The 56,722-nt window shown below is 63.7% G+C and carries 57 protein-coding genes (2 of these 57 cut by a window edge); 23 read left to right on the top strand and 34 right to left on the bottom strand.

Going from position 1 to position 56,722, the window contains the following annotated elements:
- The 3 genes from cysT to LB569_RS11735 all read left to right on the top strand — a co-directional run.
- Positions 1-220 carry the 3' portion of a sulfate ABC transporter permease subunit CysT gene (gene cysT, locus LB569_RS11745; RefSeq protein ID WP_224692402.1) on the top strand. 632 nt of this gene lie to the left of the window's left edge, so only the last 220 of its 852 coding nucleotides appear in the window; the start codon falls outside the window, past its left edge; it ends in the stop codon at positions 218-220.
- On the top strand, positions 213-1,097 hold the full coding sequence (cysW, locus tag LB569_RS11740; RefSeq protein WP_224692401.1) for a sulfate ABC transporter permease subunit CysW: 885 nt from the start codon (positions 213-215) through the stop codon (positions 1,095-1,097). The genes cysT and cysW overlap by 8 nt, the downstream gene beginning before the upstream one ends.
- Before the next feature lie 72 nt (positions 1,098-1,169).
- Positions 1,170-2,210, top strand: coding sequence for a sulfate/molybdate ABC transporter ATP-binding protein (locus LB569_RS11735; protein WP_224692400.1), 1,041 nt, complete (start codon positions 1,170-1,172; stop codon positions 2,208-2,210).
- A 12-nt stretch (positions 2,211-2,222) separates the two neighbouring features.
- Here the strand turns inward: LB569_RS11735 and LB569_RS11730 are convergent, their stop codons facing one another.
- The gene (locus tag LB569_RS11730) at positions 2,223-2,621 is read right to left on the bottom strand and encodes a type II toxin-antitoxin system VapC family toxin (RefSeq protein ID WP_224692399.1); all 399 of its coding nucleotides are present in this window, start codon (positions 2,619-2,621) and stop codon (positions 2,223-2,225) included.
- A complete protein-coding gene (locus LB569_RS11725) occupies positions 2,621-2,893 on the bottom strand; it encodes an antitoxin (protein ID WP_224692398.1) in 273 nt (90 codons plus the stop codon). Before LB569_RS11725 ends, LB569_RS11730 begins: the two co-directional genes overlap by 1 nt.
- Positions 2,894-3,121: 228 nt before the next feature.
- On the opposite strand from LB569_RS11725, the gene LB569_RS11720 reads away from it, so the two are divergent.
- From LB569_RS11720 to LB569_RS11710, 3 genes are all read left to right on the top strand, one after another.
- The gene (locus LB569_RS11720) at positions 3,122-4,105 is read left to right on the top strand and encodes a sulfate ABC transporter substrate-binding protein (RefSeq protein ID WP_224692397.1); all 984 of its coding nucleotides are present in this window, start codon (positions 3,122-3,124) and stop codon (positions 4,103-4,105) included.
- A 252-nt stretch (positions 4,106-4,357) separates the two neighbouring features.
- Positions 4,358-4,807 (top strand): RrF2 family transcriptional regulator, encoded by a 450-nt coding sequence (locus LB569_RS11715; protein ID WP_140702000.1) that lies wholly within the window; start codon positions 4,358-4,360, stop codon positions 4,805-4,807.
- Positions 4,808-4,817: 10 nt separating this feature from the next.
- The gene (locus LB569_RS11710; RefSeq protein ID WP_224692396.1) at positions 4,818-5,972 is read left to right on the top strand and encodes a hypothetical protein; all 1,155 of its coding nucleotides are present in this window, start codon (positions 4,818-4,820) and stop codon (positions 5,970-5,972) included.
- Here the strand turns inward: LB569_RS11710 and LB569_RS11705 are convergent.
- The 7 genes from LB569_RS11705 to LB569_RS11675 all read right to left on the bottom strand — a co-directional run bounded on the left by LB569_RS11705 (position 5,967) and on the right by LB569_RS11675 (position 13,971).
- Positions 5,967-6,515 carry a gluconokinase gene (locus tag LB569_RS11705; RefSeq protein ID WP_224692395.1) on the bottom strand — a complete coding sequence of 183 codons (549 nt, stop codon included), beginning with the start codon at positions 6,513-6,515 and terminating at the stop codon, positions 5,967-5,969. The two genes, LB569_RS11710 and LB569_RS11705, sit on opposite strands and share 6 nt — an antisense overlap.
- 2 nt (positions 6,516-6,517) lie before the next feature.
- A complete protein-coding gene (locus tag LB569_RS11700) occupies positions 6,518-7,522 on the bottom strand; it encodes an ABC transporter permease (RefSeq protein ID WP_224542150.1) in 1,005 nt (334 codons plus the stop codon).
- Positions 7,519-8,499, bottom strand: a complete 981-nt coding sequence (locus LB569_RS11695; RefSeq protein ID WP_224692394.1) for an ABC transporter permease — start codon at positions 8,497-8,499, stop codon at positions 7,519-7,521. The genes LB569_RS11700 and LB569_RS11695 overlap by 4 nt, the downstream gene beginning before the upstream one ends.
- The gene (locus LB569_RS11690; protein ID WP_224692393.1) at positions 8,496-10,043 is read right to left on the bottom strand and encodes a sugar ABC transporter ATP-binding protein; all 1,548 of its coding nucleotides are present in this window, start codon (positions 10,041-10,043) and stop codon (positions 8,496-8,498) included. The genes LB569_RS11695 and LB569_RS11690 overlap by 4 nt, the downstream gene beginning before the upstream one ends.
- A gap of 75 nt (positions 10,044-10,118) precedes the next feature.
- On the bottom strand, positions 10,119-11,246 hold the full coding sequence (locus tag LB569_RS11685; protein WP_140702005.1) for a sugar ABC transporter substrate-binding protein: 1,128 nt from the start codon (positions 11,244-11,246) through the stop codon (positions 10,119-10,121).
- 308 nt (positions 11,247-11,554) lie between these two features.
- Positions 11,555-12,583, bottom strand: a complete 1,029-nt coding sequence (locus LB569_RS11680; RefSeq protein ID WP_224692392.1) for a LacI family DNA-binding transcriptional regulator — start codon at positions 12,581-12,583, stop codon at positions 11,555-11,557.
- 158 nt (positions 12,584-12,741) lie between these two features.
- Positions 12,742-13,971, bottom strand: coding sequence for an MFS transporter (locus tag LB569_RS11675; RefSeq protein ID WP_224692391.1), 1,230 nt, complete (start codon positions 13,969-13,971; stop codon positions 12,742-12,744).
- A 169-nt stretch (positions 13,972-14,140) separates the two neighbouring features.
- On the opposite strand from LB569_RS11675, the gene LB569_RS11670 reads away from it, so the two are divergent.
- Entirely contained in the window at positions 14,141-14,431 is a 291-nt protein-coding gene (locus tag LB569_RS11670; protein ID WP_181173553.1) for a DUF3175 domain-containing protein, read from the top strand.
- 41 nt (positions 14,432-14,472) lie between these two features.
- Here LB569_RS11670 and LB569_RS11665 read toward each other — a convergent pair whose 3' ends face one another.
- The 3 genes from LB569_RS11665 to LB569_RS11655 all read right to left on the bottom strand — a co-directional run bounded on the left by LB569_RS11665 (position 14,473) and on the right by LB569_RS11655 (position 16,847).
- On the bottom strand, positions 14,473-14,916 hold the full coding sequence (locus tag LB569_RS11665) for an SRPBCC family protein (RefSeq protein WP_224692390.1): 444 nt from the start codon (positions 14,914-14,916) through the stop codon (positions 14,473-14,475).
- 156 nt (positions 14,917-15,072) lie between these two features.
- Positions 15,073-15,849 carry a FadR/GntR family transcriptional regulator gene (locus LB569_RS11660; RefSeq protein WP_140702010.1) on the bottom strand — a complete coding sequence of 259 codons (777 nt, stop codon included), beginning with the start codon at positions 15,847-15,849 and terminating at the stop codon, positions 15,073-15,075.
- 101 nt (positions 15,850-15,950) lie between these two features.
- On the bottom strand, positions 15,951-16,847 hold the full coding sequence (locus LB569_RS11655; RefSeq protein ID WP_224692389.1) for an NAD-dependent epimerase/dehydratase family protein: 897 nt from the start codon (positions 16,845-16,847) through the stop codon (positions 15,951-15,953).
- 118 nt (positions 16,848-16,965) lie between these two features.
- Here LB569_RS11655 and LB569_RS11650 point away from each other — a divergent pair, with 118 nt between their 5' ends.
- A complete protein-coding gene (locus LB569_RS11650; RefSeq protein ID WP_140702012.1) occupies positions 16,966-17,904 on the top strand; it encodes an NAD(P)-dependent oxidoreductase in 939 nt (312 codons plus the stop codon).
- Between the two features lie 14 nt (positions 17,905-17,918).
- Here the strand turns inward: LB569_RS11650 and LB569_RS11645 are convergent, their stop codons facing one another.
- Positions 17,919-18,701 (bottom strand): FadR/GntR family transcriptional regulator, encoded by a 783-nt coding sequence (locus tag LB569_RS11645; protein WP_224692591.1) that lies wholly within the window; start codon positions 18,699-18,701, stop codon positions 17,919-17,921.
- Between the two features lie 184 nt (positions 18,702-18,885).
- Complete coding sequence (locus tag LB569_RS11640) at positions 18,886-19,875, bottom strand: sugar-binding protein (RefSeq protein WP_224692388.1); 990 nt, start codon at positions 19,873-19,875, stop codon at positions 18,886-18,888.
- A 443-nt stretch (positions 19,876-20,318) separates the two neighbouring features.
- Here LB569_RS11640 and LB569_RS11635 point away from each other — a divergent pair, with 443 nt between their 5' ends.
- From LB569_RS11635 to LB569_RS11575, 13 genes are all read left to right on the top strand, one after another.
- The gene (locus LB569_RS11635) at positions 20,319-21,062 is read left to right on the top strand and encodes an ATP-binding cassette domain-containing protein (RefSeq protein WP_224692387.1); all 744 of its coding nucleotides are present in this window, start codon (positions 20,319-20,321) and stop codon (positions 21,060-21,062) included.
- A gap of 61 nt (positions 21,063-21,123) precedes the next feature.
- A complete protein-coding gene (locus tag LB569_RS11630; protein WP_140702014.1) occupies positions 21,124-22,122 on the top strand; it encodes an ABC transporter permease in 999 nt (332 codons plus the stop codon).
- Positions 22,123-22,291: 169 nt separating this feature from the next.
- Positions 22,292-23,119 (top strand): AraC family transcriptional regulator, encoded by an 828-nt coding sequence (locus LB569_RS11625; RefSeq protein WP_224692386.1) that lies wholly within the window; start codon positions 22,292-22,294, stop codon positions 23,117-23,119.
- A gap of 114 nt (positions 23,120-23,233) precedes the next feature.
- The gene (locus LB569_RS11620; protein ID WP_224692385.1) at positions 23,234-23,677 is read left to right on the top strand and encodes an SRPBCC family protein; all 444 of its coding nucleotides are present in this window, start codon (positions 23,234-23,236) and stop codon (positions 23,675-23,677) included.
- Positions 23,678-23,688: 11 nt separating this feature from the next.
- A complete protein-coding gene (locus LB569_RS11615; protein ID WP_224692384.1) occupies positions 23,689-24,489 on the top strand; it encodes an FAD binding domain-containing protein in 801 nt (266 codons plus the stop codon).
- Positions 24,490-24,544: 55 nt separating this feature from the next.
- Positions 24,545-25,027 carry a (2Fe-2S)-binding protein gene (locus tag LB569_RS11610; RefSeq protein WP_224692383.1) on the top strand — a complete coding sequence of 161 codons (483 nt, stop codon included), beginning with the start codon at positions 24,545-24,547 and terminating at the stop codon, positions 25,025-25,027.
- Between the two features lie 126 nt (positions 25,028-25,153).
- Positions 25,154-26,521, top strand: coding sequence for a xanthine dehydrogenase family protein molybdopterin-binding subunit (locus LB569_RS31825; protein WP_263494474.1), 1,368 nt, complete (start codon positions 25,154-25,156; stop codon positions 26,519-26,521).
- A gap of 1 nt (position 26,522) precedes the next feature.
- The gene (locus tag LB569_RS31820; protein WP_135919316.1) at positions 26,523-27,524 is read left to right on the top strand and encodes a xanthine dehydrogenase family protein molybdopterin-binding subunit; all 1,002 of its coding nucleotides are present in this window, start codon (positions 26,523-26,525) and stop codon (positions 27,522-27,524) included.
- A gap of 9 nt (positions 27,525-27,533) precedes the next feature.
- A complete protein-coding gene (locus LB569_RS11595; RefSeq protein WP_140702020.1) occupies positions 27,534-28,412 on the top strand; it encodes an AAA family ATPase in 879 nt (292 codons plus the stop codon).
- Positions 28,413-28,611: 199 nt separating this feature from the next.
- The gene (locus LB569_RS11590) at positions 28,612-29,748 is read left to right on the top strand and encodes a vWA domain-containing protein (RefSeq protein ID WP_224692382.1); all 1,137 of its coding nucleotides are present in this window, start codon (positions 28,612-28,614) and stop codon (positions 29,746-29,748) included.
- Positions 29,748-30,632, top strand: coding sequence for an amidohydrolase family protein (locus tag LB569_RS11585; protein ID WP_224692381.1), 885 nt, complete (start codon positions 29,748-29,750; stop codon positions 30,630-30,632). Before LB569_RS11590 ends, LB569_RS11585 begins: the two co-directional genes overlap by 1 nt.
- A gap of 129 nt (positions 30,633-30,761) precedes the next feature.
- Complete coding sequence (locus tag LB569_RS11580; protein WP_224542175.1) at positions 30,762-31,106, top strand: helix-turn-helix domain-containing protein; 345 nt, start codon at positions 30,762-30,764, stop codon at positions 31,104-31,106.
- Complete coding sequence (locus LB569_RS11575) at positions 31,106-32,389, top strand: type II toxin-antitoxin system HipA family toxin (protein WP_224692380.1); 1,284 nt, start codon at positions 31,106-31,108, stop codon at positions 32,387-32,389. The genes LB569_RS11580 and LB569_RS11575 overlap by 1 nt, the downstream gene beginning before the upstream one ends.
- Positions 32,390-32,563: 174 nt before the next feature.
- Here the strand turns inward: LB569_RS11575 and LB569_RS11570 are convergent, their stop codons facing one another.
- From LB569_RS11570 to LB569_RS11515, 12 genes are all read right to left on the bottom strand, one after another.
- Positions 32,564-33,829, bottom strand: coding sequence for an ABC transporter substrate-binding protein (locus LB569_RS11570; protein ID WP_224692379.1), 1,266 nt, complete (start codon positions 33,827-33,829; stop codon positions 32,564-32,566).
- Positions 33,830-33,900: 71 nt separating this feature from the next.
- Positions 33,901-34,731, bottom strand: coding sequence for a carbohydrate ABC transporter permease (locus LB569_RS11565; protein ID WP_224542181.1), 831 nt, complete (start codon positions 34,729-34,731; stop codon positions 33,901-33,903).
- Positions 34,728-35,651 (bottom strand): carbohydrate ABC transporter permease, encoded by a 924-nt coding sequence (locus LB569_RS11560; protein ID WP_140702032.1) that lies wholly within the window; start codon positions 35,649-35,651, stop codon positions 34,728-34,730. The genes LB569_RS11565 and LB569_RS11560 overlap by 4 nt, the downstream gene beginning before the upstream one ends.
- Positions 35,644-36,801, bottom strand: a complete 1,158-nt coding sequence (locus LB569_RS11555) for an ABC transporter ATP-binding protein (RefSeq protein ID WP_224692378.1) — start codon at positions 36,799-36,801, stop codon at positions 35,644-35,646. Before LB569_RS11555 ends, LB569_RS11560 begins: the two co-directional genes overlap by 8 nt.
- Positions 36,798-37,634 carry a metallophosphoesterase family protein gene (locus tag LB569_RS11550; RefSeq protein ID WP_224692377.1) on the bottom strand — a complete coding sequence of 279 codons (837 nt, stop codon included), beginning with the start codon at positions 37,632-37,634 and terminating at the stop codon, positions 36,798-36,800. The genes LB569_RS11555 and LB569_RS11550 overlap by 4 nt, the downstream gene beginning before the upstream one ends.
- Positions 37,635-37,876: 242 nt before the next feature.
- Positions 37,877-38,287 (bottom strand): carboxymuconolactone decarboxylase family protein, encoded by a 411-nt coding sequence (locus LB569_RS11545; RefSeq protein WP_224692376.1) that lies wholly within the window; start codon positions 38,285-38,287, stop codon positions 37,877-37,879.
- A 318-nt stretch (positions 38,288-38,605) separates the two neighbouring features.
- Complete coding sequence (locus LB569_RS11540; RefSeq protein WP_224692375.1) at positions 38,606-40,102, bottom strand: sugar ABC transporter ATP-binding protein; 1,497 nt, start codon at positions 40,100-40,102, stop codon at positions 38,606-38,608.
- Positions 40,102-41,157 carry a hypothetical protein gene (locus tag LB569_RS11535; protein WP_224692374.1) on the bottom strand — a complete coding sequence of 352 codons (1,056 nt, stop codon included), beginning with the start codon at positions 41,155-41,157 and terminating at the stop codon, positions 40,102-40,104. The genes LB569_RS11540 and LB569_RS11535 overlap by 1 nt, the downstream gene beginning before the upstream one ends.
- A complete protein-coding gene (locus tag LB569_RS11530; RefSeq protein WP_224692373.1) occupies positions 41,154-43,277 on the bottom strand; it encodes an ABC transporter permease in 2,124 nt (707 codons plus the stop codon). Before LB569_RS11530 ends, LB569_RS11535 begins: the two co-directional genes overlap by 4 nt.
- A gap of 84 nt (positions 43,278-43,361) precedes the next feature.
- A complete protein-coding gene (locus LB569_RS11525) occupies positions 43,362-44,387 on the bottom strand; it encodes a sugar ABC transporter substrate-binding protein (protein WP_224692372.1) in 1,026 nt (341 codons plus the stop codon).
- 88 nt (positions 44,388-44,475) lie between these two features.
- Entirely contained in the window at positions 44,476-45,462 is a 987-nt protein-coding gene (locus LB569_RS11520; RefSeq protein WP_224692371.1) for an ABC transporter permease, read from the bottom strand.
- Positions 45,463-45,733: 271 nt separating this feature from the next.
- A complete protein-coding gene (locus LB569_RS11515) occupies positions 45,734-47,167 on the bottom strand; it encodes a DHA2 family efflux MFS transporter permease subunit (RefSeq protein WP_224692370.1) in 1,434 nt (477 codons plus the stop codon).
- A 113-nt stretch (positions 47,168-47,280) separates the two neighbouring features.
- On the opposite strand from LB569_RS11515, the gene LB569_RS11510 reads away from it, so the two are divergent.
- Both LB569_RS11510 and hutH read left to right on the top strand, forming a co-directional pair.
- Positions 47,281-48,282 (top strand): ornithine cyclodeaminase family protein, encoded by a 1,002-nt coding sequence (locus tag LB569_RS11510; protein ID WP_224692369.1) that lies wholly within the window; start codon positions 47,281-47,283, stop codon positions 48,280-48,282.
- Complete coding sequence (gene hutH, locus LB569_RS11505; protein ID WP_224692368.1) at positions 48,279-49,796, top strand: histidine ammonia-lyase; 1,518 nt, start codon at positions 48,279-48,281, stop codon at positions 49,794-49,796. Before LB569_RS11510 ends, hutH begins: the two co-directional genes overlap by 4 nt.
- Here the strand turns inward: hutH and LB569_RS11500 are convergent.
- The 8 genes from LB569_RS11500 to LB569_RS11465 all read right to left on the bottom strand — a co-directional run.
- Positions 49,761-50,561, bottom strand: coding sequence for a 3-methyl-2-oxobutanoate hydroxymethyltransferase (locus LB569_RS11500; protein ID WP_140702050.1), 801 nt, complete (start codon positions 50,559-50,561; stop codon positions 49,761-49,763). The genes hutH and LB569_RS11500 overlap by 36 nt on opposite strands.
- A 51-nt stretch (positions 50,562-50,612) precedes the next feature.
- Entirely contained in the window at positions 50,613-50,924 is a 312-nt protein-coding gene (locus LB569_RS11495) for a MocE family 2Fe-2S type ferredoxin (RefSeq protein WP_140702051.1), read from the bottom strand.
- 28 nt (positions 50,925-50,952) lie between these two features.
- Positions 50,953-52,035: a fatty acid desaturase family protein gene (locus LB569_RS11490; RefSeq protein ID WP_224692589.1), complete on the bottom strand. Its 1,083-nt coding sequence runs from the start codon at positions 52,033-52,035 to the stop codon at positions 50,953-50,955.
- An 82-nt stretch (positions 52,036-52,117) separates the two neighbouring features.
- Positions 52,118-53,299: an aldose 1-epimerase family protein gene (locus LB569_RS11485; RefSeq protein WP_224692367.1), complete on the bottom strand. Its 1,182-nt coding sequence runs from the start codon at positions 53,297-53,299 to the stop codon at positions 52,118-52,120.
- A gap of 10 nt (positions 53,300-53,309) precedes the next feature.
- Positions 53,310-54,092 carry an ATP-binding cassette domain-containing protein gene (locus LB569_RS11480; RefSeq protein WP_224692366.1) on the bottom strand — a complete coding sequence of 261 codons (783 nt, stop codon included), beginning with the start codon at positions 54,090-54,092 and terminating at the stop codon, positions 53,310-53,312.
- Between the two features lie 2 nt (positions 54,093-54,094).
- Positions 54,095-55,099, bottom strand: a complete 1,005-nt coding sequence (locus tag LB569_RS11475) for an ABC transporter permease (protein ID WP_224692365.1) — start codon at positions 55,097-55,099, stop codon at positions 54,095-54,097.
- A gap of 58 nt (positions 55,100-55,157) precedes the next feature.
- Positions 55,158-56,102 carry a substrate-binding domain-containing protein gene (locus tag LB569_RS11470; RefSeq protein ID WP_224692364.1) on the bottom strand — a complete coding sequence of 315 codons (945 nt, stop codon included), beginning with the start codon at positions 56,100-56,102 and terminating at the stop codon, positions 55,158-55,160.
- Between the two features lie 56 nt (positions 56,103-56,158).
- Positions 56,159-56,722, bottom strand: the 3' portion of a protein-coding gene (locus LB569_RS11465) for a sugar phosphate isomerase/epimerase family protein (RefSeq protein ID WP_224692363.1). It continues 351 nt past the right edge of the window; only the last 564 of its 915 coding nucleotides appear in the window; its start codon lies beyond the right edge, outside the window; its stop codon occupies positions 56,159-56,161.

Raw genomic sequence — 56,722 nt, 5'->3', positions numbered from 1 at the left:
CGCCTTCGCGCGCGGCGTCGGCGAATACGGCTCCGTCATCTTCATCGCTGGCAATTTGCCCTACAAATCCGAGATCGCGCCGCTTCTGATCGTCATCCGCCTGGAGGAATACAATTACCCGGCGGCGACCGCGATCGCGGCAATCATGCTGGCGCTCTCGTTCGTCATGCTGCTGGTCGTCAACCTCGTGCAGACATGGAGCCGCAAGCGCTATGGCTGACCCCGAGATCAAATCCTACGAACCGTATCACGAGAGCCGCTCGGCGGCGGTGACCGAAAGCCGGCCGGCACAGGCCGTGCTGATGGTCATCGCTTTCGCTTTCCTCGGCATCTTCCTGCTCTTGCCGCTGATCATCGTCTTCCACGAGGCGCTGGCGAAAGGCGTCGGCGCCTATACGCAAGCACTGGGCGAACCGGACGCACGCTCGGCCATCCGCCTGACTCTGCTTGTCGCGGCGATCTCGGTGCCTCTCAATGTCGTCTTCGGCATCTCCGCCGCCTGGGCGATCGCCAAGTTCGAATTCAAGGGCAAGGCGTTTCTGACCACGCTGATCGACCTGCCCTTCTCGGTCTCGCCCGTCATTTCGGGTCTGGTCTACGTGCTGCTGTTCGGCGCCCAGGGGCTGCTCGGCGAGTGGCTGAAGGGACACGGCATCCAGATCCTGTTCGCCGTGCCGGGCATCGTGCTTGCCACCGTCTTCGTCACCTTCCCCTTCGTTGCCCGCGAACTGATCCCGCTGATGCAGGAACAGGGCAATGGCGACGAGGAAGCCGCCCTTTCGCTCGGCGCCAATGGCTGGCAGACCTTCTGGTATGTGACCTTGCCCAGCGTCAAATGGGGGCTGCTCTACGGCGTGCTTCTGTGCAATGCGCGCGCCATGGGTGAATTCGGCGCGGTTTCGGTGGTTTCGGGCCATATCAGGGGCTTGACCAACACCATGCCGCTGCATGTCGAAATCCTCTACAACGAGTACAATGCCGTCGGCGCTTTTGCCGTCGCCTCGTTGCTTGCCGGGCTGGCGCTCGTCACCCTGGTCTTGAAAACACTGCTCGAGATGCGCTACGGCGCCGAACTCGCCGCGACGCGCGGACATTGACTAAATGCATGTCGCCCAAAAGTGGGCTCCGGTTTTGGGACAACGACATGCATCACCAAATGAGGGATTTGTATGGAAGTTCGCGTTGCCAATGTGCGCAAGGAATTCGAGCGGTTTCCCGCGCTCCACGACGTCTCGCTGGACATCAAGTCGGGCGAACTGATCGCGCTGCTGGGGCCGTCCGGTTCCGGCAAGACGACCCTGCTCAGGCTGATCGCCGGGCTCGAGCGGCCGACGCGTGGAAAAATCTTCTTTGGTGACGAGGACGCTTCGCAGAAATCGATCCAGGATCGCAATGTCGGCTTCGTCTTCCAGCACTACGCGCTGTTCCGCCATATGACGGTGGCTGACAATATCGGCTTCGGCCTCAAGGTCCGGCACGGACCGTCGCGGCCGCCGGCGCAGGAAATCCGCCGCCGCGCCTCGGAGCTTCTCGACCTTGTCCAATTGTCGGGTCTGGAGAAACGCTATCCGGCGCAGCTTTCGGGCGGCCAGCGCCAGCGCGTGGCGCTCGCCCGCGCCATGGCCATCGAACCCAAGGTGCTGCTGCTCGACGAGCCGTTCGGCGCACTCGACGCGCAGGTGCGCCGCGAACTGCGCCGCTGGCTGCGCGAAATACATGACGCCACCGGCCACACCACCGTCTTCGTCACCCACGATCAGGAAGAGGCGCTGGAACTGGCGGACCGCGTCGTGGTGATGAGCCAGGGCCGCATCGAGCAGGTCGGCACCGCCGACGACATCTACGACACGCCGAACTCGCCTTTCGTCTACGGCTTCATCGGCGAATCGAGCGCCCTTCCGGTCAAGATCGAGAATGGCGAGATCTGGCTGGCCGACCGTCCGATCGGATTGCAGGCTCCGCATGCGCCTCCGGGCGATGCGACGCTGTACTTCCGTCCGCATGACGTCGAACTGCTCGACGGCTGCAGCGGCTGCATCGCCGGCACCGTCGCCGCCAGCCGCCGCGTCGCCGGCACAAGGCGCGTCGAGCTCGAAATCGGCGGCGAACGCCAGCGCGTCGAGATTGAGCTACCGGTCGATCATCCGGCAGCGCAAAAGAGCCGCGTGGCGTTCCGCCCGGGGCGCTGGAAGCTGTTCCCGGCTGCCTGATCCTCTGATCCCCTATTTCAGCCAGTTCTCGACCTTCAGATTCCGTATCCGGGTGAACTCCCCGGTATTGGCGGTCACCAATGTTGTACCCAGCACACAGGCGTGAGCGGCGATAAAAAGATCATTGTGCCCAATGGGCTGGCCAACGGCCTCCAGCTCTGCCCGAAGGGCGCCGTACTCAATGTCCACCGGCACATCGAGCGGCAAGACAGGGATCTCTGCCAGCAGGTCCTCGACCATCTTGAGCAGCTTGGCCGATCCCTTCTTCGCACAGCCATACCGCAATTCCCCGGCGACGACGATGCTGGTGCACACAGCGGCGTCTCCTTCACGTGCCATTGCTTTGGCGGCCTTGCCGGTCGGATTTCGGATCATGTCGCTGATAATGTTCGTGTCCAACATGAACCGCATCAAAAAATGTCCTCGGATTCGACGGGCACATCGTTGATCTCCGGAAAGTCGTCGTCAGGGCCAAGCGGTGGCTCTTTCGCCCAATGGGCGAGCAGTGCGGTGAGGCCGGGTTTTCGGACCGGCTCGATGATCAGGCGGTCGCCTTCACGGCTAATCAGGACCCTGTCGCCCGAAAGTTCGAACTCGACGGGAATACGCACTGCCTGGCTGCGGTTGTTGCGGAAAAGTTTTGCCTCTTTCGGAGGCGTTGTTGATTGGGGACGCTGGGGCATGGTTGCCTCTCTGTGTATATGCCGCATGTATATGCCGTGGGGCACGGCAACACAAGTGAGAAACATGCGGAGACAACAAGACGCCGACTGGAACAAAATTCTAATGACAAGGCCCTTGCAACGATGTCTTTTCTCACGACCGCACGCGCAACCGTGGCGCGTGCCTCGCCCAGCATGCCGTCCCATGGTTATGCTGGAACACTAAAGCATTGCATCCGGAGCCTTTTCATGAAGCGATTTTTCCTGGGCGTTGCCGCCGCCGGTCTCCTCCTCGCATCCTCCCAAGCCTGGTCGGCCGACAAGCTGCTGAACGCTTCCTATGACGTCGGCCGCGAACTGTTCGTGCAGGTCAACAAGGCCTTCATATCGGGGCATCCCGGCGTCACCATCGACCAGTCGCATGCCGGCACTTCGGCGCAGGCGCGTGCCATCGCCGAAGGCCTCGGCGCCGATGTCGTCACCTTCAACCAGGTCACCGACGTCGATTTCCTGGTCAAGAAGGGTCTCGTTTCCGCTGACTGGCAGAAGGATTTTCCCGACAGCGCGTCGCCGTTCTATTCGCTGCCCTCCTTCCTCGTGCGCGCTGGCAACCCCAAGCACATCAAGGACTGGAACGATCTGGTGCGCGACGACGTGCAGGTGATTTTCCCCAACCCGAAAACCTCGGGCAATGCGCGCTACACCTACCTGGCGGCCACCGCCTACGCCAAGGAAGCCTTCAAGGGCGACGACGCCAAGGTGAAGGAATTCATCACCAAGCTGTTCAACAACGTGCCGATCTTCGACACCGGCGGCCGCGCCGCGACCACCACCTTCGTGCAGCGCGAGATCGGCGATGTGCTGATCACCTTCGAATCCGAGACGCGCGGCATCCGCAAGGAATATGGCGACGACAAGTTCGAGCAGGTCACGCCTTCGGTCAGCCTTCTGGCGGAATTCCCGGTGGCGATCGTCGACAAGGTCGCCGACGAGCACGGCACGCGCGATCTGGCCAGGAGCTATCTCGACTTCCTCTATACAGCCGAGGGCCAGGGCATCGCCGCCGAGAACGGCCTGCGCGCACGCGACGCGGCTGTCGCCGCCAAATACAAGGCGGATTTTCCCGATGTGCGCCTGCTGACGGTGGAAGACGTCTTCGGTGGCTGGGACAAAGTCCAAAAAGAGCATTTCGCCGCCGGCGGCCTGCTAGACCAGGCTTATGGCAGCCGCTGAAGTCTCCGCGGCCCGATAGGAAGATCAGGAAAGCCGGCCCCGGCCGGCTTTCCTCGTTTATGCAGGCCGATACGGCAAATCCAGCGCCCCTCGTGCAAAACGTTACAAAGAATCAACGCGTTTGTGCCTACCATGCCTTCGGGTGGCTTGTTTTTCGCGAAACGGCGGCGTGCCAACGCAAGACCGTCATCATTTGCACACAAACAGCCGCCAGATGCGGAGTGGTTGGGGCTTAAACGGGTTGATCAGGGCATGCTGACGAAAAAAGGCAAATACGGCCTCAAGGCCCTCGTGCATCTTTCCAATCTTCCGGTTGGCCAATTGGCCTTCGTCAACGGCATCGCCGTCGCCAATAATATCCCGAAGAAATTCCTCGATGCGATCCTCGGCGAATTGCGCAACGCCGGCTTCGTCCAGAGCCGCAAGGGCAAGGAAGGTGGCTATCGCCTCGCCCGCCCCGCCTCGGAGATCAAGATCGGCCATGTCGTGCGGGTGCTCGACGGTCCGCTGGCACCGATACCTTGCGCCAGCCGCACGCAATACCAGCGCTGCGAGGATTGCGACGAAGCGACCTGCCAGGTCCGTCACATGATGCTCGAGGTGCGCCAGGCGATCGCCGAAGTGCTGGACAACCGCAGCCTCGCCGCCATGCGCGATGCCGACAATGACGATTTTCCGGTCGAGTTGACGTCCCAGATCTAGAGCCGGATGAATGAGGCTGTCGAGATTTACGAAATCCCGAAAAGCCGCCCGCAAGCAGCCATCGGCAGCCAGCTTTCGCACCGAGATCATCGCTGACGTCTTTGTCCCCGAAGATGCCGAGGACGTGCGCTTCTTCAGCCGCAAGGTGGTCAATCCCGGCAGGCTGCGCCGGTTCTCCACCAGGGATCTCCGCGAAAGCCTGGTTGCCCTCTTCTATCTCGCGGTCGCGGCGGCGTTGCCGGTGCGCTGGTGGGCGCCGATCTGCGGTTGGGCGTCCAGGTTTCGTCTGAAGCGCCATATGCGCAAGGAATTTCCAGGCTATGCCGCCGCGACGCGGGCGGTGCTCGGCGACGGCATCGATGCGCGCAAGCTGTTCGAGGCATTGCTCGCGGCGCGCCATCGCCGCCGCATGCAGCTTGCCGCGCATCTGGTCGCCCGCCGCTGGGCGCCGACGATCCGGTTGGAAGGGCTCGACGGTTTGCAGGCCGCCTTGCAGCGCGGCCATGGCGCGATCCTGTGGTGCGATCAGTTCACCGCCCAGACGATGATCGGCAAGCGCGCCATATACGAGGCCGGCATCGAGGCGCATCAGGTCAGCGTCGACACGCATGGCATGTCCGAGACGGCTTTCGGCCTGCGCTTCCTCAACCCGCCAATGGTCCATGTCGAGAACCGGTTCCTGAAAAGCCGGATCGTCTTCGACCGCGACGACGCCTATCAGGTCACCATCCGCATCCAGAAGATGCTGAAGCAGAACGGCGTCGTGATGATGACCAACACCATCCACGCCGGCTCTACCTTCACCGAAACCGCTCTTGGCGAAAGCGGCTGGACGCACCTTGCCTCGGCACCGGCAAACTTCGCCGCCCGAGGCAAGACGGCCCTGTTTGCCATGTCGACCTTCGAGATGGTGCCGTTCCGGCAATACCGGGCCGTCCTGAGCCCCGAACTTGTGCCAGCGGTCACGGCAGTGGACACGACCAGGGACGGAGCCAAGAACGGGGCCAAGAACATAGCCCTGCAGGCGCGCTACGCCCTGCTCAAACGCGACCGCCTGATGCAAGCGCTGAAACAGTGCCCCGAGCAGATGATGTCCTGGTCACGCCATGAGCGGTTGACGGAAGCTCAGGACAGTATCGGCATCGGTGCTGAAGAAGGCTCATGACCAGCGCATCGAGCGCATTGCGTCGGCGACGAGTTCGTCGACCGGCCGCGTCGCGTCGAGCGTCAACGCCCGTTCATCGGCCTCCGGCGGCTCCAGGATGGCGAACTGGCTGTCGACCAGGCTTGCCGGCATGAAATGGCCCTTGCGGTTGCCGACGCGCCGCCGCGCGGTGGCCGGATCGATCTCCAGATAGAGGAAGACGATGTCAGGGCAAAAGCCGCGCAGGCGCTGGCGATAGCCGCGCTTCAGCGCCGAGCAGGCGGCGACCACGCCTTGCACCTTGCCGGCCGACGCCGCGATCTGCTTGCCGATCGCATCGAGCCAGCCTTCGCGCAACTGGTCGGTGAGCGGCTCGCCACGTGCCATGCGGGCGACGTTTTCGGGTGGATGCAGCCTGTCGCCCTCGATGAAGAGGGCGCCCAGCGCGGCGGCCAGCGCGATACCGACGGCTGACTTGCCGCAGCCGGCGACGCCCATCACCACGATGGCCGGAGGCACCGAGCCGGGAGCGCCAGCCGGCGCCCGCGCTGCCTTTTCGTCCATGGTCAGCGGCTCGCCGGCGCGCGGCCGTAAAGCAGCAGCATGGCGACGATGACGACGCCATAGATGATCTGCCGCCCCGCCTCCGGCATCTGCATGACCGACAGGATGGATTGCAGCAGCGTGATCAGGATCACGCCGGCAACCGTGCCGAGATAGGAGCCGCGCCCGCCCAGGATCGAGGTGCCGCCGAGCACGACGGCTGCGATCGACGGCAGCAGGTAGGCGTCGCCCATCGATTGCGCCGCCTTGGAGGCGTAGCCGGCCAGCAGCACGCCGCCGAAGGCGGAGAGACCGCCGGACACGGCGAAGGCGATCATCACCACGCGCCGCGTGTCGACGCCGGAGAGATAGGCGGCGCGCTCGCGGTTGCCGATGCCATAGACCGCGCGGCCAAAACCGCTGCGGGTCAGCACGAACACCATCGCGGCCCCGATCAGCGCCCAGATGATGACCGCGTTGGGAACGCCCGGAATGGTGAAGCCGGTGGCCAGATAGCGCATGGCGCCGGTGGCCGAATCCTGTGGCGAGAAGCCGCCGGTGTAGACCACCATCAGCCCTTGCGCGACGGCGTTGGTGGCCAGCGTGATGATCATCGAGGGGATGCGCAGATAGGCGACGCCGATGCCGTTGACGACGCCGATCAGCACACCGCAGAAAATGCCGAACGGAATGGCCAGCGCCACGCCCGCCGGACCATAGGCGGCCGCCGCACAGGCCATCATCGCGCCCGCCGCCACCGACCACGGCACCGACAGGTCGATCTGGCCGAGCAGGATGACCAGCATCATGCCGGTGGCGATGACGCCGAGGAACGAGGCCACCTTGAGCTGCTGCAAGAGATATTCAGGCGACAAGAAGCTGCGCGAATAGAGGCTGCCGACCAACAGCAGCACCACGATGCAGGCAAAGGCCGTCAGCACCGCCGGATCGGCGCGGCGGATGAATTTCGGCATGCGCCCGGCAATGCCGCTGTCGCTCTTCCCAACCATCGGCGTCGTCTCGCTCACAGGAACCACTCCAGCCGGTTGCGGACCCGAAACAAAGCGAACGCGCCGAGGCTGACGGCGACCAGCAGGATAACGCCCTGGAACAGCGGCTGCCAGAGCGGGTCGAAATCGAACACGAACAACAGATCGCCGATGGTGCGGAAGGCGAGCGCGCCGAAGATCGCACCGATGGCGCTGCCCTTGCCGCCGAACAGCGACACACCACCCAGCACGACCGCCGCGATCGAGAACAGCGTGTAGGAGTTGCCGCTGGCATAGGCAGCCTCGCCCGTATAGGTGAAGAAGGTGAGGAACAGCCCGCCGATCGCCGCCAGCAGCCCGGCCAGCGTGTAGGCGGCGAACTTGCCGCGCCTTATCGGCACGCCGGACATATAGGCCGCCGTTTCCGAAGAGCCCGCCGCGTAGGCCGCGCGGCCAAGGACCGAGCGGCTGAATGGCACCCAGATCACCAGCACGATGGCGAGCAGCACCACCAGGCTCGCCGGGACAAAGCCGAACACGCGGCCGGTCAGCGCATCGGCAAGATCCTCATTGACCGAACCGCCCGGAAACGGCCGCAGCAGAAGCCCGATGCCGTAATAGACGGCCCCGGTGGCAATGGTGGCGACGATCGGCTGCAGCCGTCCATAGATGACGATGGCGCCGTTGATGGCGCCGCACAGAAGGCCCGCCGCCAGCACGGTGATGACGCCGAGCGTGGTCTGCATCGGCGTGCCCACCACCAGCCAGGAGGCCAGGCAGTTGGTGAGCAGGAAGATCATGCCGACCGACAGGTCGATGCCGGAGGTTATCACGACCAGCGTCTGCGCCATGGCGACGAAGGCAAGCAGCACGCCCTTGTTCGCGGCCGTCTGCACGACATTGGCGGTGAAACCCGCCGGATGGTTCGACGTGTAGATGACGAACATGACGATGAAGATGCCGAGCGCCAGCAGCGTTCCGCGCTGCTCGGCCAGCCAGTAGCGCCAATCTTTCACAGGCTTGCTCCCAGGCCCACCGGGCTCTCATCGCCATGGATGTTGAGCGCGCTCGATATCAGCGCCCGCTCGGTGATCTCGGCGCCGACCAGTTCGCGCTTAACCGCGCCGTCATAGAGCACCAGCACGCGGTCGCAGCAGCCGATCAGCTCGTCATAATCCGTCGAATAGAACAGGATCGCCGCGCCGGCGTCCGCCAGCTTGCGCATCAGCTGGTAGATTTCCTGCTTGGTGCCGACATCGATGCCGCGCGTCGGATCGTTGAGCAGGATGATGCGCGGCTGGCGCATCAGCCATTTGGCGATCACCACCTTCTGCTGGTTGCCGCCCGACAGCGCGCCGACCGGGATATCGAGACCCGCCGTCTTGATCGCCAGCAGGCCGACCATGTCGTCGATCAGCCGTTGTTCGGCGGCACGGTCGATGATGCCGCCTTTCGACAGCCGGTCGAGCGCGGCAAAGGACAGGTTTTCGCGCACCGTCATCGGCAGCATCAGGCCTTCGGTCTTGCGGTCCTCCGGGATGAGCGCCATGCCGATGCCATCCTCGCGGGCGGCCGCAGGGCTGGTGATCGTCACCGGCTTGCCGTCGATCAGCACCTCGCCGGAAAGGCCGCGCAGCACGCCGAAGAAAGCAAGCAGCAATTCGCGCTGGCCCTGGCCATCGAGCCCGCCGAGGCCGACCACCTCGCCCGCCCTGACGGTCAGCGAGATGTCGTGCAGCCGGTCGGCCCAGGACAGCCTGCGCGCCTCGAGCCTGGGAGCGGCACTGGCCGCTGCCGCCGGCGGCTTGGGCGGAAAGATATGGCTGTACTCGCGGCCGATCATCAGTTCGACCACCTCGTTGTCGCTCTTCGAGCCGGCCTTGTAGCTGGCGACATTGCGGCCATTGCGGAACACGGTGCACTGATCGGCGAGTTCGGCGATCTCGTTCATGCGGTGCGAGATGTAGAGCAGCGCCAGCCCTTCCGAGCGCAGCCGCTTCAGCACGCCGAAGATCTTCGAAACGTCCGCCGCCGTCAGCGCCGATGTCGCCTCGTCGAGAATGAGGATGCGCGGCTTACGCGCCAGGGCCTTGGCGATCTCGACCATCTGCCGCCGCGACAGCGGCAGGTCCTTGACCAGCGCCAGCGGATGGATGTCGCCGGCACCCGCGCGGGCCAGCGCGTCCTCCGCGATGCGCCGCTGCGCCCTGCGGTCGATCATGCCGAAGCGTTTGGGCGGATCCGAAATGACGATGTTGTCGGCGACGCTGAGTTCGGGGATCAGCGACAGTTCCTGGAAGATGCAGACGATGCCGGCCTTGTTCGCCCCGCCCGGCGACGCGAAGGTCACCTCGCGCCCGTCCAGCATCATGTGGCCCTCGTCGGGCGCCACGACACCGGCCATGACCTTGATCAGCGTCGACTTGCCGGCGCCGTTTTCTCCGAGAATGGCATGGATGCTGCCGGCCTCGACGGTCAGTTCGGCCTTTTCCAGCGCCCGCACGCCGCCATAGCGCTTGGAAATGCCTTCCATGCGAAAGAGTGGAGCCGCACCGTCCATCAACCCTCCCAGGGTGATTGTGGGATTGCAGGCTGACGCCGCGGACCAGGCCACGGCGCCAGACGATAGAAGCGACTACTGGTTTTCCTTGGTCTGCCCCATGATTTCCTGGGCGCTGAAATTGATGCCGCAGGTCGGGAAGGAGTTGCCGACGAAGAAATTGTCGGACTCCTTGGGGAAGTAATCCGTGCCTTCCTTCATATCCGGATCCGTGGCGACGGCCAGAGGCAGCTTCACCTCCTGCGGCACCACCTCGCCTTCAAGTGCCGCGATCGCCGTCTTGATGGCGACGGCGACCTGGGCCGGGCCCGAGCCGGCGGAGGTGCATTTCAGGCCATCGGCCGAATGCGCCGCGCAGAACTTGCGGAAGCCGTTTTCGGTCTCGCCGCCGAACGGCACGAACGGATGCTTGGCGTCCATCATCGCCTGCACGATGCCGGTGTCGCCGCCCTGGCCGGTGATGCCGTCGAACGGACCGTTGGTGGCGATCGCATCGGCGGTCACTTTCTGCGCCACGCCGTCATCCCACTTGCCGGCGACTTCGGTCACGTCCCACTTCTTGCCCGAGGCGTCGAACACCTCATGGATGCCGTTGTGGCGATCGGTGTCGACGGAGGTGCCGGCGACGCCGCGCACTTCCAGGATCTTGCCGCCGTTCGGGATCTTCTCGACCAGCCATTTGGCCCACAATTCGCCAAGTCCCTTCTGGTCGACATTGACGTTGATGGCGTCCTTGGTATCGAGGATGTTGTCGAAGGCGACCAGCACGATCCCGGCTTCCTTGGCGCGCTTGATGACCGGACCGAAGGCGGTCGGGTTCTGCGCATCGGTGACGATGGCGTCATAGCCTGAATCGATGAAGTTGTTGATCGCGGAGATCTGCGCCGGCACGTCCTCGCCGGTCGAGACGACCTTGAATTCCTTGATCTTTGCCTTCACGTCGGGCTGCGACGCATAGGCCTTGGCCGTCTGCACCATCTGGATGCGCCAGGTGTTGGCGATATAGCCATTGGCGAAGGCGATGCGGTACGGGCCTTCCTTCTTGGGGAATTTGAAGAACTTGGTGTCCGCACTCCAGGGCGCGAAGCAGTCGGCCTGGGCGGCGGGACCGGAGACGATCTCCGGGCCGGCGGCCATGGCGGCCGAGTTGAGCATGACGAAGGCGCTGGCGGCAACGATGCCACCGACAAGTGACTTGATCATCGATAATCCTCCCGATTGCAGTTCCGATTTGTCGGTTCAGTTTTATGCAATTTCGAGCTTCCGGCTGACACCTTCCCCCTTGCGCGGTCAGGCCTGCCTGATGCCGAAGACCTTCCTGAATCCCTCCCCTTGCAGGCTCCTTCGGTCGGGGAAAAGCTATCATATTATACATAATAAACAAGCATGAGCTGTTGCTTATGTATAATAAACAAGTTCACCATTTCGGTGACAAAGCCTCCCAAGGAAAAATGGTAGCGCTACCATGACGCAGTGTAAAGCGCCATTCGCGGGTGTTCTCGAAACCGTGTTCAACGTGCCGTGCTCTCGCGGCGCTTGAGCTCGAAGCCGAGGTCGACGACACGCTCCCGCGGCCGATTACCGGCGATCGCCGCCAGCGCCATGGCCACCGCGCGCCTGCCGATTTCATAGCGATGAGTGCGGATGCTGGTGATCGAGGGAAAGGCCACCTGCATCATGTCGAGATCGTTGAAGCCGACAATGCCAATGGTCTTCGGCACGTCGATCGAGGCGCGATGGCATTCGAACAGCACGCCGAGCGCGATGTCGTCATTGTTGCAGAACACGCCGTCCAGCGTCGGCATCTTGGCCAGGGCATCGCGGAACAGCTCGCGGCCAAGCGGCACGCTGGAAAGCACCGGCGTGGTGGTGATCAGGCGCGGGTCCGAAAGGCCGGCCTTCTCCATCGCCACCCGGTAGCCGGCGAGGCGCCGTTGCGAGCGCGGGTCCATGCGCGCACCGATGAAACCGATCCGGCGATACCCCGCCTCGATCAAGTGCTCGGTGGCAGTCCTGCCGCCGTCGAGATGCGAGAAGCCGACCATCATGTCGACGGGCTCGGGCCCGGTCTCCATCACCTGGACCACCGGGCAACCGGCATTCTCCAACAGTTTTCGCGAGGTGGGCGTCTGGTCGATGCCGGCAACGATCAGCGCTGCCGGCCGCTGGGAGCCAAACAGCTGCAGCAGGCGCTCTTCCTCAAGTCCGGAATAGTGCGTGTTGCCGAGCTGGATGCGGAACGGGCTGTCCGACAGGCTGTCATAGATGCCGCGCACCACCTCGGCGAAGACGTTGTTGGTCAGCGACGGCACCAGCACGCCGAACACTTCCGCCCGCGCCGAGGCCAACGCTCGCGCATTGGGGTCCGGCACATAGCCGAGCTCGTCGACGGCAGCCTGGATCTGACGGCGCAGTTCCTCTGAAACGCGCCCCGGGTCGCGCAGCGCGCGTGAAACGGTGATGGCGCCGACGCCGGCCTTGCGCGCCACATCCGACAGGGTCGGGCGGCCGCCACCCCGGCGCGAGCGCGGCTTGATCAAGGCCTTGGTCCATGCGCATGGCCATCGAAGCGCTTCCGCAATGCGATCTTTCCAGCTGTCGCCATCTCACCGGCCTGTTGCCGCACCCATCGGCCCCTGGCGTCGCGCAGTGACTGCCTGTTGTCAAGGCGAGCCACCGAGGCAGTGCCTGGCCTTCTTCAGGCAGCGACGGCAGCGCTCTGCCTTGCCTTCCACATAAACAGCCCGATCGCCAGTATGTTCAAGAGGTTCCAGGCGATGCCGTTGAGGAACGCGGCGGCATACGAGCCCGTCAGGTCGTAGATCCAGCCCGACATCCAGCCGCCGATCGCCATGCCGAAAATCGTCGCCATCATGACGATGCCGATGCGCTGGCCGGCCTCCTTGGCGGGCAGGTATTCGCGCACGATGATCGCGTAGCAAGGCACGATGCCGCCCTGCGACAGGCCGAAGACCAGCGACACGACATAGAGCGAGGCGAGCCCGTCGAACGGGATATAGAACAGCAGTGACAGGCATTGCAGCACGGAGCCGATAAGCAAGGTTTTGACACCGCCGATGCGGTCGGCGACAAAGCCCGACGCAAGCCGGCTGACGACGCCCGCCGCCATCATGATCGACAGCATGTCGGCGCCATGCGCCATGCCGTAGCCCAGATCCATGCAATAGGCGACGATATGCACTTGCGGCATCGACATCGCCACGCAGCAGCCGAGGCCGGCAACGACCAGCAGCGCCTGCATTGCCGCCGGAGACATCGGCATCGGCTGCACGGACCTGCTCCCGGGCGAGCCGGCGGCCGCCGCCGCTGGCGCGCCCCGCCGCAGCAAAAGCACCAGCGGCACCATGGTGACCAGGCAGAAGACGCCGATGGCCGCATAGGTGAAGCGCCAGCCTTCCGCCTTCATCAGCGTTGGCATGATGGTCGGCCAGATCGCGCCGGCAAGATAGTTGCCCGCGGCCGCCGCCGTGACGGCGACGCCGCGGCGGCGGTTGAACCAGTGCGAGATGTCGGCGATCAGCGGCCCGAAGATCACCGATGTGCCGACACCGATCAGCACGCCCTGGGCAAGAGTGAATTGCAGGATCGATGTCGAAAGGGCGGCGAGCAGCAGGCCGGCGGAGAGCGCGACCGAAGAGATCAGCGCCGGGACCCAGTAGCCCATGCGGTCGATGGCGCGGCCGACCAGCACATTGCCGGCGGCAAAGCCCACCATGGTCGCGGTGTAGGGCATGGATGCGGCGGCGCGGTCGACGCCGAACTCGGCCTGGACCGCCGGCAGCACCACGACGACGGCCCACATGCCGACGGCGCCGATCGTCGCCAGCAGCATCGAGATGGCCAGGCGCATCCAGGCGTAGGAACTGTCGATACCGGGGCCGGGCCGGCTCAAGTCGGTTCGTGACAAAGGCGTTTCCTTCGGCGGCTTCAACCGCTGCTGTTTTGGCCACTATCGACGCATTCTCGGCGCACAGCAGCGCCACGGCGGGCAATTCCGTGGCTCCAGGCCGACAAGGATGCGGGAACCGACCCCAATATGCGGAGTTTCCAATCAACAACCGCAAAGGAGTCCAGCCATGACCGCCACCAAGCAGAAATGGTCGGCCGAGGTGACCGAGCACAGCGATGCGATGGATCTAGAGGAGCACGTCTTCGAATCCGACGACGCCAGGAAGATCGCCGCCTCGCTCAAGCGATCGGCGGAACACAGCCACCGCCGCAAGGCCGAGCCGTTCCAGTCCGCCATGTCGATGCTGAATTTCTACATCAACCGGGCCGGCAAGAACCTGCCCGCGGCGCGCAAGAAGGTCCTCGAGGACGCCAAGGACGAACTGCGCGAAGCATTCGGGCGGCCAAAGGAGGATTAGCCGCCCTCGCCCGCCAATGGCTCCTGAGGGAACAGGGCGCCCTATTGCTTGATTTCTGGTTCGACGAGCTTGGCCAGGTTGCGCAACGATTCCTGCCAGCCGAGATAGCAGGCTTCCGCGGGAATGAGGTCCGGAATGCCGGCCTGGATGATGTTCACTTCGGTGCCCACCGACACTTTCTTCAACGTCACGGTCACCTCGATCTCGCCGGGCAAATTGGGATCGTCGAACCTGTCGGTGTAGCGCAGGAGTTCTCCTGGAACGAGCTCGACATATTCGCCGCCGAACGAGTGGCTGTCGCCCGTGGTGAAGTTGCGGAACGACATCTTGAACGTGCCGCCGACCTTGCCCTCGAAATGATGAACCGTGCAGGTGAAGCCGTTCGGCGGAAGCCATTTGGCAAGGGCGTCGGCTTCGAGAAACGCGCGGTAGACCTTCTCCGGGCTGGTGGTCAGAACGCGATGCAGACGAACGGTGCTGGGCATGTCGATACTCCTTCGTGGTTCCTCTTCGATATCCCAAGGACGCGTGCCACACGGCCGATCCGACACCCGCGTTTGAATTTTTTGACGGTGACGGCCCGAATTGCGTCGAGCCCGCAGGGCGGGAACACCAGCGCCGAATGGCCGTGTCGCGGAAATCTATCGGGAACGGATGACGTTGTCGGTATTGGCCAAGAGCTTGCGCACGGCATTGCGCGCCGCGTCCGGCCGCTGCAGGCGGATGTTCTTTTCGATTGCCTCGTGCATCTTCTGAGCGAGCTGCAAATCGTCGAGTTCGCGGGTCGTGTAGGCAAACAGGTGATCGAAGGCGGACTCGATCAGCACGCCGAGCGGCACCAGCAGGTCATTGCCGGAAGCACGCAGGATTGCGAGATGGAAGCGGGTGTCGGCGCGGGTCCGTTCCTGCAAGCTTTTCGCCTCGCCCATCTCCCGGCAGGCCTCGCTGATCTCCGCCATCTGCTCGTCGGTCCGCCGCATGGCGGCGAAGGCGGTCGCTTCCGGCTCGATGATGTGGCGGAACTCCTGCACCGTCTTCAGGAACACCTCTCGGTCGGGCGACGTCGCGTACCAGGCCAGCACATCGCGATCGAGCAGGTTCCAGCGCTCCTTCGGCTCGACCCAGCTGCCGATCTTGGGGCGCGATGCCAACAGGCTCTTGGCCATCAGCATCTTGATCGCCTCGCGCACCGCCGATCGGCTGACGCTGAAGGTCTCCGACCATTTGGCTTCATTGGGCAGGATGGTGCCGGGCGGATAGTCGCCGCGCACGATCCTCAGTCCAATCTCGCTGGCCAGCGAGGTGTGCACGCTGGAGCCGGGAATGCGCGCCGCGTCGGGCCGGCGAACACCGGCCTGGCGCTCGGCGGCCCCAGCCTTTCCAGGCGATTTTTCCTTGTTCGGCTTCGCGTCCCGCATGGACTCCAGAGAGGCCGGTTTAAGGAAGCTGTCAAGCGCGGCGCGGACCTTGGGCGGCAAAGCCCTGGGCTATGCACAACCCAGCCGCGATTCGACCGCGCTCAGGCGGTCTTGACGTATTTGCGCCAGCTGTGCTCCGGCCGGAAACCGAGCATGTCGCGCGCCTTGCGGTTCGACAGCAGCGTCTCGTATTCACCGAGATCGGCCTTGACCGGCACGCCTGGATAGAACCGCTTCAACAGTTCAGCGGTCGGCAGATCGGACGAGGTGTCGTCATTGGTGGCGTTGAACACCTGATAGCCCAGCCCGTCCTTCTCGACGGCGCGCAGCGTGATCTGGCCAAGGTCGCGCGCGTCGATGTAGCTCCAGGCGATCCGTTTGCGAAACCCCGGGTCGGCGAACCATTTCGGAAACAGCGAATACTCATGCGGCTCGATGACGTTGCCGATGCGCAAGGCATAGATATCGGTGCCATTGCGCTGCGCGAATGCCCGCGCGGTCTTCTCGTTGACGACCTTGGACAGCGCATAACTGTCCATCGGATCGACGTCATACGCCTCGTCCAACGGGAAATATTCGGGATCGCGCGGCTCGTTGGCGAACACCAGGCCGTAGGTCGTCTCGCTTGAAGCGATGATCACCTTGCGGATGCCGAGCTTCACCGCGGCCTCGATGACGTTGTAGGTGCCCATCGCATTGATGCGGAACACCTCATTGTCGGGCGTGATCATGATGCGTGGAATGGCGGCGAAATGCACCACGGCGTCCACCGGCTGCGGCCGCAGCGACGGATCGAATTCGTGCAGGCCCATATAGCTCGACAGCGCGTTGAACACCTGGCCGCTGTCGGTGATGTCGGTGATCAGAGTGCGCACCTTGGGATTGTCGAGCGGCCTGGTGTCGATGTTGAGCACCTGGCAACCCTGCTCCACCAGATATTGCACGACGTGCCGCCCAGCCTTGCCGCTGCCGCCGGTGAACATGATCCGCTTCGTCATTGTGGTCTCCACGAAAGTCCTGGGATTTACGTCTATTGTCAGACAATATTGCTTTCCGCAACCGTCTATGGCTAAAACAGCGGCGACATTATCGATAATCGCAAACAGGACAGACAGCATGAACACCTCCGCCACCAGCGAGACAATCGGCTTTGTCGGCCTTGGCCTGATGGGTCACGGCATCGCCAAGAACATCGTCGACAAGGGCTATTCCCTCACCTTCCTCGGCCGCAAGAACCGCAAACCGGCGGAGGATCTTCTGGGCCGGGGCGCTCGCGAGGCACCGACTTCCCGCGACGTGGCGGCGGCATCGGATATCATCTTCATCTGTGTCACCGGCTCGCGCGAGGTGGAGGCCATCATTCGCGGCCCCGGCGGCCTCAAGGAGGGCTTGAGGAAGGGTTCGGTCGTCGTCGACTGCTCGACCTCGGATCCGGTCTCGACGGTGGCGCTCGCGGCAGAACTCAAGGCGCTCGGCGTCGACTATGTCGACGCGCCGCTCAGCCGCACGCCGAAGGAGGCCTGGGAAGGCACGCTCGACGCCATGGTCGGCGCGCCCGACGCCGTCTTCGCCAGGGTCAAGCCGGTGATCGACACCTGGGCCGGCCGCATCGTCCATATCGGCGACACCGGCGACGGCCACCGCATGAAGCTGCTCAACAATTTCATCTCGCTGGGCTACGCCGCCCTCTATTCCGAGGCATTGGCGCTGGCCGAGAAGGTCGGCATCTCGCCGCCGCGCTTCGACAGCGTCATCCGCAACGGCCGCATGGATTGCGGCTTCTACCAGACCTTCATGCGCTGGACGCTGGAAGGTGACCGCGACGCCCACAAATTCACCATCGCCAATGCCTTCAAGGACCTGACCTATCTGGAATCGATGGCGGGTGCGGCGGGCATTGCCAACCCGCTCGGCAACGCCACCAAGAACTCCTTCGCCGGCGCTCACGCAACCGGTCCGGCCGAGCAGTTCGTGCCGATGCTGGCAACGCATATCGCCAAGGTGAACGGCGTCGATCTGATGCCGATGAAGGATGGCAAAAAGCAGACGATCTGAGGGCTCGAACGGCTTTACCGCCGCGACCGCTCAATGACCTCGTCGGTATTGGCGAGCAATTTGTGCACCGCGGCCCTGGCGGCGGCCGGCCGTTGCAGGCGGATGTTCTTTTCGATCGCCTCGTGCAGCGACTGGGCGCGCCGCTGGTCGCCGTGCTCGCGCGTAACGAAGACGAAGAGATGGTCGAGCGCCGATTCGATCAGCACACCAAGCGGCACCAGAAGGTCGTTGCCCGAGGCCCTGAGAATGGCGAGATGGAAGCGTGTGTCGGCGCGCGTGCGCTCCTGCAGGTTCGTCGCCTCTCCCATCTCGCGGCAGGCCTGGCTGATCTCCGCCATCTGCTCGCCGCTGCGCCTTATGGCGGCGAAGGCGGACGCTTCCGGTTCTATGATGTGGCGGAACTCCTGCACGGTGCGCAGGAACACTTCGCGGTCGGGCGAGGTCGCGTACCAGGCCAGCACGTCGCGGTCGAGCAGGTTCCAGCGTTCCCTGGGCTCGACCCAGCTGCCGATCTTGGGCCGCGACGCAAGCAGGCTCTTGGCCATCAGCATCTTGATGGCCTCGCGCACCGCCGAACGGCTGACGTTGAACGTTTCCGACCATTTGGCTTCATTGGGCAGGATGGTACCCGGCGGATAGTCGCCACGGACGATCCGGAGGCCGATTTCACCGGCCAGCGAGGCATGCACGCTCGATCCGGGGTTCCACGCCATTTCAGGCCGGCGAACAGTAGCGGCGGGCGGGCTGGGCGGCGCTTCGAGCCCAGCGGATCGCTTTCTAGACTTGTCGTCCGGCATCTTCGTTCCGGCGTCGGCGATCTTGTCTGGAAGCCGTCCGGATTGTCCGTGCCCGCCATTGTCCATGCCGAACGGCAAGACGCACGAGCCCGACAAGCCGGAGCCTCTGCCCCGACAATGCTGCCTGTCCTTGTCACTGAGGGAGTTGACGGGGCGCCCGGAAAGGACGCCCCGGTATCGCAAATTACTTCTGGATGCAGGTATCGACCGTGTCCTTGGTGCATTCGTCCAGGCCGGTGAACACCGGATCGTCGACCTTCTTGCCTTCGATCAGGTCGATCATCACCGTCGGCGCCTTGTAGCCCATTTCGAAGGGCCGCTGGCCGACCAGCGCGGTGACGAGGCCATCCCTGGCGATCGCCACCTCGTCGCCGATCGTGTCGGCGGCGCCGATGACGAAGTCGTTCTTGGCCAGCCGGTCCTTGAGCGGTCCGACCAGATCGCGGTAGGGCTGCGGCGCGCCGAACAGCGGCCAGCCACCCATAATGCCGAACGCATCGAGCTTGGGGTTGGCGGCGAGGATGTCGGTCATCGCCTGCACGCCCTTGGCGCCGTCGTCATTGGTGAACACCGGACAGCCGGCGACTTCCGTCCAGCCGCCCTCGCCGGCCAATGCCGTGAGGCCTTCCTTGCCCGTCAGCGCGTCGCGCATGCCTTGCGCGCGGCGCAGGATGTTGTCGGCCGCCGGATTGCCCTCGATGGTGCAGATCGTGCCGCCATTCGGCTTGGCCTTCTTGATGTACTCGCCGATCTTCTTGCCCATCAGATAGTTGTCGGTACCGAGATAGGTCTTGCGCAGGGCCGCGTCTTCCTTGGCAAGGTCGGCATCGACGGTCATGATCGGGATCGACGGATTGGCGCTCTTGATCGTCTGCGCGATCAAAGGCGCGTTGGACGGCGAAATCGCCATCGCCACCGTGTCGGGCTTGCTCAGCATGTCCTGGACGATCTGTGCCTCGCCGGCCTCGTCGGAAGTCGACGCCGGACCGGTGTAGAAGCATTCATATTCCGAGCTGGCGTTTTCCTTGTTCCACTTCTCGCAGCCCTGGTGGATGGCCTCGAAGAACGGATTGTCGAGACCTTTCACCACGATGACGAGCTGCTTCTTGGCCAAGGCCGGCCCGGCACCCAGCGCCATGGCGGCGACGGCGGCGAGCAATACTGTTTTCCTCATGTCAATCCTCCCTTTAAAACAGACGGACACGGCGTGCCCGCCACACACACAAACCGCCCGTATGCGAGATGGCAGAGCCAATGCTCGTGCCGCCAGGCAAGGCCGGTAAGCATTTTCAGATGCGGCCGGACCGGCAACGTGCCGTAACGGCCGATAACCTCCCACCGGTCCCTCCGCGGCAATGGCCTGGGGCCGGAAATCTTTCTCCGACCATCAACTAATAACGGCGCGACGCCAACGTCAATTGCTATTTGTCCTACAAAACGGATTTTTCGGAACCGCATGCTCTTATTCGTCTGACAAATAGCACATTTCGACAATTGACGCCCGCGCGGGCATTCGCGTAAATGCCGAAGATCGTTGCCTCCGGGAGGAATGGGGAGCACGATAGAGGAGCCGCGGCCTGGAAAAGGCATGCGGCAAGGCATGGGGAGGCATGGCTGGTGGCGGTTCTCGAACTCACCAACATCTCGAAGCATTTTGGCGCCATCCAGGCTGTCAACGACGTGTCGCTGTCGATCGAACCCGGCCAGGTCGTCGGGCTGATGGGCGACAATGGCGCGGGCAAGTCGACGCTGGTCAAGATGATCGCCGGTAATTTCCACCCGAGCCATGGCACCATGCGCATGGACGACAAGGAATTGGTCCTGAACAAGCCGGCGGAAGCCCGCCAGCACGGCATCGAGATCGTCCACCAGGATCTTGCGCTCTGCAACAATCTGACGGCCGCCGCCAATGTCTATCTCGGCCGCGAGCTGCGGCGCGGCGTCGGCCCATTCCGCATCCTCGATTATGCGGCCATGTACAAGCGGGCCGGCCAGCTCTTCGCCGAGCTGAAGTCCGAGACCCGCCCGCGCGATCTCGTCAAGCAGATGTCGGGCGGCCAGCGCCAGGCGGTTGCGATCGCCCGCACCATGCTGTCGCAGGCCAAGATCGTGCTGATGGACGAACCGACGGCGGCGATCTCGGTCAGGCAAGTGGCCGAAGTGCTCAACCTGATCCGCCATCTGCGCGACCAAGGCATAGCGGTGGTGCTGATCAGCCACCGCATGCCCGACGTGTTCGACGTCGCCGACCGCGTCATCGTCATGCGGCGGGGACGCAAGGTCGCCGACAAGGCAATCGCCTCGAGCTCGCCCGAGGAGGTCACCGGGCTCATCACCGGCGCCATCGAGCAGGTCTCGTGAGCGCGGCTAATCCGGATTTCACCAGGCTGGCGTGCCTCGCCGCCGGCAGGAAAGGTCGATAATGGCAGTCACCCTTGATCAGACGATCGCGCAGAAGCAGCATACTTTCCTGTCGCGGCTGTTCTCCACCCAGACCTTCTGGGTGGTGATCGCCGTCATCCTCGCCTGCATCTTCCTGTCGTTCGCCACCGACGCCTTCGCAACATCGAAGAACCTCTACAACATCACCCGCAACGTCACCTTCGTCGCCATCGTCGCGCTCGGCATGACTTTCGTCATCATCACCGGCGGTATCGACCTGTCGGTCGGCTCGGTGCTGTGCCTGTCGTCGATGGTGCTGGCGGTAACCATGCATGCCGGTTACTCGATCGAAATCGGCATCCTGGCCTCGATCGCCACCGCGCTCGCCATCGGCGCCTTCAACGGCATATTTATCGCCTATCTCGGCTTTCCACCCTTCGTGGTGACGCTCGGCATGCTGTCGATCGCGCGCAGCCTTGCCATGGTCGCCTCCAACAACACCGTCGTCTTCCAGTTCGGACCGGATCACCAGAAGCTTCTCGCACTCGGCGGCGGCGCCTGGGTGTTCGGCATCGCCAATCCGGTGCTCTACATGATCATCCTGGCGCTGATCACCGGCTTCATCCTGCGCTGGACCAAGTTCGGCCGGCACATCTTCGCCATTGGCGGCAATGAGCACGCGGCGACGCTGACCGGCGTCCCGGTGAAGCAGATCAAGGTCGCCGTCTACATGATCTCGGCGCTATCGGCCGGCATTGCCGGCATCATCCAGACCGGTTGGCTTGGCGCCGTCACCACCAATCTCGGCAACGGCATGGAACTGCAGGTGATCGCCGCCACCGTCATCGGCGGCGCCGACCTCGCCGGCGGTGTCGGCACCGCCTTCGGCGCCATTGTCGGCGCGGCGTTGATCGAGGTGATCCGCAACAGCCTCGGCCTGCTCGGCATCAACGCCTTCTGGCAAGGGACTTTCATCGGCGGCGCCATCCTGCTGGCGGTATTGTTCGACCGCATCCGCAATTTCAGGCGCAGCGACTGAGAGCCCGAAGCGCTATTCGTTCTGGTTCCTATCGCTCAGTCTGAAAATCGGCTGAAGCCGAGAGCCCTGGGGACCGGCCAACGGCCTACACCTTGACGGATGCCGAAAACCGGCCGCACAATCCCCCTGCAGGCGAAGGGAGGCCAGTCGCTTGCGGGAGGATATACCCATGACGGAAGCGATCAGGCTCTACTGGGGCCGGTTCGGACATGTTTCTGTCCTGAATGTCGCGAGCGACTTCGTCACCCATGCCCATGTCGAGGCGCATCTGATCATCTGGCTCGAAGGCACCGCCGGCGAGATGACCATCGGCCGCGAGACCGTCCGGCTCGGCCCAGGTACCGCCGCCGGCATCAATTCGCTGCAGCCGCATAGCCACGTCCTGTCCCAGGACGGCCGGCCGGGTCTGTTCCTGGCCTTCTACATCGACCCGGACTGGGCCCGCCGCCGCCGCGACTTGCCATCCAGCGCGCCGTTGTTTTCGCAGGCGGCGATCGCGCTCGAGCCGTGGCTGCACCAGGCCGCGGCCAGCCTGCTCGACCATCTCACCGACAATGAAAGCGTCGACGACATCGCCAATTACGAGATCGAGCGCTTTATCGACTCCGTGCTCGATGCCGCCGACGCCTCGGCCCCGCAGGAGGCGCGCGGCCGCATCAACACCATGCAGGATTTCCGCGTCCGCAAGGCGATCCAGTTGATGAAAGCCAATGTCTGCGAGCGCATCTCGTTCGACGATGTGGCGCGTGCCGTCGGCCTGTCCAGGCCGCATTTCTTCTCTTTGTTCAAGGAACAGACCAATCTGACGCCCAATGTCTACTGGAACACGCTGCGCATGGAGGAAGCGGTGCGGCAGTTGCAGTGGTCGCGGGAGCCGTTGATCTCCGTCGCCTGCAATCTCGGCTTCACCACGCAGGGCAATTTCTCGCGCTTCTTCCGCGACCATGTCGGCGTGCCGCCGACGCTCTACCGCGAGGCCGCGCGGGCAATGGCCTGAGCCGGCGGCCCCTGTTTTTCAGACTGGTTGATACACGCTCAAGACGCATTGATAAGCGCCGCCCGCTCAGGGGCCCTACCCTTGCCGCAACGATCATTGGCAAGGGAACATCATATGCCCAAAGTCACCATCTCCAGCGTCATCGACGCGCCGGTCGAAAAGGTCTGGGCGCGCATACGCGACTTCAACGACCTGCCGGGATGGCATCCACGCATGGTCGAAAGCCATATCGAGGACGGCAAGGACGCCAGTACGATCGGCTGCGTGCGCAACTTCCAGCTCGCCAGCGGCGCGCGGCTGCGCGAACAACTGCTCGACTTTTCCGATGACGATTTCCTCGTCAGCTATTCCATCCTGGAAACGCCGCAGCCGCTCACCAATCACAAGGCGACGCTGCAACTCCGGCGCGTCACCGACGGCGACCGCACCTATGCCGAATGGACCGCCAGCTTCGACGCCGCCCCCGAGGAGGCGGACAAGCTGGCCGAAGGCATGGGAACCAATGTTTTTCAAGGCGGCTTCAATGCCCTGAAAAACCATTTCGCCGGTCAGAGCTGAAGGAGCGGGCCATGGCGCTGGCACTGCAGACTTTTGCCACGGTAAAGGACGCCAATGGCGCGCTGAAGGCCGCAGGCACGCGCTACCTCGGCGGCGGTACACTCGTGGTCCGCGCGGCCAATGAAGGCGACGTCTCGGTCTCCGGCCTTGTCATGTCGACCGACCCGGCCCTGTCGGCCATCGACGTCGGCGGCGGCAAGGTCCGCATCGGCGCCTCGGTGACCATGGCTGAGCTCGCCCGCCATCCGGAACTCGGCTCGGTGGCCAAGGCCGCGCGCGCCGTCGGCGGGCCGGCGATCCGCAACATGGCGACCGTCGGCGGCAATCTGTTCGCGCCAGCGCCCTATGGCGATTTCGCCGTCGCCCTGCTGGCGCTCGATGCAGCGGTCGGCACTGATGACGGTGAACGCCCCATCGAGACCTTCCTGGCCGGACGGGGCGACAGTCGCGCCATCGTCACATCGGTGAGCTTGACGCTTCCGAGGGCCGACAGCTTCCGCTTCCTCAAAGTGTCGCGGGTCAAGCCCAAGGGCGTCTCGGTGCTGAGCATCGCCGTCGTTCTGGAACAGGCCGGGGACGGGACCGTGTCCTCGGCGCGGATCGCGCTCGGCTGCATGGCCGATCGGCCGGTGCGCGCCAAGGCAGCGGAAAAAGCGCTGATCGGCAGGATGCTCGACCCGGATGGCATAGCACCGGCGCTGGCCGCCGCGGGTGAAGGCACCGCGCCGATCACCGATCCAATCGCCAGCGCCTGGTATCGCGCCGAGGTGCTGCCGGTCCATCTTGGCCGGCTGCTGCTTGGGTTGGCCTGAAAACACGTCGGGGGGCGCGCGCTTGCCCCGCGGGGCAGGCGCGCAAGGAGGAAGAATGGCAAAGGTCCCGGTTCAATTCACGCTCAACGGCTCTGAAAAGGCCGAATTCATCGACAGCGGCACGACGCTGCTCAACGCCCTGCGCGACAAGATCGGCGACACCTCGCCGAAGGGCGGCTGCCACCAGGGAACGTGCGGCGCCTGCTCCGTCATCGTCGACGGCGAACTCAGGCTGTCTTGCCTGACATTGGCCGAGACCTGCAACGGTGCCGCCATCACCACCACATCGGGCCTTGCCGAAGGCGGCGTGCTGCACCCGCTGCAACGCGCTTTTCTCGATGCATTCGCCACGCAATGCGGCTTCTGCACGCCGGGCATGATCATGGCGGCCAAGGTGCTGCTCGACCATACGCCCAATCCCAGCCGCGACGAGGTCGTCGAGGCGCTGTCGGGCAACATCTGCCGTTGCACCGGTTACGAGCCGATCATCCAGGCGGTGCTCACCGCCGCCCGTGCCAACTCGCAGAACGCGGCCTAGAGCCGGATGATTTCTGGTCGAACAGACCTGAAATCTGAATCCGGCTCTAAATCAAAGAGATAGAGCATGATGTCGCCCGAAAACCGCTTCACACTTTTCGGCATCATGCTCTGAAGGACCAAAACAATGGAACTGCGCAAGAGCTACTTCGCCGATGTCCGCAAGGACGATCTGCACGAGATCGGCCAGGCCCGGCCACGCTCGGATTCGCCTGGCCATGTCACCGGCAAGACCGCCTTTTTCGCCGACCGCAATTTCCCCGGCATGCTGCACCTGAAGATGGTGCGCAGTCCGCACCACCATGCCCGCATCCGCTCGATCGACACATCGGAGGCCGAGAAGCATCCGGGCGTGGTCAAGGTGCTGACGGCCAAGGACGTGCCGCACAATGTCTACACCATCCTGATCCTGATCCAGGTCGGACCCGAGGATGAGACGGTGCTGGCCGACGGCAAGGTGCGCTGGAAGGGCGAGGCCGTGGTGGCTGTGCTGGCCGAAACCGAGCGGGCCGCCCAGGAAGCCGCCGCCAAGGTCAAGGTCGACTACGAAGTGCTGCCGGCGGTCTTCGACATGGAGGAGGCGCTGAAGCCCGGCGCGCCGATCGTCAACGAATATCACGGCCAGAATTATTACCTCTATGACAGCGGCGAGTGCCGCAAGGTGCGCTTCGGCGATGTCGAGGCGGGCTTTGCCGAGGCCGATCACGTGCTGGAGCAAAGCTATCAATCTTCCCCCATCGAACACGCGCCGACAGAGACCACCGGCTGTATCGTCGTGCCAGAGGGCAATGACCGCTTCACCTGCCACACCAACACGCAGGCGATGTTCTTCACCTTGGACAACACTTCGATCATCCTGCAGATGCCGGGCTCGAAGCTGCATTTCGTCGGCGGCACGGTCGGCGGCGGTTTCGGCGGCAAGGTCGACGTCATCGTCGAGCCGATCGCTATCCTCGGCGCGAAATTAACCGGACGACCGGTCTGTTTTGTCTACAGCCGCGAGGAGGAGATGCAGATTTCGTCGCCGCGCGCGGCCGAAAAGGTCGTCATCAAGGACGGCGTCATGAAGGACGGACGCATCGTCGCCCGAAAGGTCACCGGCTATACCGATGCCGGCGCCTATTCGCGCCACTCGCCCTATGGCGCGCAGAAGGGTGCGGGCCATTATCCCGGCCCCTACACCATCCCCAATGTCTGGATCGACACCTACTGCGTCTACACCAACCGCACGCCATCCTCGGCCATGCGCGGCTTCGGCGTCACCATCGGCGACTTCGCGCTGGAGGTGCAGATGGACAAGCTGGCGCGGCTGATCGGCATGGACCCGCTCGAATTCCGCTTCATCAACGCCTATCGCGACGGCGACATGAAGGCGCATCGCCAGCCGACGGAGGGGGCAGCGCTGATCGAGTGCATGCAGGAAGCCTCGCGCGCCGCCAACTGGCCGGTGGCTGAGAAATACATGGCGATGTCCTCCTACGTGAAGGGAACCTGAGATGGCGATCAGGCGCGGACGCGGCGTTGCCGCGATCAACTATCCCACCGGCATGAACCTCGGCGGCGACCCGACCCAGGCGCTGGTGCATTCGACCCCGACCGGCAATTTCATGGTGACGCTGTCCAGCGTGGATCTCGGCCAGGGCATGAAGCAGATCATGGCGCAGATCTGCGCCGAGACGATCGGCGTGCCGACCGACCGTGTCGTCGTCGACACCGCCGACACCGATACCGGCCCGCACTGCATGGGCACCTTCGCCTCGCGCGGCACCCACCGCGCCGGCAATGCCGTCATCCAGGCCGCCAAGGAAGCGCGTCAGGTGATGCTGGAAGTGGCGGCCGAAGAGCTGGAAGTGAATGCTTCCGACCTCGAAACCGATGGCCAGGGCAACATACTGGTCAAGGGTGCGCCGCAAAAGTCGATCTCGATTTTCGACGTCGCGCTGTCGGCGCATTTCAAGCGCGGCCGCTCCATATCAGGGCGCGGCATGTTCCTGATCCCGCGCTCCTATCCGGAGAAGGAAACCGGTGCGATGAAGCCGTCGACCTGCTACGCGCATGCCTGCACGGTCGCGGAAGTCGAGGTCGACGACGAGACCGGCGAAGTGACCGTGCTCACCGTGAAGAACGTCTTCGAGATCGGCCGCGCGCTGAACCCGAAAATGGTCGAGCAACAGCTCGTCGGCGGCTCCTGGATGGGCATCAGCCACGCTCTCTACGAGACGACCGAGCCTTACTATCCCAACCGCGACCATGGCGGCACCGACTTCAACCAGTACCTGATGCCCGGCCCCGGCGACCTCGCCGAAACCGAAATCATCGTCCTGGAGCGGCCGTCCGCCGACGGACCTTATGGCGCCAAGGGTCCGGGCGAAATGTGCGCCAACCCGCAGATCCCCGCTGTCGCCAACGCCGTCTTCGACGCCGTCGGCGTGCGCATCGACACGCTGCCGATCACGCCCGAGCGCATTTTGCGCGCGCTGAAGGCGCAAGCGAACTGAGTGCCCGAAATGCCTGATGTCAACGAGGCTGTCGCGACGTCACCGGAGGCGGTGGCTCAGCATCTTGCCGCCTCGCGCTATCTCGCCGACGACAGCCTCGCCACCGCCATCTTTCTCGCCATCCGGCTGGGCAAGCCGCTGCTGCTCGAAGGCGCGCCGGGCGTCGGCAAGACGGAAGCGGCCAAGGCGATCGCCCAACTGCTCGGCCGCGATCTGGTGCGGCTGCAATGCTATGAAGGCATCGACGCCGCGCACGCGCTCTACGAATGGAATTATCAGCGCCAGCTGCTCGCCATCCGCCATGCCGGCGAGCAAGAGATCGACATCTATGACGACCGTTTCCTGATTGCCCGGCCGCTGCTGCAGGTGCTGAAGGCGCCGCGGCAGCGCGTGCTGCTGGTCGACGAGATCGACCGTTCCGACCATGAGTTCGAAGCGCTGCTTCTCGAATTCCTCTCCGATTTCCAGATCAGCATTCCCGAGCGCGGCACGATCCGCGCCGAGGCACAGCCGATCGTCATCCTGACGTCGAACCGCACCCGCGAACTTGCCGAGGCGCTGCGCCGCCGCTGCGTCTATCACTGGATCGGCTATCCCGACGCCGAGCGCGAGGCCGCGATCATCATGCTGCGCGCCGGCGATGTGGCTGAAGACACCGCGCGTGCCGTGGCGGCGGCGGTACAGACCATCCGTGCCCGCCCGCTGGCCAAGCCGCCGGGTATCGCCGAGGCGGTCGAATGGGCCAATGCCGCGACCATCCTCGAAAAAGGCGGCAGCCCCTGGCCGGAAGCCTTCCGCCGCGCCATCGGCGTGCTGATCAAGGACGAGGAAGACCTTTCCTACATCGCGCCGGAGCTTGGCCGGATTGTCGAGGAGGCGCTGGGGTGAGCCGGGACCTCATTGGGCAACGCTGGCGGGACAGCGCCCCCCTCTGTCCTGCCGGACATCTCCCCCTCAAGGGGGGAGATCGGCTGTCATCCCGGCTTTCGCTAATTCGCGACATCGCGGAACCAGGCGAAGCATCGAAGCTGCCAATCTCCCCCCTAGAGGGGGAGATGTCCGGCAGGACAGAGGGGGGCGCCACGAAATGATGCGGGAAACAAGCTTGCCCCGCGCCGCGGCTGCCTTCCTCGGCTTCGCCCGGTTGCTGCGCCGCTACGGTTTCGCCATTGCCCCCGAACAAGTCTCCAACTTCATGCAAGCCGTGACCCTGCTCGGCCCCCGCTCGATGGCCGATATCCGCGAGGCCGCCCTTGCCACGCTGGCGCCGCCACCGGATCGCCGCGACGAGTTCGAGGCTCATTTCCAAAGCTATTTCCATGGCAACACATCAGCCGTGGTCGAAGGCGAAGCCGACGAGGAGACCCGCATCAAGGATGATGGCGGCGCCGACGACGAGCGGATCGACGCCGAGCACAGTCAAGAAGGTGGCGAACTGTCCTCGGCGCTGGAGCAGCTAAGCACCCGCGACTTCCGGCGCGACGACGGCAGGCTGGTCGCCTTTCAACGCAAGCTTTCCGCTGCCCTGCCCGCGCGCCGCTCCTTCCGCACGGTGCGTACCCATTCGCGCGGCAAGCTCGACCTGCGCCGATCGCTGCGCGAAATCGTCAGTGCCGATGGCGATGTCCCCTCGCCGCTGCTGCGCCGCCGCCAGACCGTGCCGCGCAAGCTGCTGATCCTCATCGACGTCTCGGGCTCGATGAAGCTGCACACGGCGGACTATCTCAAGTTGGCGCATGCCGCCGTGCAGGGTGCTGACCGGGCGGAAATCTTCACCTTCGGCACGCGGCTGACCCGCATCACGGCCGCGTTGCGCCTCCGCGACCGCGATCAGGCGCTGGCGCGCGCCGCCGCGCAGGTCGACGACTGGGACGGCGGCACCCGTATGGGGCCGACACTGCTCGCCTTCCTCTCGGTGCCGCGCTTCTCGTCCTTCGCGCGCGGCGCGGCCGTCGTCATCCTGTCCGACGCGCTGGAGCGCGGCGGCCATGCCGAACTGGAAACGGCCATCCGCCGGCTGAGCGCCCGCGCCTTCCGGCTGTCGCTGGCGACCCCTTTGGCCGGCGACCCTCGCTTCCGGCCGGAAACCGCCGCGCTCAGCGCCATCCTGCCAGTGCTCGACGATCTGGTCGACGGTTCGTCACTTGCCGGTCTCACCGATTTCATCCTGTCGCTTGCCCGCCCTGCCCCGGCGGCTGCGACACTCTGGAAAAGGGTATCCTGATGCAGAAAGCCATCGACGCGCATTTCCACATCTGGCGCCAGCAGGACCAGCCCTGGCTGGTCGGGCCGATGGTGCCGCGCATCTTCGGCCCCTACGAGCCGATCCGCCGCGATTATCCGATCGAGGAGTTTCTCGCCGACCAGCAAGGTTCTGGCGTCGAGAAGGCCGTCTATGTCCAGACCAATTGGGCCAAGGAGGATTTCGAGAAGGAAGTCGCCTTCCTGCAGAAGACGGCTGACGAGACCGGCTGGCCGCACGCCATTGTCGGCTATGCCGACATGACGGTCGACGATGTCAGGCCGCAGATCGATCGGCTGATGAAATACAGGCTGCTGCGCGGCGTGCGCATGCAACTGCACTGGCACGAGACGCCAGCCTTCCGCTTCGCTGCCTCGGCCGATCAGGTCATCGATCCGAAGGTGCGCGCCAATGTGGCGAGGCTGAAGGATTACGGACTATCATTCGACCTGCAGTTGTTCCCCGCCCAGATGAAGGACGGACTGACGCTGGTCGGCGAAAACCCGCAAACCAATTTCATTCTCACCCATGCCGGCATGCTGACCGGCATGGAACCGGAAACCACAGAGGCCTGGAAGGCCGGCCTGCGCATGCTGTCAGCGGCACCGAATTTCCATGCCAAGCTCTCTGGCCTCGGCACCTTCGTCCACCGCAACGACCCGGCGCTGATCGCCTATATCGTCGACAACGCAATCGAAATATTGGGCGCCGATCACCTGATGTTCGGCTCGAATTTTCCCATCGAGAAACTATGGACCAGCCACGCCGAGCTGATCAAGGCGCACCGCGATGCCGTGACCAGACATGGCGCGGCCGCCGAGGCGGATATCTTCTGGAACACGGCTGAGCGGATCTACCGGCCCTGAACCGGGCTTACGGCTTTCGCTGAAGTGCGGAATTCCGCTCTTATTTCCATACAAGAGCGGAATTCCGCTTGACATCTTTCTGATGATAAAATATGCGTAATCCCGCTTCTTTAAAAAGCGGAAAAGCGCATGCCTCAGTCGATTTTTCAATCCCTTGGAGCTCAAATCAAGGAAGCCAGGCAGCGTCGGCAATTAACACAGCCAGCTCTTGCCGAACGACTGGGGCGGGACCGTGCACGTATTTCCGAGCTGGAACGCGACCTTGCCAAAGAGCGCATCGGACGAGACAGGCTCTCCCTGCTGGTCGATATCTGTGACGCTCTTGACCTGACGCCATTGCTTGTACCCAATTCCAAGCTTGCCGCCGCACGCGAATTGATTTCCTCCAAGAGGGTGGAGCGGGAGACATCATCCGGCCAATCCACCGCTTTCGAAGACGTGTTCGTCGACCTGTCCGATGACGGGGACAAGTAATGGTGGAGTCAGCCGCGGTTCTGGGTGTGTATCTTTTGGATCGGCACGGCAAAAGAATCCGCGTGGGAACCCTGACGCGCGACCGCGACAGAGCCACCACCTTCGTGGTCGACGAGGCCTATCTGAGAAATCCGGATCGACCCATTCTCAGCCTCGCCTGGGTGGTGCCGGGTGACGAAGAAGCCACACGGGCACGGCTTGCGGCGCGCGGCGACAAGATAGGCCTTCACGGCTATTTGCCCCCGTGGTTTTCCGGACTGCTCCCCGAAGGGGCCCTACGCGACCTGGTTATGACTGAGATGGGACCAGGAAATCATGACCAATTCGATTTGCTGACACGACTTGGTGCGGATTTGCCAGGCGCGGTTCTAGCCACGCCGGAAACTGGGCCATCCGCTTCGGCCGGGCCGCTTCGTCTCGAAAATGCTCAAGGCATTGATCTCGTGCGCCCAGAGGGTGTTGTGAAATTCTCACTCGCTGGCGTGCAGCTGAAATTCGGCGCCCTGGCTATAGGCGACCGTCTCACTGTCCCGGCGAGGGCCGGAGAAAGTCGCTGTATATTGAAGGTGCCTACCCCTCGATATCCTGGTTTGCCAGAGGCGGAATTTGCCGCCATGACCCTTTCGCGGATGATTGGCGTCAACACAGCGGATTGTCGCCTCATCCCAACCAGCGCCATCGAATCCATTCCGGCGTCCTTTCTCGAAGGCGGCAAGCAGGCCTTCGTTGCCGATCGTTTCGACCGGCCAGGTGAAGAACAGCGCATCCATATGGAAGATGCGGCCCAGATCGTTGGGGCCACTGGAGAGCGTAAATATACGATGGCCACCTACGAAACCATCCTCAACATTATCCGCCGCTTCAGCACCGACTGGCGGGCCGACGTTATGGAGGGATTTCGCCGGATCGTTGCCGACGTCCTGATCGGAAACGGAGACGATCATCTCAAGAACTGGTCATTCTGGTTTCCCGACAATCGCGAGATAAGACTTTCGCCGGCTTACGATATTGTTCCGACCATTTTCTATGCACCCAATGACGATCTGGCACTTCGGTTTGCAGGTACACACGCATTCGCGAATGTCACCTTCAAACGGTTTCGGCGTGTTGCCGAATTCCTGAAGCTCGACCCCGACTGGATCGAGAGGGACATGAAAGCTGTCGTCAAGAAAGCTCTCGAGCTATGGCCCAGAGCATGTTTTGATCTCCTGGAGCAAACGCGGGCCAATCAAATCGTCAACCGCTTGGACACACTTGCCCTGGTGCAGGAGACAAGACGGTAGGCGCCAAATCAGCTTTTCATCTCGAATTCAGGATCGACCAGGATCTGCATCAGCCTCACCAAGTGGTTGCCTTGTCATGCCAGTCTATAATCGGCACCAGTTCGCCATACTCACGTCGGTCATGCCCTTGGGTACAGCCGCGCCGCACTGGCGCGGCCGCACCATGCCATCCCCTCACTGCGTCGGCAGCATGCCTTCGACGTCGCTTGCCGCGTCGGCGAGCGCTTCCTTGGGCGTTGCCGACTGGTCGACGATCCGCGACAGATTGTCGACGATGGTCTGCGTCACCTTCACACCGTTGGTGCCGGGGAAAGCATACCACGGAACCATCAGCGGCATCTGGCTGAGGCCGGCCTGGAACAGCGGGTTCTTCTTGTAGAAATCGCCGAGATATTCCGGCGACTTCGCCGCCAGTTCATTGTTGGGGACATAGCCCGTGCCGGGCACAACGACAGACGCGCCATAAGGACCGGCGGCGAACTTCGCGAACTTCCAGGCGGCGTCCTGCTTGGCGGCGTCCTTGGTCAGGATGACCACGGCGTTGCCGCCGGTCGGCAGATGGCCGTTGACCGGGTCGATCAGCGGGATCTTGGCCGTGCGCAGCGGGAACTTGTCGCCGACATTCTTGATGGTATTGACCAGCGCGCCGGTGGTCTGGAATTCGAAGCCGACCTTGCCGGCCGCGAAAGCCTGCTCGCCAGCCGGCTTGGTGAAGACCGGCATGCCGCCCTCCTTCACCATCCGCTCCAGGATCTCCATCGCCTTCTCGCCTTCCGGCCCGTTGAAGGCTACCTTGCTTTCATCTTCGTTCAGCATCTTGCCGCCGGCGCCGAACAGCAGCGCCGAAAACATCCAATCGTCGCCCTGCCAGCGGAAGTCGATGCCGTCGACGCCATTGCCGAGCGCCTTGATCTTGCCGCCGAGCGCGATCACCTCATCCCAGGTCTTGGGCGGATTGTCCGGGTCGCCGCCGGCGGCCTTCACCAGGTCGGCATTGTAATACATGATCGGGTTCGAGGTGGCGAAGGCAAGGCCGACCTGCTTGCCGTTGACCTGCGCCAGCTTCAGGATGGTGTCGGAGAAGCCGAGCTCCGCCATGTTGCCTTCCTTCTTGACCAATGGGCCAAGATCGACGGCAACGTCGCGCTCGTTGAGCATGCGCAGGCGATTGAGGCCGATAAAGGTGATGTCGGGCATCTCGTCGGTGCCGGCCTGGCGAAGGATGGTCTGGATGCCCTCCTCATAGGTCGCCGACGGGCTGGCGAACTGGATCTTGATGTCGGGATTTTCTTCCATGAACTTCTTCGAGATCGTGTCCATCACGTTCTTGAAGAAGCCGGGCATCGGATAATGAACTGTCAGCGTCGTCTCGGCATAGGCCGGAAGGGCCGCCGCAAGCGACACCGCCGCCGCGGCGAAAATCCTGGAAAAATGCTTCATTGCTCGTGCTCCTTTTTGGCCAGTCAGTTGTTGGCCCAGTCAGTTGTTGGCCCAGTCAGTTGTTGGCAAGCTCAGCCTTTGAGGCCGGTCATGGTGATGCCCTCGACGAAGCGCTTCTGTGCGAACAGGAAGGCGACGACGAGTGGAAGGGTGATGATCATCGTGGCGGCCATCAGCGCGCCGTAGTCGTCGCCGGCCTCGGCGGCGCGGAAATACATCAGGCCGAGCGGCGGCGTGGCGTAGGCCTGCTTGCTGACCACGATCAGCGGCCAGTAGAGATCGTTCCAGTGCGCGACCACCGAGAAGATCGCGAAGGCGGTGACCGCCGGCCAGGCGTTGGGAACGATGACGCGGGCGACGATGCCGAGTTCGGACATGCCGTCGAGCCGCGCCGCGTGGATGAGATCGTCCGGCATGGCGCGGAAGAACTGCAGGAACATGAAGATTGCGAACACCGAAATGGTGAAGGGCGCGACCAGCGAGGTATAGCTGTTCAAGAGCGACATGCGGTCGAAGGCGACATAGAGCGGCAGCGCGGTGGCGTGGATCGGCACCAGCAGGCCGAGCATGACCAGCACCATCATCAATCGCGCGGCGCGGAATTTCAGCTTGGCCATGGCGTAGGCGCAGGGGATGGCGACCAGCACCTGGAAGAAGAAGATCAGGCCGCACACGATGACGCCATTCCACAGCAGCGTTGCCATCGGCACCTTGGCAAACGCCTTGGCGAAATTCTCGGCGAAGTAGAAGTGCTCGGGGATGAGCGACAGCGACGAGGTGAAGATGTCGCTCTGCGTCTTGCCCGCCGTCGAGATCATGAAGATGTAGGGCGCGAGGATCATCAGCGCGCCAAGCGAAAGCAGCGCGAAGCGGATGATGCGGCCGGCAGGCAGGCTGGTCATGTGTAATGCACCCGCCGGTCGAGCACGCGGTATTGGAGAAGCATCAGCACGACCAGGATCGCCAGGAAGACGACCGTCATCGCCGAGGCATAGCCGACGCGCAGATAGACGAAGCCTTCCTGGTAGATGGTGAACAGCAGCACTTCGGAGGCCTTGTTGGGGCCGCCATCGGTCAGCATCTTCACCGTCTCGAAAACCTTAACCGCATTGGTGATGCTGATGGTGACGACGAACAGCGTCGTTGGCCCGAGCATCGGCCAGGTGACCAGGAAGAACCGGTCGAGCGCCGATTTCGCGCCGTCGACATGAGCGGCGGCGTAAAGTTCGCGCGGGATCGCCGTCAGGCCGGCCAGGAACAGCACCATGTTGAAGCCGACCGACTGCCAGACGCCGATGATCGACAGACTGTAAAGCACGGTGTTCGAGGCGCCGAGCCAGTTCGGACCGGGAATGCCGACCAGCGCAAGCAACTCGTTGATCGGCCCGATCGTCGGATGGAAGAGATATTGCCAGACGGTCGCCATGGCGACGATCAGCGACGCCACCGGCAGGAAATAGACGGTGCGGAAGAAGCCGCGCGCACGCGGTTCGCCTTCGATCAGCAGGGCGACGCCGAGACCGAGGATGATCGAGACCGGTGCGACGATCGCCGTATAGACCGATGTGTTCCACAATGATTTGCGAAAGGTTCGATCGGTGATCAGATGGGCGTAGTTCTCGAAGCCGACCAGGCGGAATTTGCCATAGCCGAGTTCGAAATCGGTGAAGCCGAGGAAGATGACGGCAGCCACCGGCAACAGCACGAACAGCAGCAACAGCACGATCGCCGGAGCCGCCAGCAACCAGGCGGTACGGTCCTCGCTGCGCCTGTGAAATGCCGCGACGCTGGAGACATTACCCGCCAGCGCGATGCTAGACATAGGCCGGCTCCTGCCGTGCCGGCGCGGCACTTGCCGTACGCAGCCGCCGTCCCTCCGGCCCGAAGACCATGGCCTGTTCAGGGGACAGAAGGATACCCACCGGCATTCCCGCAATCAGGTCCCTCGCCTCATGCGGTGCGAGCTTGGCGATGACGGTGTCGCCGGACGCGTCGAGCCGGCAATGGGCAATGACTTCCGACCCGAGGAATTCGAGGCGCTCCAGCCGCCCGGCAAGTCCGCCCCGCCCGTTGGGCGAAAGTTTGACGAATTCAGGCCGGATGCCGAGGCTGATCGGGCCGTTCGCCACCTTCTCCAGCAGGGCAAGCCGGATGCCTTGGAAATCGACACGGCCGGCGTCGGCGGCCGCTGGCAGGACGTTGATCCTCGGCTGGCCGACGAAACGGGCGACCTCGATATGGGCGGGATCGTTGTAGATCGCCTCGGGCGCGGCGAGTTGCAGCAGATTGCCGCCGATCATGACAGCCACGCGGTCGGCCATCGACAGCGCTTCGGCCTGGTCATGCGTCACATAGAGCGTCGGCACGCCGGCGCGGCGGTGCAGTTCGACGATCTCGCCGCGCGCATGGACGCGCAGATTGGCATCGAGGTTGGACAGCGGTTCGTCCATCAGGAAGATCGAGGGATGGCGCACCATGGCACGGGCCAAGGCCACGCGCTGCCGCTGCCCACCCGACATCTGACCAGGCCTCCGGTCGAGCAGATGGTCGATCTTGAGCACGGTCGCCATCTCGCGCACATCCCGCGAAATGCCGGCGCGGATCTCTTTCTGTCCTGGCAGGAACGAACCGACCAGCGGCAGGCGCTGCGTCCGGCTCAACCGCTTCATGGCCAAGGGAACCGCGATGTTCTGGCCGGCCGTCAGATGCGGGTAGAGTGCATAGGACTGGAACACCATGGCGATGTTGCGGTCTGCCGCCGCGACCGCCGACATGTCCCTGCCGCCGACGAAGATCTCGCCGCTGTCGGCATGATCGAGCCCGGCGAGAATGCGCAGCAAGGTGCTCTTGCCGCAGCCCGAGGGACCGACCAGGGCGATGAACTCGCCCGCTTCGACATCGAGGCTGACACCGTTCAGAATGGCGTTGCCACCGAAGGACTTCTTCAAGTCGCGAAGCGAGAGCGCGCTCATGATGCGACTTTCTTGCGGACCTTGTGCGCCTCGTGCGGGTAAACCTCCTCGACCACGTCATCGAGGACGTGCACGGTCATGCCGGGGATGGCGACGATCTCGCTGGTGACGGTGTCGCCGAATTCATGCACGACTGCGCCAAGCAGCCGCTCGCCCGGCATGTCGCGCTCCATGTCGCCGACGACAAAGGCCGCCGACGGACCCCAGACCAGCGAAGTGTTTCGGTATTTGCCTTGCCATGCCCGGTGCAGGTGCCCGCTGGCGAACAGCGCGACATCGTGGTCCGCGATCAGGTCGTAGAGACGCCGGCGCTGTGCCGGGCGGATGCTCCAGTAACCGGTGTCGCCCTCGCCCGGCTCATCGATGAATAAGGGCTTATGGGCGAAAATGGCGATGCGTCGGCCGCTACGGCTTTCCAGCGCCGCGCGCAGCCATTCGAACTGGCTTTCGTCCTCGGCATCGTCAAAGCCCATCAACAGGCTGTCGAGCCCTATGAATCGCCAGTTTCCGGCGTCCTCCATCCAATAATCGGGACCGACCAGCCGGCGCCAGCGCTCAAGACGTTCCGCATTGACCGGCTGCAGCGAGCCGGGCAGATGGCCGACATCGTGATTGCCGGGCACGAGCAGCATCGGGACCGAGATTTCCCGCATCAGATCCATGCAGAAGCTGATGTCGTCGTCCTTGTCGGCGCCGTCAACGCTCAGATCGCCGGTATGGACGACGAGGTCAGCGCCGCTCTGCTCGATCCAGGCCGCGAGCGGCTGCCAATTGCCGTTGAAATGCGGCTTGGTCGGGCTGAAATGGGTATCGGTGATCTGGACGATTTTCATGCCGGCTCCACTGCGAGAGCCGGCTGCCGGAGAACCACCGGCGCGCAACTTCGCGTGGGGTCTCCTTAGTGCCGTTACATGTCACTTCCTTAACAGGCTGGGGACAAATGTTCGCGCCGCGCCGATGGGCCGGCTGGCCGCCGGTGCGGTTCAGCGTTTGATAGAATTTCCGAACCGCTCCAATCCTTCGTTTTTACGCAATTTCGGATGGAAAGCCGTAATGCGCCTTCCCGGAAATGGCTCTAGCTTTTCACCTCGAATTGCGGGTCGACCGGGATCTGCATCGCCGTCACCAGATGGTTGGTCTGGCCGGCGAGGCCGATGATCGACACCAATTCGCCATGCTGCGCGTCGGTCATGCCCTTGGCACGGGCGGCCGCCGTGTGCGAGTGGACACAGTAGGAGCAGCCATTGGCCGTCGACACCGCGATGTAGATCATCTCCTTGGTCAGCGGATCGATCGCGCTGTCGGCGACCATCACCACCTTCAACTGCTCCCAGATCCGCTTCAGCGCCGCCGGATCATTGGCCAGACCACGCCAGAAATTGTTGACGAAATCCGATTTGCGCGTTGCCCTGATGTCGTCGAACACCGCCTTCACCGCCGGGATTTTTTCGACCTCGGGATCGCTGAGGAGTCTTGTGGTGGCCATGGCGTTTCCTTTCGTTTCGATCGATGAATTAGGTCGTTGAATCAAGCTTGGAGCAAAGGCGGCTAACCAGCATTTCTGATCAGTTTTTGATGCGGGTTGGAACAGAACCGTGGAGATTCGCGGAGCCCCTTACCATTCCGTGACTTTCACGTAGAGCGCAGCGGAGCCAAATCCTGCACCGCAGCAGCACACCTGAGTCCCGGCATGGATCCTGGGGTCTGCGCCGCGTCGCTTCGCTCCTTGCTAGCCCCAGGATGACGAAGGGGCGGGCGTTTTCGCCAATTGCCAACGTGCATGTACCGCCAAGCCTCAGCGAATCTAATGCACCGCCGCATACATGATCTTCTCCTCCGTCGCCTCCGCCGGTGAAAACTCCTCGACGATGCGCCCTTGCCGGCAAACCAAAATGCGGTCCGACAGGTTCATGATTTCCGGCAGATAGGACGAGATCACCACCACGGCCAACCCTTCGTCGGCCAGCCGGTTGATGATCTGGTGGATCTCGGCGATCGCGCCGACATCGACGCCGCGCGTCGGCTCGTCGAAGATGACGATGCGCGGCTGCTGCACCAGCCCCTTGCCGATCACCACCTTCTGCTGGTTGCCGCCCGACAGCTCGACGACGCGCGCATTGTCGTTGATCGCCTTGATGTTGAGTGTTTTCGTCCATTCCGCCGAAAGCTGCCGCATCTCCTGCTGGTTGATCACCCAGGCCTTTTCACGGCCCGCCGCCAGCAGCCCGCCGAACAGGTTCTCGGCAATCCCCATCGTTTCGAAGATGCCCTCGCTCTTGCGATCCTCGGTGACATAGACGATGCCGTCGGCAACCGCTTCGCTCGGCACGAGGTACCGCACCGGCCTGTCGTTCAGTTCGATCGCGCCACCGCGCAGGAAATCACGCTTGTAGATGCCGGACACGATCTTGAACGTTTCGGTGCGGCCGGAGCCGATCAGGCCGAACACGCCAGTGATCTGGCCCTCGAAGATCGAGAACGAAGTGTTGCGCACGACATTGCTCATCGAAATGTCCTGCACCGACAGCACTTTCTTGCCGGCCTTGCGCAGCCTGGCCTCTTCGCGCTGACGATAGATCTGGCCCGACAGTGTGCGCCCGACCATGGCAGCGACGATCCTGTCGCGGTCGAAGGCCGAAGTGTCGTCGGTGATGACCAGTTCGCCGTCGCGCAGGATGGTGATGCGGTCGGCGATTGCGAGCGCCTCTTCCAGCGCGTGGCTGATGAAGACAATCGACACGCCGCTCGCCTTCAACCGGCGGATCAGCGCGAAGAAGTGCCGCTTTTCCTCCGGTGTCAGCGTCGCTGTCGGTTCGTCGAAGATGATGATCTCGGCATTGTGGTGCACCGCGCGCGCGATCTCGACCATCTGCCGCTTGGCCGCACCCAGTGTCGCCACCATGGCGTTGGGATCGACCGGAAAATTCAGCGACTGCAGGAACTGCTGTGCTGAAATATACGTGCCGCGCAGCCGGTTGAGGAATTTTTCGGTACCGAGATAGAGGTTCTGCGCCACCGTCATCGACGGCACCAGGCTGGTCTCCTGGAACACCATGGCAATGCCCGCCTCGAGCGCGGCGTGCGGCGAGGCGTAGGCGATCTCCCGGCCCTTGTGGAACATCTTGCCGGAGGTGGCGTCGACCACGCCGGCGATGATCTTGGTCAGTGTCGATTTTCCCGCACCGTTCTCGCCGAGCAGCGCATGGATTTCGCCCTTGCGCAGCTCGAAAGTGACGTTCTTCACCGCCGGCACGCCGCGGTAATTCTTGGTGACATTCTCCAGGCGAACGATCGGTTCCATCAGAAACCTCCCGAGGCAAGGTCGACGGCCAGCACGCAATCGCCGCCCTTCGAAGCGATCAACAGCCTGCCATCCCATTCCGCCACGCTGCAGATGCCATGGCGCGTGCCGTTGGCGCGGCTGTGCAAGCTGAATTGCGGCTGTATGTTTTGATCGAGCCTGACCACCAGCCCGTAGGAGCGGCTCGGCGACCACGGCTTGTGGATGCCCATGGTGCGGATGCCGCCGCATTGCAGCGGTTCGAGGAAGCTGCGGTTGGACGCCAGCGCCGGCGCGATCCAGTAGGCCGGCGGCACCTGGTCGATCATGTCCTGCCGATAGTACGTCTCCTGCAGCACGAATTCGATCAGCCGGTTGCGCGGCGCGAACAGGGTAAGCCATGCGCCGCCATCGGCGGCAGGCGCGAGCCGCGCGGGATAGCCGGGCAGATGCGTCAGCACGGTCGAGCGATTGCCGGTCGTGCCATCGAAACGGACAAGCTGATGGCGCCAGCTCTCGCTCACCAGCACATCTCCGCCGAGGGGATGGAGCCCATAAGGGAACGCGATGTCGCCCGCCAGCCTGCGGAACTCGCCGCCCGCCGCATCCCGTTTCCAAAGCGAACCGGACGCGCCCTTCTTCATCAGATCGGCCGCCCATTGCGACGGCGCGTGCTCGGCCGACCCGTTGGCCAGCCATAGCGTGCCGTCCTCGGCATAGGCGAGCGCGGTGATGCAGCTGACACCAGCCGGCAGCGCAACCTCCTTGCCTGATATCAGCAGCTTGCCGGTTTCCAACCCCACCGTCAGTTCACCCGACGGCGACAGAGCCAGCGCGGTGATTGGGGAAGGAAAGGTTTCGACAACCTTGATCTCGGTGCCGGCGGCAATCGCGTGGATGGCGTTGCCGCTGGAGGCCAGAAGGCGGCGATCGGCAACCAGCAGATTGTCCGGCTCGGTCAGTTCGGCGAATACAGGCGCATCATCCAGCCGCGTATTGGGCCGGAAGGCGCCGTCGAGCGGCGGGATGGTCACCGCCTTGCCGCGAAACAGGTCAAGCACAGGATCGAGAATCACTGCTTCGCCCCCCAGTAGGAAGCGGGGCTGGTCCAGTTCGGGTCGGCGCCTGATATCTTGTAGCGGCCGATGCGGTTGTTGAGGATGCCGCCGACGAACAGATATCCCTTGTGTTCGCGCATCGAGGTGACCATCGGATGCGCGCCGCCTGTCAGGTCGCCCATCGCCTCGACGATGCCGCCCTTCTCGTTGAATTTCACCACGCCGCCGGTGTTGATGTTGGGGAACAGCCATTCGTCCTGCGGCAGCCGGCGCGTCATGCGCTTGCGCATGTCGGGGTGGCGCAGCGAGAGGTCGAAGCTCGGCGTGCGCATGCCCAGCCACGCCATCCAGTAGTTGCCGTCGGAGGCGCGGTTGATGTTGTCGGGATAGCCCGGCATGTCGCGGATGACGCATTCGGCGGCGCCCGCCTTCGGTCCTTCCAGCCAGTAGCGATGCACGCGGCAGGCCCAGCTTTCGGCGAAGAACAGCGACTTGCCGTCATGCGCCATGCACACGCCGTTGGTGTAGCGGTAGCCGTCGAGCAGCGTCTTTGTCGAGCCATCCCGGGGATCGTAGACCAGCAGGCGGCCGGTAGCGCGGTTCTCGATCGAGTCCAGCGCCCAATCATGGGCATCGTAGCGCTTCGTGGAATCCGTGAAATAGATGCGCCCGTCCGGCGCGATGTCGCAATCATTGGGATCGCGCAGCCGCGCATCATCGACGATCGAGGTCCAGGAACGCGAGGTCTCGGCCGACAGGCGTTTTACTTCCCGTTCCGGCGACACCGAATAGAGTCCCATGGCGCCGACGCAACTGATCAGATTGCCCGCTCTGTCGAAGGCCAAGCCCAGCGGGAAGCCGCCAATGTGGGCAAAGACTTCCGACCTGACATAATCCGGTGCGAAGAAGCGGACGATCTCGCCATGGCGCGTGCCGCAATAGAGATTGTCGTCGCGGTCGAGGATGACGTCTTCCGGCCCCTCCAGTTCGCCAAGCCCGATATGGTCGGCGGCGGACAACCGGTTGTCGAGTGCGTAAGGCGTGCCGGAGCCCGGCACCGCGGACTGTGTTTCGCCCATCTTGAGATAGACCGGCGCGACATAGACCTCGTTCAGCACCTTGTGGCGGTTCTTCAGCCAGCGGATATCGATGGTCACCGCAACCGCCAGCATGATGCCAAGCACCATCTGGTTGGTGCCTGTGCCGTAGCCGAGCCGGATCAGTCCATTGGTCATGGTCAAGACGATGATGGCGCCCATCAGGCCCTTGACCACCGAGCCGCGCCCGCCGCCGAGACTGACGCCGCCGACCACCGCCGCCGTCAGCGCCATGATTTCGAGATTGAGGCCTGTGCCCGGCCCTGCTCCGCTCAGCCGGCAGGCGATGAGAAAGCCGCCGATCGAGGCGCAGAAACCGGAAAAGACATAGGTCATGAACACGGTGCGGCGCACGCGGATGCCCGCATTGTGCGCCGAGCGCCTGGAGCCGCCGACCGCCAGCACATGCCAGCCCGGCCGCGAGCGCGTCAGCGCGATATGGGTGACGATGGCCAGGATGATCGCCAGCCAGACCGAGACGGAAAGCCCCCAGAAGGTGCTGTCGCCGATGAAATCGAGCACGTCGGACGTAGCGGTCGAAAGCTGCACGTCGGCGGCATAGGTGGTGACCAGGATGTCGAACAGCGCCCGCCCGAAGATGAAGGTCACCAGCGTGGTGAGGAAGGCGCGCAGCCTGAGATAGCCGACGAGGTAGCCGTTGATGGCGCCGAAGACGAGACCCGTGGCGAGCGACGCGGCCAGCGCCAGCCAGATCGACTGTTCGAGGATGAAGAAGACATAGACGGCGGAAAAACAGGACAAAGCGAAGATCGAGCCGACCGAGAGATCGATGCCGCCGCCCAGCATCACCACGGTCATGCCGGTGACCACCATCGAGAACTCGCCGAGCTGGCGGGTCGATTCCTGCAGCGAGGAGAGCTTGAAGAAGCCCGGAATGATCGAGCCGAAGGTCGCCAATGTCACCACCAGCGCCAGGAAAGGAATGGCGTTGTCGGTCCAGCGCTTGGTCAGGATCTCGCCGACCAGATGGTCGGGCACGATATTGTAGCGCCAGGACTGGAGGCGTTCGCGAAAGGTCATCAGGTCACTGCGGCAAGAGAAACGAGAGAAAGAGGCGGCCGGACGATCCGGCCACCTCGTTGAGGCCTTTAGAAAACGATCGGCTTATTTCGCCGCCGCTTCGGCTTGCAGCGCCTTCAGGTCCCAGCAGCTGTCGGGCTTGAGGTCGGCCTTGGTCGTCGCCTTCTCCAGCGTGTAGATGTAGGTGTGCGAGGTGCCGGCCGGCTGGCCGCTCTGCAGCAGGAATTTGATGATGGCGTTCATGTCGCCCGACTGGCGGGCGAGATCGGTCATCACCACGGCGCCATAGGTGCCGTCGGCCAGCTTGTCGCAATCGGCTGCCTTTTCGCCGCCGCCGGTGGTGACCAGGAAGACCTTGCCGTCGAGCTTGGCGTCGCGGATCGCGGCGGATGCGCCGGTCGCGTCACCATCCCAGAAGTCGATGATCGAGCAGATGTCGGGGTTCTGCTGCAGCATGGTCGTGGTCACGTTGCGCGAGGTCGTCGCATCCCAGTTGGAGTCGGGCTTGGCCACGACCTTGAAGTCGGGATGCTTGTCCAGCACCTTCATGATGCCGGCATATTGGTAAAGGCTGGAAGAGTTGGCCTGGTCGCCCTGCACCAGCCCGATCTTCTTGGACGAGTTCTCACCGCAGCCCTTGATCGCGGCTTCCGCCTCGAGCTGGCCGAGCCGGTCCCAGTCGCTGCCGACGAAAGCATCGGCCGGGAAGTTGGCCGGATTGTCGACCAGGATCACATAGGTGCCAGCCGCCTGCGCCTTCTTCATCAACTTGGAATAGGAGTTGAGGTCCGGCGCATGGATGATCAGCACGTCTGGTCTGGTGTCGGACGAGATCGCATCGGTGATCGCCTGCGCGCCGGCGTCGACCACCCAGTTCGGATCGCGCGTCTCGAACGTGCCGCCCCAGGCCTCGACTTCCTTCTTCAGGTAATGCGCCCAACCCTGCGCCAGGTCGAAGCCCATGGCCAGCGGCACCAGCATGACGCGCTTGCCCTTGAGTGCCTGCGCGTAAGCCGCCGGGCCCGGATCGTCGGCGGCGAAAGTCGGCGCCACGAAGGCGGTGGCGGCAAGGGCCGTGGCCGCCGCCAGGAGTGTTCTGATCAGTTTCATTATGTCATCCTCTGGTTCGGTTTCATTGCCGGCCGATCGCCCCGATCGCACCGGGTACCCCAGAGCAGGATGGGCTAGCCCATCTGCCCTAAATGTCGCCCTGCTGCGCGGTCTGTTCGTCGCGCGGATTGATGATGCCGTCGACGATGATGGCGCCGAGCAGGATCGCCGCCTTGATCAGGTTCTGGTAGAGCAGCGGAATGTCGATGATGGTCATGGCGTTGAGCAGGATGCCGATCAGTGCCGCGCCAACCAGCACGTTGCGCACCCCGCCTCGCCCGCCTGACAGGCCGATGCCGCCGATAACCGCCACCAGCACGATGTCGTAGAGCAGCGTCGAGTTGACGACCCGCGTGTTGATCGAATGCAGGCTGGCCGCCGTCAAAAGGCCGGCGATCAGCGCCACGAAGGCGGAGAGCACATAGCGCAGCACCAGCATCGGCCGCACCGGAATGCCGATGTTGCGGGCGGCCACCGGATTGTCGCCGGCGAAATAGATATAGCGGCCCCATTTGGTGTAGCGCAGGAACAGGAAGAACAGGAAGGCGAGCCCCGCGAACACGAACACCTCGATCGGGATGTCGAGGAAGCGCAGGCCGCCGAGCAGTTCCACCCAATGGCCCTGCGGCACCGGCACCGCGTCCTGCGTGATCAGTTGCGAGCGGACATAGCCGAAGACGAAGGAGCCGGTCGCCAGCGTGACGAAGATCGCCGGCACATCGGCATAGGCGACGAGAAAGCCGTTGAGGAGGCCGATGGCGAGCACGCCTGCCAGGACATAGGCGAAGGCCAGCCCGTCCGAAGTCCCAGTGTTGAGCAGTTGCAGATACCAGGCGACCGACATCGCCATGATCGCCACCGCCGACAGGTCTATGCCGCGGCCGATGATGACGACAGCCATGCCGAGCGCCAGTATGCCCAGCACCGAGACCGAGCGAACGATGGCGACGAGATTGTTGGGATCGATGAAGCCAGGCAGGCCGATGGCCGCCGCGACGAACAGCACCACCGCTATGGCAAAGACAATGCCTTCCTGATTCAGGCTCCTGAAGTTCAGCCAGCCGGCCATGTTCATTGTCTGCTTTCACCCCGATGGCAGCGCTGCCACCCCAGGAAAGAAAGCTAATCGGCTCAACGCCGCTTCGTCAAATGAATCCGCGCTTGAAACAAGGTCTGGCGGCGAGATTCTTGGAGTGGACGCATTGATTGGCAAAACTGGCGCAATGCCCGGAAACTCCAGCACTTTTGGCAATTGTTTGCGCCATTGTCCGTACCCGCGAATGCGCCACACCAAGGCGAAAGGCGAAGATGGAATTTAACCCCGCGATGGGCGGGAAAATTCGACTTCAGTTCCCGGCAAAATGGCCCGAGACCTCGGCGCCAGCGGTCCTCGGCAACACCAGGAAACGGAACGCCGCCACCAGCCCGATGGCGCCGATCACCAGGAAGGCTGCTCGAAAATCGACGAGATCGAGCGCCGGCCGATCCCTTGCGATCTGCGACAGGTTCAAGATCGCCGCCGCCACCGCGACGCCGAACAGCATCGCCACCTGCTGCAGCATCGACGACAGCGTCGCCGCCGAACTGCGCTGCCCGGCGGCGATATCGGCGAAGGCCAGCGTGTTGAGCGCGGTGAACTGCATTGAGCGCGTCAGGCCGGCAATCAGCATCAGGGACACCACCAAGGCCTGCGGCGTCTGCGGCGAGATCGCCGCGCACGCCATGATCGATGCGGACGCGATGATGCCGTTGACGACCATAACCGAGCGAAAGCCGAAGCGGCGCAGCGTTGGCGTCGTCACCGTCTTCATGCCGAGATTGCCGAGGAAATAGGCCAGGATCATCATGCCGGCATCGACCGGCGAGAGGCCGAAACCGACCTGGAACAGCAGCGGCAGGAGGAACGGCGTGGCGTTGATCGCCACCCGGAAGATGGTGCCGGCGGCAAGCGTCGAGACGGCGAAGGTCTGCACCTTGAACGACGAGAGATCGAGCAGCGGATGCGGCGCGCGCCTGAGATGGCGCACCGCCAGCCAGCCGATGAGCATGCCCGCAGCGATCAGCCCCACCGTTGGCAAGGCGCCATCCTCAGGATGCGCGATGCGTTCGAGGCCATAGAGCAGGCAGGCGAGCCCGAGCGATGTCAGAAAGAACCCTGGCCAGTCGAGCGGTTTGGGATCGGCTTCACGATCGCCCGGAATGAAGCGGGCAACCAACGCCAGCCCGATCACACCGAGCGGGATGTTGATGAAGAAATTCCAGTGCCAGGACAGATAGGTGGTGATGAAGCCGCCGAGCACCGGGCCGACGACAGGCGCGAACAGCGCCGGCCAGGTGATCAGCGCCGTGGCGTTGAGCAATTCGGATTTGGACGCGTTGCGCAGAACGAGAATTCGGCCGACCGGCGTCATCAGCGCGCTGCCCAGGCCCTGCACTGCGCGGGCAACGACGAACTGGGTCAGGTCTTGCGAAAAGCCGCAGGCGAGTGACGCCAGCGTGAACAGCGCGATGGCCACGAGGAAGATGTTGCGCGCGCCGAAGCGGTCGGCGAGCCAGCCCGACAGCGGCACGAACACCGCCATGGTCAGCATGTAGACGGTGATGCCGATGCTCATCGCCACCGCCGGCACGCCGAACGATTCCCCCATCTGCGGCAGCGAGGTCGAGATGATCGTCGAATCCAGCAGCTGCATGAAGAAGGCGATGGCGACGATCAGCGCCACACGCCGCGAATTCCCGGCTGTTTCGGCTGAAGCTTCGGTCTCGGGAATGGCAGTCATGACGGACCGCTTGAACAGCATTTGGCCGACGGCGTCCAGACAACAGCCAACAAACTTTCGTGTCGCGTCGCGGCCTGTTATGGAGGAGCGGGGTGGCCGAGGAACGCAGACGCATGAAGCCTATCTATATCGACTACCTCAATGCTCTCGACATCGAAGCCCTTGCCATGACCGATGCCGAGATCGTCGGCGCCGTCGAGGCCGGGCTCATCGCGCAAGGCAAGGGCCAGACGGTGATCGAGCCGCGTGTCCACCTCGAACCCGACCCGTCCTTCCACGGCCATTTCAATGTTCTGCGTGGCTACGTCGCGCCGCTCGACACGGCGGGCGTAAAAATCGTCGGCGACTATGTCGACAACTATCTGCACGGCCTGCCCTCGGAATTCGGCATCCTCAATCTGTTCGATCCGCGCACCGGCACGCCGCGCGCCATCCTCGACGCCACCGTCATCACCGACATGCGCACCGGCGCCGTCACCGCCATCGGCGCCAAGCACCTGGCGCGCAAGAACTCCAAGGTGCTCGCCCATATCGGCGCACGCGGCACCGCGTACTGGAATGTTCGCCTGCTCGACCATCTCTTCGATTTCGACGAAATCCGCGTCCATTCGCGCCGGCCGGAAAGCCGCGACGGCTTTGCCGCGAAGCTCGCCGCCGATCTCGGCAAGCCTGTCAACGCGGTCGCTGACTGGGAGAGCTGCGTCAAAGGCGCCGACATTGTCGTCGAGGCCTCGCGCCTGCCCGAGCCGCAACCCCTGCTCAAGACCGAATGGATTAAGCCCGGGGCCTTGGTGGTGCCCTATGGTACGATGAGCGCGGTGGAGCTGTCGCTGACCGACATCATGCAGAAGATGGTCGTCGACGACTGGGGCCAGTGCAAGGGTGGCAAGTTCGGCTCGCTGCGTGCCCATGTCGAGACCGGGCGGCTGAGCGAGACGACGCTGCATGCCGAACTCGGCCAGATCGCCGCCGGCCTGAGGCCGGGACGGCAGAGTGACGACGAAACCATCCTGTTCTGGCACCGGGGCCTGTCGCTGTCCGACATCGCGCTCGGCAAGGCGATGCTGGCCAAGGCGCAAGCGCAAGGCATCGGCCAGAGGCTGCGTTTCGCATGAGCGCGCTCGTCCTCACCGGGACCGGCGTCAGCGTCGGCGACGTCGCCGCCGTCGCCCGCGAGGCGCGCAAGGTGGAAATCGGAGCCGAGATCATCGGCAGGCTGGAGGAGGCGCGAAAGGTGCTCGACCAGGCCGCGGCCTCCGGCCAGCAGATCTACGGCCTGAACACCGGGCTCGGCGCCAATCTCGGTACATCGGTCGAGGGTGACCCTAGCGCCTTCCAGCGCCAGTTGCTCGAGGGCCGCAGCGGCGCGGTCGGCGAAGCGCTGCCGGTCGAGGCCGTGCGGGCAACCATGCTCGCACGCCTGACAATGCTGTCGGTGGGTGGCTCCGGCCTGTCGCCAGCCGTCTTCGTTGCCTTGGTCGATGTGCTCAACGCCGGTGTTCATCCTGTCATGCCGTCGCTGGGCTCGATCGGCGCCGGCGACCTGGTGCTGATGACCGCGATCGCCCGCCTGCTGATCGGCGAAGGCGAAGCCGATTATCAGGGCAGGCGCATGCCGGCGGCCAAGGCGCTGATGATGGCCCGCCTCGCTCCGATCGGCCTGGCGCCCAAGGACGGGCTGTCGCTGATCAACGCTTCCGCTGTCTCCACCGGCGGCGGCGCGCTTGTGGTTACGGACGCGCTGTCGGCCCTTGACCAGCAGCAGCAGGCCGGCGCGCTGACCATGGAAGGGTTTGGCGCCAACCGCACCATCCTCGATCCCCGCCTGCATATGGCGCGGCCGGCTGCCGGTCAGCAGGAAGCCGCCAAGGCGCTGCACGATCTTCTCGCCCGCGACGAAGCACCGGCGCCCACCAACATCCAGGATCCGCTGTCGATCCGCTGCATGCCCTCGATCAATGGCGCGCTGATCGAGGCGATCGGCCAGGCAAAACGCGCCGTCGAGATCGAACTCAATGCCGCCGCCGACAACCCGCTGGTTCTGGGCGATGACGAGCTGGTGCTGTCGACCGGCAACTTCCACACCGCTTCGCTGGCGCTTGCCTTCGAGACGCTCAGCCTTGCCATCGCCCAGTGCGCCGCCGCCAGTGCGGCCCGCTTCATCCAGCTCACCGGCTCGGGCCGCAACGGCCTGCCGAAATATCTGTCGCCGGTCGGCGGCGCCTCGGCCGGTTTCGTGCCGCTGCAGAAGACGGTGACGTCGATCCTGGCTGCCATCCGCCACAAGGCCAATCCGGTGGTGCTTGACTTCCTGCCGGTTTCGGAAGGCGTCGAGGATCACGCCACGCAGACGCCGCTGGCGGTTTGGAAATGCGCCGACATGATCGTGCTGTGGCGGCGGCTGATCGCTTTCGAACTGATGGCCGCCGCCCAGGCCGTCGACCTGCGTGAAGGGTTGACGCTGGCCCCGCGCACGTCAGCCGTCCACACGGCGATACGCGCGCTCGTCCCTTCCCTGAAGGAGGACCGGCCGCTCGGCGTCGATGCGGAAGCACTCCACGCCGCGCTCGCCGGTAATGCGTGGCGGCCGGCCCTAGCTCCGGCCGACCTTGTCGAGAAACAGGCGTAGCTCGGCGGGATCCATATGCACGATGTGCCTGTCCTCGGGATAGGCGCCGCTGTTGACGTCTGCGACATATTCGGAGAACGCCGCCACCCGTTCCGCCTGCAGCCGGTCATATTCGGCGGCGAAATTGCGGTAGACCTTGGAGTGGCGCGGCATGTGACCCCTGTTCTGGCCGAGGATGTCGTCGGCGAACAGATATTGCGCATCGCAGCCGGTGCCCGCCCCCATCGACAGCATGATCAGCGGCGTGCGCTCCGAAATCGCCTTGGCGACCTCGACCGGCACCACTTCGATCTCGGCGCCGATGGCACCGGCGGCCTCCAGCTGCTTCACCGCCTCGAACACCTGCATCGCCGTGTCGGCGGTCTTCCCGACCGCCTTGAAGCCGCCGGTCCAGGTCGCACGGGACGGAATGAGGCCGACATGGCCGATGACGGGAATGGCGTCGTCCGCCATCCGCTTGATCGTGGCATAGCCCGCGCTGCAATAGACCGCGTCGGCGCCAGCCTTGTAGAGCCGGAAAGCCCAACGCAGGAAATCGTCAGCCGTGCCGATCTCGAAGAAATTGTCGCCCGGCATGGTGAACAGGCTGGGTGCCGCGTCGCGGTATTGCGGATTGAGCACCAGTTCGGGCGGCACCGAGACGATGTCGACCCCTGCCCGCTCGGCGGCCTCCGCCTCGTCCAGGTTGAGCACGCGCAGCATGGTCAGCTGCCGCTTGCCTTTCATGGCGCGCAAATCGGCGACTGTCGGTCTCTTTCGGCTCATCAAACGTCCCTCTGTTGCCTGCTTGCAGCGGTGCCGGATCAGCACCGCGTTTCAGATCTGGATCATCACCCTACCGGCCTCGACTTTCACTGGATAGGTCTTGAGGTTGACGCAGACCGGCGCGCCCTTGGCCTGCCCGGTCTTGTAGTTGAAGCGGCCATTGTGCTTGGGGCATTCGATGATGTCGTCCATGACCAGCCCGTCGGCCAGATGCGCCTTTTCATGCGTGCAGAAACCGTCGGTGGCGAAGAACTCGTCATCCGGCGAGCGATAGATCGCGAAGGTCCGCCCATCATGGTCGAAGCGGATGACATCCTCTTCCTCGACATCGCCCACGGCGCACGCTTCAACCCAATCGGCCATCTCAATCTCCTGCGGACATTACCGATCGCTATTCGGCCGCCGCCGACATATCGACCTCGTGGAATTCGCCGCGATAGGGCCTGGCCGTCGGCGGCAGTTCGCGCTTGAGGTAATAATCCTCGTATTTCAGCTGCCTCAGCAGCACCGGCCAGACCTCGCGATAGGCATGCCACATCGACGGATTCGGCTCCGGCAGATCGTGCTTGATCAGCTCGTGCAGCCTGGGCAGCGCGTGATAGGGCACCATCGGGAACATGTGGTGCTCCACATGGTAGTTCATGTTCCAGTAAATGAACCGGCTGATCGGGTTCATGTAGACGGTGCGCGTGTTGAGCCGGTGGTCGACGACATTGTCGGCCAGGCCGATATGCTGCAGCAGGCCGGTCGTCACCATGTGCCAGGTGCCGTAGAGGCGCGGCAGGCCGATCAGCACCAGCGGTATCCACGACCGCAGCGCGATCGCGAGAGCGATCGTCGCGACATAGATGGCGACATGCCAGCGGGCCGCGACGACCGCCTTGTGTAGTTCCATCTCGGGGATATAGCTCTTCTCGTCATCCGACAGCGTGCCGAAGGCCTGGCGCACCAGCGTCGGCAGCGAATAACGGAAGTCGAGAATGCCGGTGAAGGCCAGTCCCGCCTTCAACAGGTCCGGCGGCCGCATGACGGCGATCTCGGCGTCGCGGCCGACGATGATGGTGTCGGTGTGGTGGCGGGCATGGCTCCAGCGCCATTGCACGGGATTGCGCATCAGCATGAAGGAGGCGATGTGGTAGACGACATCGTTCATCCAGCGCGTGCGGAACGCAGTACCATGGCCGCATTCGTGCCAGCGCGAGTCGCTCGACGAGCCGTAGAGCACGCCATAGACCAGCAGGAACGGCACCACCCACCACGTACCCCAGAACCAGACGATGCCGGCGGCCGAACCCAGGATCGCGACAATCCAGATCACCGTATCGCGGATCGCCGGCCCATCGGAACGCTGCATCAGTTCCTTCATCGCCTTGCGCGGCACATCGGTGTGATACCACTCGGCCGAGGCAAGCCCGGTCTCTATCGCTGCCCTGGTGCTCTCGCCGACAAGGCTGTAGTCGCGCTTCTTTGCCATCGTCACGTTGATCTCCAATCCCTGCGCAGCGCTGGCAATCCGGTCCGCCGGCCGGAGGGCTTGCATTGGATAAATGTCGCGCTCATGTCCTGCCGGCCAGTCTTGGAAAGTTTCCGGAAGGCCGAGGATAATCCTGCTCGGGCTGCCGGGCGATAGCCGCGATCCTGGCCTCGGCCGCTGCGATCGCACCGGCGCCGTCGAGGACGCTGAACACCGCGTCATAGACCCGGCTTTCGCCATGCTCCAGCCAGATCATCTCGCCGCGCTCGCGGGCGGCGAGATCGCCCAGTACATGGTGGGTCGAAGGCTCGATCCCCAGCGCGTACTGCCCGGCCTGGAAATTCTGCCACTGATAGGCACACGGCAACTGGTCCTTGCGCGTCACCAGCTCGAGCCCGAGCCCGAGCCGGTCGTTGACGACGGCCACCGGCACCTCGCCATTGGCATCGGCGGCCATCTCATGCTGCCAGACCTGCTCGCTGAAGCCCGCCTGCGGCGCAGGCGCCGTGCGGTAGCCGACCTTCTGCGCCGCGTAGCGCGCGCCGGCATGGCCCGCCCAGACGACGTCGCGGATCGGCGCCAGATAGCGTGAGCCCTCATCCAGCAGGGGATGGCTGACATTGACATGGTAGAAATACATATGCGGCGTGCGGTTGAAGCCGTGATTGACGACATGGTCGGAAAGCCGGATCTCGTTGCCGCCGACATCGGCCTCGATGCGGCGCATGAGATGCAGATCCTCGCCGAATACCGCCGACTGCTGGACGATGCCTTCGGCCCACAGCACGCAGCGGTCGCCGTCCCAGCGCTCGCCATAGCCCGTCAGCCGCGCCGGGATGGTGCCGACCCGCCCATGCAGCGAGTGGAGCACCGTCTTCTTGCCCGGATAGTTATAGTTCTCGGCCGGGACTTCTTCCCGCCCCAGAATATGGTCGAGGCCGCAGGTGACGAGCAGGCCCGAGAAGGACCGCGCCCAGGCCAGCCCGCTCTCCCCTTCATAGTCATGCAGACCGGGGTTGCGAAAACCGCTCGGCGAATGCCAGCCGATCGCCTGGCCCTTGAAGTCGCAATCGGCGATGTCGAGCGCGCGGTCGACCAGCGCGGTGAAGCGCAGGCCCGAGCCGGTGCGGAATTCGAGCATGCGAATGCCGCGCTCCACCCCGTCGCCGAGCGTCATCAGCCGCACGCCGGCGAATTGCGACAGCTGGCCCGACCGCTCGGCCACCTGCCGGCGCGACAGCGTCTTGCCGTAGAGCTCTACCATGCGACGCCCTTCACTTTGCCCTCGCCTCCTTGAGCAAGGCCGACATGTCGGCGCCGGTGATGATGCTTTCCACGGTCAGGAGGTCGGTGTCGGCCACCGTCTGCTCGGCGACGATTTCGCCGCGCCGCATGACGATGATGCGGTCGGCGACCTGGAACACGTGGTGGATGTTGTGGGTGATGAGCAGCACCGAATGGCCAGCATCGCGCACCTCCTTGACGAAGCGCAGCACGCCATGGGTTTCCTCGACGCCGAGATTGTTGGTCGGTTCGTCGAGGATGATGACCTTGGCGGCGAACTGCATGGCGCGCGAGATGGCGATCGACTGCCGCTCGCCGCCCGAAAGTGTGCTGACCAGCGCGTCGGCGTCGAGCTTTTTCGAGATGCCGACGCGCTTCAGCAGCGCCGAGGCGGCCTTGCGCAGCTTGGCGAGGTCGAGCGGCGCGAACACGCCGAGCCAGCCGAAATTGACCGGCTCGCGACCGAGAAAAAGATTGCGCGCGATGCTGAGGTCGGGCGCCAGCGAGGTGTCCTGGTGGATGGTCTCGATGCCGAGGTCCATCGCATCCCTGGTCGAGCGGATCGAGACTTTCTCGCCGCGCACATAAATGTCGCCGCGATCGATGGGGAAGACACCCGAGATCGCCTTGATCAGCGTCGATTTGCCGGCGCCATTGTCGCCGAGCAGCGCCACCACCTCGCCTTCCCGCAGTGTCAGTGAGGCGTTCTTCAGCGCCCGCACGCTGCCGAAGGATTTTTGCAGGTTCTGCAGCCGAAGCACTTCTTGCATCATCGTCAGCCCCTTGCGGCGTTCTTCTGCAGCCAAGCGTGCAGGATGAGCATGGCGAGGATGATGAGGCCGACGAAGATGTTGTAGGCGAGCCCCGGCACGCCGATCAACACGATGCCGTTGCGGATGGCGCGCAGCATCAGCGCGCCGACGATCGTGCCGAGGATGGTGCCGCGTCCGCCGGTCAGCGCCGTGCCGCCGACCACCACCATGGCGATCACCTCCAGCTCGTAGCCTGTGCCGGCCACCGGCGAGGCGGCGGAGATGCGGAAGGCGCTGATCATGCCGGCTAGGCCGGCGAGCACCGAGGTCGCGATGAACAGCCAGATCTTGACGCTATCGGCCGGCACGCCGCGCGCCACCGCCGCGTTGCGGTTCGAACCGATGGCGCTGATCCAGTTGCCGAGCTTGGCGTAGCGCAGGATGTAGATGGCAAACAGCGAAAGGCCGATGAACCACCACAGCGAAGTGTATAAACGGAACGAACCTATGTTGAAGCTGCCCGCCAGCAGTGTCACGAAAAACCCAGGCTGGTCCCAGGATTTCAGCGGAAACCCCTGCGTGATGTAAAGCGCCGCGCCACGAACGACGAGCAGCATCGACAGTGTCACCAGGAAGGACGAGATGCCGATCTTGGTGACGATCAGCCCGTTGATCGCGCCGATCGCGATGCACAGCACAAGCCCGGCCAGCAGCGCCACGCCGATATCCACACCGCCATTCTGCACCAGCAGCATCACCACCACCGGCGCCAGTCCAAACACCGCGCCGACGGAAAGGTCGAATTCGCCCGCCGTCAAAAGCAATGTCATGCCGAGCGCGATGATGCCAAGCTCGGGCAGGAACGCCATCATGTTGGAGATGTTGAGCGGCGACAGGAAATTGGCGTCGGCGACAGCAAACACCGCCAGCAAAATGATGAGGATGACGAAGGAGGAGAATTGCGGCGAGCGCAACAGGCGGGACCTGCCTCTCGCCCCCGGCGCGTCGTCTTCTGCGGCAATTGTCATGACTGCTTGGACCATGCTTGAAAAGACGCCCGCCGCTTTTCGGCGGGCGCCGGTTTTCTCACTTCTTGTCGTAGAGCTTCAGGATCGGGTCGACGCTGGAGGCGTCGTAGAGACCGAAGGTGTGGATGTCGTAGCCGATCGGTTCGCCGGAGGCCGCAAGCCCGAGCAGCGCCACCGGCATGAAGCCCTGCGCCGACGGGTACTGCCAAGCGGCTGCGTTGACGAAGCCATCCTTGACGGCTTGCGCCGTCTCCTTGGAATTGCCCCAGCCGACGACGGGGATCTTGCCCGCCGGCACACCGGCGCCATCGAACACGCGCTTGACGCTGGCCGCCACGGAATCGCCGAGCGCGATGATCGCCGGCGGATTGTTGGCGACCATGTAGTCGGTCATCTTGGCGATGATGCCGGCCGGGTCGGTGCCGCAATCGACCACGTCATATTTGATGTCAAGCGGGTCGAAAACGCTGGCAATGCCCTCGGTCTCGAGCTGCTGGTAGCTGGCGCCGGGCACCTCGACCGGCAGGAACACCTTGTCGCCCTGCTTCACCATCTTGTGGTCGACGAGGTATTTGGCCCAGATGGCGCCCGCTTCCTTGAGATCCGCTCCGACATAGGCCTGCCGTCCGGTCGCCGGATCGTCGGTGTTGAAGAACACGATCGGGATGCCGGCCGCCTTGGCCGCCTTGACCTCCTCGGTCCACAGGCCCGGCTGCGCTGACGTGGTGGCGATGCCGTCGGGCTTGGCGGCAAGCGCCGAGTTGAAGGCTTCCTTCTGTGCCGCCATATCGCCGCCGCTGAAGGAGATCTTGCAGGTCACCTTGAGCTGGTCGCAGGCCTTGGTCGCGCCTGCATTCCAGTCGATCCAGAACGCATCCGACGGGCCGCCATGCGACAAGAGATAAAAGGTCTTCTGGCCGTCCTGCGCCCACGCCGTCGTGCCAAAGGCGACGCCGGCGAGCACTGTCGCGGCGGCAGCCAGTTTCCAAGCGAATTTCAACATTCTTTCCTCCCTTGTTTGAAGCCGCGCCGCCATGCACCGGGCGACGCGGCCAGCGGTCACAGGCCGTTGGCGCGGAACTTCCCGTCGAGGAATGTCTTGGCGCGCGGCACGTCGTCCTCCGACAGATGCTCGATGATCACAGGGATGTTCGGATGCTTTTCGGCGAGACGCTGCAGATAGAGGTCGTAGTTCAGCGAACCGAGGCCAGGCGCCGGCAGCTCGATCTCGCCAACGCCGCGGAAAGTGTGGCTTTCCATCGCGTCGGCGTCGCCGATATCGGCATGCTTCTCCGACTTGTCGTCGCCCGAGCGCTTGACGTCCTTGGCATGCGCTATTCTGATCTTGTCGGTCAGCGTGTCGAACACCTGGTTCAGGATCTGGTCCATCCGGTCGATGTTGTGGGTCTCGAAGTAGTTGGTCGGATCCATCAGCAGGCCGAGGCCGGGATGGTCGACTTGCGCGAACATCCTGACCGTCTCCTCGACCGAGCCGACGACGTTGTTGACATAGGTTTCGAGCAGGAACACCGCGCCGTGATCGTAAGCCGTCTGGGCAAGGTCGGCGATCACCTTGCGGCATTCCTCGAACCCTTCCTCGGTCTTGTTCTTGGGGTGATGCAC

Origin of the sequence: Mesorhizobium sp. BH1-1-4, assembly GCF_020165665.1 — a bacterium.
In the GTDB taxonomy this organism is placed as follows: Bacteria; Pseudomonadota; Alphaproteobacteria; order Rhizobiales; family Rhizobiaceae; genus Mesorhizobium.
This window is presented reverse-complemented; position numbering and strand designations above follow the sequence as displayed.

Coding starts and splice junctions, on each gene's coding strand:
- LB569_RS11660 (WP_140702010.1), bottom strand. CDS start 15,849: ATGCGGGACGCGAAGCCGAACAAGGAAAAATCGCCTGGAAAGGCTGGG.
- LB569_RS11665 (WP_224692390.1), bottom strand. CDS start 14,916: ATGCCCAGCACCGTTCGTCTGCATCGCGTTCTGACCACCAGCCCGGAG.
- LB569_RS11550 (WP_224692377.1), bottom strand. CDS start 37,634: ATGAAAATCGTCCAGATCACCGATACCCATTTCAGCCCGACCAAGCCG.
- LB569_RS11580 (WP_224542175.1), top strand. CDS start 30,762: ATGCCTCAGTCGATTTTTCAATCCCTTGGAGCTCAAATCAAGGAAGCC.
- LB569_RS31820 (WP_135919316.1), top strand. CDS start 26,523: ATGGCGATCAGGCGCGGACGCGGCGTTGCCGCGATCAACTATCCCACC.
- LB569_RS11520 (WP_224692371.1), bottom strand. CDS start 45,462: ATGAACATGGCCGGCTGGCTGAACTTCAGGAGCCTGAATCAGGAAGGC.
- LB569_RS11645 (WP_224692591.1), bottom strand. CDS start 18,701: ATGCCGGACGACAAGTCTAGAAAGCGATCCGCTGGGCTCGAAGCGCCG.
- LB569_RS11650 (WP_140702012.1), top strand. CDS start 16,966: ATGAACACCTCCGCCACCAGCGAGACAATCGGCTTTGTCGGCCTTGGC.
- LB569_RS11575 (WP_224692380.1), top strand. CDS start 31,106: ATGGTGGAGTCAGCCGCGGTTCTGGGTGTGTATCTTTTGGATCGGCAC.
- LB569_RS11725 (WP_224692398.1), bottom strand. CDS start 2,893: ATGCCCCAGCGTCCCCAATCAACAACGCCTCCGAAAGAGGCAAAACTT.
- LB569_RS11525 (WP_224692372.1), bottom strand. CDS start 44,387: ATGAAACTGATCAGAACACTCCTGGCGGCGGCCACGGCCCTTGCCGCC.
- cysW (WP_224692401.1), top strand. CDS start 213: ATGGCTGACCCCGAGATCAAATCCTACGAACCGTATCACGAGAGCCGC.
- LB569_RS11610 (WP_224692383.1), top strand. CDS start 24,545: ATGGCAAAGGTCCCGGTTCAATTCACGCTCAACGGCTCTGAAAAGGCC.
- LB569_RS11495 (WP_140702051.1), bottom strand. CDS start 50,924: ATGGCCGATTGGGTTGAAGCGTGCGCCGTGGGCGATGTCGAGGAAGAG.
- LB569_RS11510 (WP_224692369.1), top strand. CDS start 47,281: ATGAAGCCTATCTATATCGACTACCTCAATGCTCTCGACATCGAAGCC.
- LB569_RS11690 (WP_224692393.1), bottom strand. CDS start 10,043: ATGGACGGTGCGGCTCCACTCTTTCGCATGGAAGGCATTTCCAAGCGC.
- LB569_RS11595 (WP_140702020.1), top strand. CDS start 27,534: ATGCCTGATGTCAACGAGGCTGTCGCGACGTCACCGGAGGCGGTGGCT.
- LB569_RS11490 (WP_224692589.1), bottom strand. CDS start 52,035: ATGGCAAAGAAGCGCGACTACAGCCTTGTCGGCGAGAGCACCAGGGCA.
- LB569_RS11655 (WP_224692389.1), bottom strand. CDS start 16,847: ATGACGAAGCGGATCATGTTCACCGGCGGCAGCGGCAAGGCTGGGCGG.
- LB569_RS11625 (WP_224692386.1), top strand. CDS start 22,292: ATGACGGAAGCGATCAGGCTCTACTGGGGCCGGTTCGGACATGTTTCT.
- LB569_RS11685 (WP_140702005.1), bottom strand. CDS start 11,246: ATGATCAAGTCACTTGTCGGTGGCATCGTTGCCGCCAGCGCCTTCGTC.
- LB569_RS11530 (WP_224692373.1), bottom strand. CDS start 43,277: ATGACCTTTCGCGAACGCCTCCAGTCCTGGCGCTACAATATCGTGCCC.
- LB569_RS11620 (WP_224692385.1), top strand. CDS start 23,234: ATGCCCAAAGTCACCATCTCCAGCGTCATCGACGCGCCGGTCGAAAAG.
- LB569_RS11710 (WP_224692396.1), top strand. CDS start 4,818: ATGAGGCTGTCGAGATTTACGAAATCCCGAAAAGCCGCCCGCAAGCAG.
- LB569_RS11640 (WP_224692388.1), bottom strand. CDS start 19,875: ATGAGGAAAACAGTATTGCTCGCCGCCGTCGCCGCCATGGCGCTGGGT.
- LB569_RS11560 (WP_140702032.1), bottom strand. CDS start 35,651: ATGTCTAGCATCGCGCTGGCGGGTAATGTCTCCAGCGTCGCGGCATTT.
- LB569_RS11720 (WP_224692397.1), top strand. CDS start 3,122: ATGAAGCGATTTTTCCTGGGCGTTGCCGCCGCCGGTCTCCTCCTCGCA.
- LB569_RS11540 (WP_224692375.1), bottom strand. CDS start 40,102: ATGGAACCGATCGTTCGCCTGGAGAATGTCACCAAGAATTACCGCGGC.
- LB569_RS11475 (WP_224692365.1), bottom strand. CDS start 55,099: ATGACAATTGCCGCAGAAGACGACGCGCCGGGGGCGAGAGGCAGGTCC.
- LB569_RS11500 (WP_140702050.1), bottom strand. CDS start 50,561: ATGAGCCGAAAGAGACCGACAGTCGCCGATTTGCGCGCCATGAAAGGC.
- LB569_RS11730 (WP_224692399.1), bottom strand. CDS start 2,621: ATGCGGTTCATGTTGGACACGAACATTATCAGCGACATGATCCGAAAT.
- LB569_RS11555 (WP_224692378.1), bottom strand. CDS start 36,801: ATGAGCGCGCTCTCGCTTCGCGACTTGAAGAAGTCCTTCGGTGGCAAC.
- LB569_RS11470 (WP_224692364.1), bottom strand. CDS start 56,102: ATGTTGAAATTCGCTTGGAAACTGGCTGCCGCCGCGACAGTGCTCGCC.
- LB569_RS11515 (WP_224692370.1), bottom strand. CDS start 47,167: ATGACTGCCATTCCCGAGACCGAAGCTTCAGCCGAAACAGCCGGGAAT.
- LB569_RS11485 (WP_224692367.1), bottom strand. CDS start 53,299: ATGGTAGAGCTCTACGGCAAGACGCTGTCGCGCCGGCAGGTGGCCGAG.
- LB569_RS11705 (WP_224692395.1), bottom strand. CDS start 6,515: ATGGACGAAAAGGCAGCGCGGGCGCCGGCTGGCGCTCCCGGCTCGGTG.
- LB569_RS11715 (WP_140702000.1), top strand. CDS start 4,358: ATGCTGACGAAAAAAGGCAAATACGGCCTCAAGGCCCTCGTGCATCTT.
- LB569_RS11480 (WP_224692366.1), bottom strand. CDS start 54,092: ATGATGCAAGAAGTGCTTCGGCTGCAGAACCTGCAAAAATCCTTCGGC.
- LB569_RS11735 (WP_224692400.1), top strand. CDS start 1,170: ATGGAAGTTCGCGTTGCCAATGTGCGCAAGGAATTCGAGCGGTTTCCC.
- LB569_RS11585 (WP_224692381.1), top strand. CDS start 29,748: ATGCAGAAAGCCATCGACGCGCATTTCCACATCTGGCGCCAGCAGGAC.
- LB569_RS11670 (WP_181173553.1), top strand. CDS start 14,141: ATGACCGCCACCAAGCAGAAATGGTCGGCCGAGGTGACCGAGCACAGC.
- LB569_RS11615 (WP_224692384.1), top strand. CDS start 23,689: ATGGCGCTGGCACTGCAGACTTTTGCCACGGTAAAGGACGCCAATGGC.
- LB569_RS11545 (WP_224692376.1), bottom strand. CDS start 38,287: ATGGCCACCACAAGACTCCTCAGCGATCCCGAGGTCGAAAAAATCCCG.
- LB569_RS11630 (WP_140702014.1), top strand. CDS start 21,124: ATGGCAGTCACCCTTGATCAGACGATCGCGCAGAAGCAGCATACTTTC.
- hutH (WP_224692368.1), top strand. CDS start 48,279: ATGAGCGCGCTCGTCCTCACCGGGACCGGCGTCAGCGTCGGCGACGTC.
- LB569_RS31825 (WP_263494474.1), top strand. CDS start 25,154: ATGGAACTGCGCAAGAGCTACTTCGCCGATGTCCGCAAGGACGATCTG.
- LB569_RS11565 (WP_224542181.1), bottom strand. CDS start 34,731: ATGACCAGCCTGCCTGCCGGCCGCATCATCCGCTTCGCGCTGCTTTCG.
- LB569_RS11590 (WP_224692382.1), top strand. CDS start 28,612: ATGATGCGGGAAACAAGCTTGCCCCGCGCCGCGGCTGCCTTCCTCGGC.
- LB569_RS11570 (WP_224692379.1), bottom strand. CDS start 33,829: ATGAAGCATTTTTCCAGGATTTTCGCCGCGGCGGCGGTGTCGCTTGCG.